Raw genomic sequence first — 47,872 nt, forward strand, 5'->3', positions numbered from 1 at the left:
TGCGGGGGAAGGTTACCGCGCCAGCAGCCTCCGCGGATGGCGCCCCGGAGCCCACGGCGAGCACACCAGCCCCGCAATCGGCCACTCCTCCCACGACGACCGCACCTGCACCCGACACCGCTGCGGCTACTGACAGGCCACTCGCGCCTGTGCCGGATCCACAGCCCGAAGTGGCCTCACTTCCTTCCGTAGCCGCCCCGACCGTGGCCGAGCCCCCGATGGCTGAGGCAGCGGCGGACAGGGAAGAGACGACGGTTCCCATACCGCCCGCCGCTCAGCCCGGTCCACGGGAGCTCACTCCTGTCGCCACAGAGCTGATCCGGCGCCTGATCTCCTCGGATGAACTCGCGCTGGCAGGGCACGCGGCCCACGCAGATGGTCGTCTTCCCCTCCAGCAGGCACTGGTGACGCTCCACTTGGCCCACTGCGTGCGCTCCGAGACAGGGCCGTGCGCCAGTGCCCTGCGCGAACGAATCGACAAGGAAAGCAACCACCCCAGCGTGCCGGGCAAGGACGAGCGGATGCTGTTGCTCGCGTCCGCCCTGCGAGCGGCTCTCCTCACCGCTGACCCCAACGCCGGGGAGATGGTCAACGCGCTCTCCGACGCCTGCGCCGGGATGACGCACTTCCAGCAGCTCTGCCGTGCGGTGGGAACCGCCTCCGCGCGCGGCCAACTCACAGCGGTCGGCGGTCTCAACGTCCTGGAAGGCGTCAGCGAAGCCGACGCTGAAGTCAGCCGTGCCTCGGAAGACGCCCGCCTGCACCTCGCGGCGCCGCGGAGCCTCCACTTTCCCCGTGCGGAGAGGATCGTTCGTGAGTGGTGGAACCCCGACGGCCTGATCGGATCCCTGGTCACCGCGGCGGCTGATGACCGGCGTGACCGTGCCGATCAGGTGGCCGCCCAGATGCGCAAGCTCACACAGCCCGCGCTGAGCAAGGAACTCAAGTCCATCGATTATGAATTCCGCAAGGAGAACAAGGGTGCGGTGCTGCAGGGCGCCGCTCGTCGTCGCATCCTTGAATACGCGGTGGAGTCGCTAGATATCGTCAACACCTGGCTTCTGGCTACCCGCGCCGTAGCCCGCGGGCCCGTGCTGAACAGCGCTCTCACCAATCTGCGCCACGAGGTCCGAGCCCAGACTCAGGACGCCTACACCGAGCTGCGCGCACATGCCGACATGGACTCCCATCCGCTCAGTGCGACGATCACCAAGACGGTGCTCGACAGTGTCCAGACCACGATCCGACTGCTGGACGGCGCCACACTGCCCGGAGCCGAACCGACGCCGGACCAGGCTCTCCACGCTGACCTGCTGCGTTGCCACGAGTTGCCCTTGACGAGGACCCTGCGACCATCCCGCACGGTGACTCTCGACGACATCGAGCGCGCCTGGAACCGCTCGTGGACGGAGGCGGCACACGGACAGGCGAAGGCTGGCAACTTCGCCGCGGCCCGTGTCGCGGTTGAGGCAGCCGAGGGCGAGTCCGATGAGGACGACAACTGCCTTCGGAGCGCAATCGAGCAGGACCGGGGGCGTGCGCTGACCGAGGCACGCGTGGCGATCGACGGGGTCCGGGACAAAGTGGCGACCGCTACTCGGCAGGGCTGCCTTCCCGAACCGGGCCGCTCGGACATCACCACACGGATCGAGGCCGCTGAAGCCGATCTGGCGGGCGACGACTTCAGCGCCGTTCACCGGCAGCTCCACGAGATCGACGAGAGCATGCCCGAGCTGGCCAAGCTTGCCCGAGCAAATCTCATGCAGCGGGCCAGGGGGGAGATCAACAACGTGCGGGTCAGCGCCCCCGACGATGTGATGAAGAAGATTACGCAGCTTGCCGATGCGGGGGATCTGGCAACGGCGGAGGAGTACCTGCTCACGGCGCTCACCGGGGAGGACCCGCCCACCTCGGCGCCCGAAGACGACCTCGAACGCTTCTTCCCTTCGGTGCCCGACGGCCTCACCGAGGGCATCACACCGGAACTCGTCGAGGCCGTCGGGGCCGGCGGCTCTCACTTTGGCCTGGACTTCTCCCAGCTGCGTACCCGCGATCGGAACACCACCACCGAGACCCTCTGTTCCTGGGCTCAGCTCCTTGGGAACTGGCGCACCCAGAAGAACTACAACCACCCGCTCCGAGGCGCACTGCGCATCGCGGGCATCGAGTACGGCAGTGAACGCTCGGTCGGTGCCTACGCACCCAACCGCAAGTGGATCGAGCTGAGCGACGTCCACCTGCTGGGTGGATGCCGACTCCCCGCCTTCGGCTCTGAGGCTGGTGGCAGGCTGCGTGTACTCCTGACCCCCGATGTGTCGGATGTGACCACACTGATCGCGTGGGCGGACCAGGACACCAGCACGCTGCCCGTCCTCGTCGTCGTGCTGGGCACGCTGTCCGCGACATCCCGGCGTGGACTCGCCTTGCAGACAGCCAAGCAGCCCATGAAGCCCTTGCTGTGCCTGGATGCGGCAGCCCTGGCCTACTTGGCGTCCAAGGCCAACAACCAGTTCACCACCACGGAGCGCGTCCTCGCTCCATTCGCCGCCACCAACCCCTACCGCCCTGATGCCAACGAGTCGGTTCCCAGTGAGATGTTCTACGGACGCCAGCAGGAGCTCAACGACATCACTTCCACGACGGGTGCCCACCTCGTCTACGGGGGGCGTCAGCTCGGCAAGTCGGCACTTCTGCGAGCCGCCGCACGCCGTTTCGAGACAACGCTGGGGCACGTCGCCCTGTACATTCCGTTGCCCACCACCCTCGGTCTCGGTCAGAAGACGGACGAGCTGTGGGACATGATTAGCCGGGAACTCGACCGCAAGAACATCGCGCCGCCCCAGCAGACCCGGCGCGGAACGGCACAGCAGCGAGTCACCGCCGCCATCACCGGCTGGCTCGACGACGATTCCACCCGGCGCCTTCTCGTGCTGTTCGACGAGTGCGATATCTTCTTCGACGCCGAAGCCCAGGCGAGCTTCCCCCAGACGACGCGTCTGCGTGAACTCATGAGCACCACCTCACGCAGGTTCAAGCCCGTCTTCGCGGGCCTTCACCAGGTGCAGCGGTTCTCCGGACTGCCCAACCAGCCGCTCTACGAGGCCCACTTCGGCAAGCCCATAGTCATCGGGCCGCTGGCGCCCGCAGCGGCCTTTCGGCTCGTCAGGCAGCCCCTCGAAGCGCTGGGAATCCGGATCCCGGACGAGCTCGTTCACCGGATCCTCGCCTACTGCAACTACCACCCCAAGCTGCTCCAGCTCGTGGGGCAGGCACTCGTGCGGGCGTCCCTCAGCACCCGAGTAGCCACGCCTTCCGCGCCAGGCACTCCGCCGTGGCACGTCGACAACGCCGTTCTCGAACGCGTCATCGGATCACAGGACCTCACTCACCGGACGCGCAACACCATCAACCTCACCCTCGAACTGGATCCCCGCTACAAGCTCATCGCGCTCGTCGTGGCACTTGAAGCCCATTCGAGTGGCGTCGACCGTCGGATCACCACTCGGGCATTGAGTAAGGCGTGTGACGACTGGTGGCCGGAGGGGTTCACCGGACAAGGACCCGACGAATTCCGCGCGCTGTTGGAGGAGATGATCGGTCTTGGCATCCTTGCCGGCGATCCGCAGGGCTGGAGGTTGCGCTCGTCGAACGTCCTCCGTCTCCTCGGAAACCAGAGCGCCATCGAGGAGGCTTTGGAGAGCCATGACACATCCAAGCCGCTGACGAAGCTGACCGCGGCACAGGCACGGCGGCCCATCGCCGACGACGACAGCGTCAGCCCTCTCACCGAACAACAGCTCGCCCGTCTCACGACCCCGAGTAATGAGTTGCGAATCGTCATCGGAAGCGTCGCCACCAGACTGGACGCCGTCATCTCCGTTCTGAAGGACCAGCAGCACAGGGCCCCTTCCAAGTTGGAACCCATCGTCTTGTCCACAAAGCCGGCCCGCTACAAGGAGCTGCTCAGTACGGGCAAGCCGGGACCCCCGCACCGCATCGTGGTGTGGAGGCTCAGCCCGTCCAACGATGTCGAGAAGGCCAGGGCGAGGCTCCAACAGGTGGCCACGATCCAGCCGCCTTCGGGGGTCACCCGGACGGTTGTGGTACTCGCTGATGCCTGTAATCGGGAGCATCGTGACCTCGCCGCGGAGTTCGATCCCGACAATGTGCTGATTCCCTTGCGCCGGGTCACTCCCGAAGGGATCAGTAGTTGGGCCACCGACGTGGAGGCGCTCGTACCCTTTACGCAGACGGAAGCCCGCAACCAGCTCATGGACGCGACCGGTGGGTGGCCGATGCTCCTGGATGTCGCCCTCACGCAGGCACGTCGTGGCCGCCCCGTTCTCGGGATCTGCGAGAGCATCCGGAAAGAGGTCGAGTCCGGGCCACTCGGCACTGATTTCCTGGACGGACTGGGGCTCACGACCTCCTCTGATATGCGCGCGTTCCTGACTGGGTTGGTCGACCTCGATGAGCCCTTGCCATGGGATGACCTGGTGGAGCTTCTCCAGGATGACCATCCCGAACCCCACCAAGCTCTGGAACAGCTGCGCATGCTTGACGTCCTTGTCCAGGACGAGAAGCAGCTGTACCTTCTGGAGCCGACTGTTCACCGGGCCTGGTCATCTCGGTAGCCCGGCGTGGCGCCTGGTTGGGCGCCGCTGGCCCGAATCCAGAGTGTGTGGGGGCTGCTGGATTCGGTGCCAGTCGCTCAGGCCCGCTTGGTGGCAGCGGTGTACCGGGCCTCGGTACATCTGCACCGGGACGCCCTGCACGCCGGGCCCCGGCAGCTGCTGGCGCTGGATGCCGCCCGGTACGGGGACCGGGAGTTGTCTGCCCGGATCACCGCCGTGTCTGTGGACGAGGGGAGACACGCACGGTGGGGGCTTGAGTGGGCTACTGCCAGCCCGATCGACTGCCGATTGCGATACGCCCTGACCGCCTGGAACACGCCGTGCGTGGCAACAGCCGTGGTGGACGGCCGACCTGTCGCCGTCACCAACGGCGAATACGATGCCACGGCTCGTGTGCGGGACGTCGTAACAGGTGAGCGGATCGGCACCCCTCTCACGGGCCGCACCGGCACGGTGCACAACGTGTCGGTGGGGGTGGTGAACAGCCGTGCGGTCGTCATCACCGGCGGCTACGACGACTCCGGAAGCGGTGAGGTGACGCGGACCGGATAGTTGATCATGGCCGGGTGGTGGGGACGGTGACTCGTGCAGTGGGCCTCTTCCAACGTGAGGCGCCATCTTAGGGGCATCATCTGACCTAAGCTCAACACTAAGGAAGCCTCCGATGACGGTCTCGTCGTTGGGGGTCGCGATCGCACACCCCCGTCCGGTTGTGTTGATCTGCGGCAGACCCTCTGGCAGGGTGACGCTGCACTGGGCAGCGACTTCGATCTTGAGCAGGAGCAACGACCCAGTGCTGGTCAAGACGCGGCCGCAGTCTTCAAACGGGAGGGGTCCATGCTGAAGCAGGTCGCCGAGGGTGTACTGATCCATCAGAGTGAGTTGCTCGAGAACAACACCGTTGTCGTGCGTGGCAGGGACGGCGTGCTACTCGTAGACGTCGGGATTACCGGCGCCGAAATGACCTGCCTGGCGAACGACCTTCGTGAGCTGGGCCAGCCCGTGGTGGCAGGCTTCTCGACGCACCCTGACTGGGATCACGTGCTCTGGCATGCCGAACTCGGCGAAGCGCCTCGTTACGGCACAGCCCGCTGCGCGGCCTTCATGCGGGACGTGTTGTCGAACGCGGACTGGAAGGCCACCGTCGCCGAGGGGCTGCCGCCGGAAATCGCCGAGGATACGCCGCTGACCTCGTACGGCCTCATTACGGGCCTGCCCGCTGGAACCGCGCTGCTTCCTTGGGATGGCCCCACGGTGCGGATCATTGAGCATCCGGCGCATGCCCCGGGCCACGCGGCGCTGTTGATCGAGGAACGCCGAGTTCTCATCGCCGGCGACATGCTCTCCGATGTCTTCGTTCCCATGTTTGACGACACCGACAACCCGGTTGAGGACTACCTCGTCGGGCTGGGAGAGCTCGCGGCCGTAGCGGACGATATCGATGTCCTCATCCCCGGACATGGATCCGTCGCCAGGGACGAGGAGATACGCGCAAGGATCAAACTGGATCGAGCGTACGTGGAGGACCTACGTGACGCCCAGGTTTCCAGCGACCCACGGGTCGTATCACCCAAGCCTGGCTGGGAGTGGGCAAGCGACATTCACGAAGGACAGGCCCGAAGCCTCGCCCGAGGAAGCGAGCGCGAGGGGACGCTTGACGAGAGATCCGCTTCCGCCACAGGACGGCCCTGCGAGTAAACCGTTACCAAGGTGGTCTCATTGGACGTGAGTTAGATAGTCCTGCGCATTGAGGAAGTTCCTCGTAGACGGGTTCTCGACAAACATAACCCGTGTTCGCCAGGAGCCTTGCGCGCTTGTCTATCCGTCCTCGATGGATCTGCCCAGCTGTACCTCGCGGTTCCTGACCGGAAAACTGACGGCCAGGCGGCAGGAGATCGGGACGCGGTGGCGATGTCTTCCCGCTTCACGTCATGTCCTCCTCGCCCTGGCTCATCTGCGGTCGGGTGACACCTGGCCCTTCTCCACCGCGACGTTGTGACGTCCCCGCCCTCCGGCCGCTGCCCGTCCCGCTCCACACTCCCGCCAGCCGCACCTCTGCGTGATCTGACCAGAAAGAACCGCCTGTGGAACCGATGTCCCTCGCCGCCATCGCCAGCGTGACCGGCGGCACTCTCACCGACGTGCCGGACCCCGACACCCTCGTCACCGCACCCCTTGTCTTCGACTCACGTGCCGCCCGGCCCGGAAGCCTCTTCCTGGCTCTCGCCGGTGAGCAGACGGACGGGCACGCTTTCGCCGCGGACGCCGTGCGCGCCGGGGCCACCGCCGTCCTCGCTGCGCGCCCGGTGGGAGTGCCCGCCGTCGTCGTGGAGGACGTCCTGAAGGCGGCGGCCCGGCTCGCCGAGCACCTCGTCCGCTTCTGCCTGCCCGACACCACGATCGTGGCGATCACCGGCTCCGCCGGGAAGACCAGCACCAAGGACCTCATCGCCCAGCTCCTGGCCGCCTCCGGACCGACCGTCGCCACCGAGCAGTCCTTCAACAACGAGATCGGCCTGCCGGTCACCGTCAGCCGGGCCACCGCCGGGACGCGGCATCTGGTCCTGGAGATGGGCGCCCGCCACCTCGGCGACATCCAGGCTCTCACCACCGTGGCGCCGCCGGAGATCAGCGTCGTCACCAACGTCGGCACCGCCCACCTCGGCGAGTTCGGCAGTCAGGCCGCCATCGCCCAGGCCAAGGGCGAGATCGTCGAAGCCCTGCCTTCGCACGGCCTGGCCGTCCTCAACGCCGACGACCCGCTCGTCCGCGCCATGGGCGCGCGCACCAGCGCCCGGGTGGTCCTCTTCGGCGAGAGCGAGACCGCCACGGTCCGCGCCACCGACATCGTCCTCGACCCCGCGGGGCGACCGCACTACACCCTGACCACCCCGGCGGGCACCGCCCGCGTCCGGCTCCGCCTCGCCGGGAGCGTCCAGGTCCCCAACTCCCTGGCCGCCGCCGCGGTCGCCCTGGAGACCGGTCTCGGCGCCGACGACATCGCCGAACTCCTCAGTGCCGCCGCGCCGGTCTCCCGGTGGCGGATGGAGAGCACTACCCGGCCGGACGGCGTCACCATCGTCAACGACGCCTACAACGCCAACCCCGACTCCACGCGCTCCTCCCTCCAGACGCTGGCCGCCATGGGCCAGGCGGCCGACCGGCGGACCGTCGCTGTCCTGGGGCAGATGAACGAACTCGGAGCCGACTCCCGCGCCGCCCACGAGAGCATCGGCCGCACCGCCGCGTCCCTCGGCGTGGACCAGCTCGTCGTCATCGGCGGCGACGAGGCCCGCTGGATGCAGAAAGGGGCCAAGGCCGCCGGTCTGGGTGCCGTTCACCTGCCCGACCAGGACAGCGCCCTCGAACTCCTGCGACAGACCCTGCTCCCCGGGGACGTGGTGCTGGTCAAGGCAAGCCGCGACGTCCAGCTCCAGCACCTCGCCGAAGCCCTCCACACGACCACCCCGTAGCACTCCGCCGCACCCGGTGGCGGCCGGGTCGCCCCGCCCGCCACCGGGTCGTGACCGCGGGTCAGCGCCGCAGGCCGCGGTCGAGTGCGGCGATCAGTGAGCCCTGGGCGTCATCCCCGTCCAGGGACCAGACCATCACGCCGCCGAGACCGTTCCGCTGGGTGTAGCGGGCCTTCTGGGCGGCGGTGGCCGGGGTGTCGTACGTCCAGAACTCGGTGCCGTCGTACGTCCAGGCCGCGCCGTGCTTGCGGTCGGTGTGTACGGTGCCCGGCAGGTCCTTGATGGCCTTGTAGGGCAGCTGGCCGCCGCCGCGCGGGGACATGCCGGTGGCGGGCTGGTAGAGGCCGTTCTTCGTTCCGGCGGGCACTCCCGTCCAGCCGTAGCCCCAGGACGGCACCCCGAGCACCGCCTTGTGGGCCGGCAGGCCGCCGGCCAGGTAGTGCCGCACCACCCGGTCCGCGCTGTAGCTGTAGCCGATGCCGGACGGGTCGGCCGGGTCGGTGTAGAGGTTCGCCTGGTGGTTGGTCGGGCCCTGCGGTTCCCAGGAGCCGTGCATGGTGTAGGTCATCAGGTTGAGGTAGTCCACCTGGCGGGCGACCTTGCGCAGCTCCAGCCGGTCCGCGATGTCGGTGTTGGCGGCGACGGCCGCCGTCAGCAGGTGGCGTCCCCGTTCGCCGTCGCGCAGCGCGTCCAGCTGCCGCCGGAACTCGGCCAGCAGCAGGGTGAAGTTGCGGCCGTCCTCGGGGCGCACCGAGTTGTCCGGCAGACCGTCGCCGCCCGGGTGCTCCCAGTCGAGGTCGATGCCGTCGAAGACGCCCGCGCCGCTGCCCGGGCCGCCCTCCGGCGAGCCCAGCCGTGGCAGGTTGCCCTTGATGTAGAGGTCGACGCAGGAGGCCACGAACTTCTTGCGCGCGGCGTCCGTGGCGGCCACGTCCGAGAAGTACTTGGACCAGCCCCAGCCGCCGATCGAGATGACGGCCTTCAGATGGGGGTTCCTCGCCTTCAGCTTTCGCAGCTGGTTGAAGCTGCCTTTCAGCGGCTGGTCCCAGGTGTCGGCGACGCCGTCCACCGAGTCGGCCGCGCTGATCGGGCGCTGGTAGTCGGCCCAGGCGTCGGCCTGGTCGGCCAGGTTGTCCTCGAAGCAGGTGCCCTCGGGGGAGATATTGCCGAAGGCGTAGTTGATCACGGTCAGCTTCGCCGCCTGGCCCGAGTCCTGGACCTTCTTGGCGGAGAAGCCGCTGTAGACGCTCCACGCGGGGAAGTAGGCCACTCGGTGGCCGGGCAGCCGGCGGCTGTCGTCGTCATCGGCGTGAGCGGTCGTGGGGACCGCGACGAGCGAGGCGAGCAGAGCCGTCGCCAGGAACGCGGAGGTGCGTCTGAACATACTGGTGGCCTTGTCTGAGCGGGGTCAGATGGTCTGTACCAATCGCGAGAAGAGATCTAGTCCATCCGGGGGGTGCGCACAAGAGGCCGAACCGCATGAAGTGGCCTGACCCTCTGGTGAGGTGATGGCGCGTCAGTCACTCGGCCACACTGCGCGCACGGCGGAATGCCGCCGTGCTTGAGCCTCCACAGGTGAGGGGCCGTGATCTCGGCGAACTCCGCCACCAGCGGGGTGAGCCGGGAGCGTCGAGCCGGATCCTCGTACCTGACCCACCCCTCACGGGACCCGTGTCAATCGTTCACTTGCGGCCGTGGCGATGGTGCCCTCGGTCCGTGGCCGCTTCGTCCAGACAGCAGCGGACGAAGTCCTGGACGATGGGGTTGGTGTCGTCGGCGGGTGCCCAGGCCACGGCGACCTGGCTGGGGCTGACGCCGCTGACGGGACGGTAGGTGACGCCGGGGCGGACGTAGAAACGGGCTGAGGATTCGGGGGTGAGTGCGATGCCGTAGCCGTTGGCGATCGCGCTGAGCCAGTCGTCGGGCTGGTCGACGACGGCACCGACGCGGACCGGGTTGCCCTCGCGTTCGTCGGTGGCCAGCCAGTACTCCCGCCACCGGCCTGTTTCCGGTGGGGCTGCCACGAACGGCTCCTCCCACAGGTCCCGGAAGGGGATCAGGTCCCGCGTGGCGAACGGGTGGGCTGTGGGAAGCGCGACCCAGCGGTCCTCGGTGAACAGCACCTCCACGCGCACGGCGTCCTGGCCTGGGAAGGGCAGCCGCAGCAGAGCGGCATCGACATCCGAACCGGCGAGTCCGGCTGTCGGGTTCGACCACGCGGCCTGCCGCATATCGACCCTCCAGCCCGGCCGACGACGTGCGAACGACGCGATGATCCGCTGGGTGGCCTCGTTGGCGGCGCTGGCCACAAAGCCGACCCGCAGCACACGGGCCGCTTGGGCGGCCGCGCTCTTCGTCTCCCGCGCCGCACGGTCCCAGTCGGCCAGCAGCGCGGGCACCCGTGCCACCAGTGCCCGGCCCGGCTCGGTGAGGGCCATGCCGGCCCGGGACCGGGTGAACAGCGTGACGCCGAGCTGGGTCTCCAGTTGCCTGATCTGCTTCGTCAGCGCCGGTTGGGACACGAACAGCCGTTCCGCGGCTCGGGTGAGGGTCCCCTCCGCCGCTACGGTGGCGAAGTAGCGCAACAGCCGGGTGTCGACATCCATGCCGCCAGGTTATAGAAGCAGGTATTGGATGCGAACGCAGGGCTCGTCGAGAGTGATTCCGAGAGCCGGGAGCGATCCGGGGAGACGAGCGGTGGCTCACCCCGCCAGGAGGCGGGGGAGATGCCAGGTCCGGCTCCGGGCCCGGAAGCCGCCTCGACGGCGGGAGAGACCCATGATGCGGAGAAGTCCATGACGAACACCGTTCAGCCGACCGCCCCCGACCAGCCGCTGCTGCGGCGGGCTGACTTCGGGAACCTCGCGCTGCCCAACCGGGTGGTGATGGCCTCGGTCACCCGTGCTCGCGCGGCCAACGAAGGGCTGGTGCCAACGGAACTGCACGCCGCGTACTACGCCCAGCGGGCCGCCGCCGGGCTGATCATCACCGAGGGGACCTGGGTCTGCGAGCAGGCCATCGGCTTCGCCGACGTCCCCGGCGTCTACAGTGACGAGCAGGTCGCCGGGTGGCGGCGGGTCACCGACGTCGTCCACGCGCTCGGTGGCCGTATCGTGCTCCAGCTCTGGCACAGCGGGGCCGTATCGCACCCCGATCACCTCCGGGGGGAGCTGCCCGCCGGGCCGTCCGCGGTCAACCCCCGGGAGCGGTCCTTTACGGCGCGCGGCTTCCAGGAGACCGTCGTTCCGCGCGAGATGAGCGTCGCGGACATCGAGCGCACCATCGCCGACTACCGCTCGGCCGCGGCGAACGCACGGCGCGCGGGGTTCGACGGCGTCGAGATCCATGCCGTCGGCCCCTTCCTCATACCGCAGTTCCTCAATCCCCGGCTGAACCGCCGCACCGACTCCTACGGCGGGAGCCCCGCCGGGCGGCGACGCCTGCTGCTGGAGATCATCGATGCCGTCGCCGAGCCATGGGACAGTCGCGGCGTCGGTGTCCGGCTCTCGCCCTACTGGAATGTCGGCGCATTGTTCACCCCCGACGACCGGACCCTCGCGGACTACGACGAGCTGGTGACGGAGCTGCGCGACCGGCCCGTGATGTATCTGCACCTCCAGGGGCGGCAGCCCGCTGCTTCAGGCGATGCCCCCCACGTCGAGGCGTTCGCCCGCTACCGACGACTGTTCGACGGCCCCCTGATCGCCAACCTCGGTTTCGGCCACGGCTCCGGTAACGCGGTCATCGAAGCGGGCATCGCGGCCGCGGTCTCGTTCGCCAGGCACTTCATCGCCAACCCCGACCTCGTCGCCCGCTTCGCGCTCAACCGCGACCTGGCGGTCGGGGACCCGCTCACCTACTACTCGGGCGACGTGACCGGCTATCTCGACTACCGATGGTCAGCTGGCACGGCGACACCCGTTCCTGAGTTCGCCGGGCGTGGGCTCCTTGCCGGGACCGCCGTCGACCGCTGTCCCCGGAACTCTCCGGTGGCCAGCGTCAGCGAGCCTCCATCGCCCACGCCCTCGCCGCGGACCCGGATGTTCTCCTGTGTGACGAGGTCACCTCCGCGCTGGACACCTCCACCGCCGGGGTCATCATGGACCTGCTGGGTCCCCCTGTGCGGCCCCACGCACGGCTTGTTCCACATCGCCTACGAGGGTGACCCGGCCACCATCGCCAGGATCGGGATCGGGCATGATCGATTCCGGGTCCACGAGGTAGACCTCGTGACCATCCAGCGTGAGCCGGCGCACGACCTCCAGCAACATGCGCCGTGCCACGTCATCGATCGAATAGACCATCGTGAGGTCCAGAGCCACCCTGACTTCCGCGGGGGCGGTGTTCACGACCTCCCGGACAACTCTCTCGGCTCCGGCGAAACCGATCCCGCCTTGCAGCTGGAGGACCCGGACCGCATGCGGGCCGCTGCCGATGACATGGCTGGACCGCACGATGGCACGCGCGGCGGCCGGGACCTCCATCACATGCAGCCCCATGTCAGAGGAGAACCTCCCGAACAGCGACACTCCGCGGACACTGTTCCCGTGGGAGTCCAGCCGTGGTGAGAACGTGGCGATGCCGATCTGGCCGGGGAGCGCGCCGATCAAGCCCCCGGACACGCCACTCTTCGCCGGAATGCCGACCTGGGTCGCCCAGTCGCCGGCCGCGTCGTACATTCCGCAGGTGGACATGACGCTCAGCACCTGACGCACCACCGGTTCGCTGACCACTCGCTCGCCCGAGAGGGGATTGACGCCGCGATTGGCCAGCGTCGCCGCCATCATGGCCAGATCCCGCGCGGTGACGAGCACAGAGCACTGGCGGATGTAGCCCTCGACGACGGCCCTGGGGTCCTCGGTGAGGATGCCGTAGCCGCGGAGCATATACGCGATGGCGAGATTGCGGTGCGCGTGCTCCATCTCCGACACGCACACCGCTTCGTCCAATCTCAGCCCACGGCCGGCGAACGCCGAAAGGCCGCGGACCACGCGCTCCACGCGTTCCGCCGGACTCATGTCCTCCTGGCCGACCAGCGAGTGAGCGGTGATCGCACCAGCGTTGATCATGGGATTGAAAGGGCGCCCGGTATCACGTTCGAGGGAGATCTGGTTGAACGCCTCTCCCGATGGCTCGACACCGACGCGTGCGAGCACCGGGCCGAAGCCGCGATCGGCCAGCGCCAGCGCGTACGCGAACGGTTTGGAGATCGACTGGATCGTGAACTCGGTGTCGATGTCACCGGCACCGTAGACCTCGCCGTCAACGGTGGCGAAGACCGCACCGAGGCGCTCCGGGTCCGCTGTCGCGAGCTCGGGGATGTAGTCCGCCCGCTCTCCGGACGTGTCCGACTCGACATCTCCGAGGGCCTCGGCCAGATAGTCGGGAATGACCGACCGCATGAGTTCTCCTCCGTACCTCTGCTCGCCGTCATCGTCGGCCTTGGCTGCCCCGTGGCGTTGGACCGCCCCTGGTACGTTACCCGGCCCGCACACGGCCGCTCGTACTCCTACGGCCCTGCCCAGGGGCCCTGTCATGGCCCCGCCGGACGCGGGCCGCCCTGGAATGGGCGGTCCGCCGGTTGAGCCGGCCGGCCGGACCCGTGGCGATCCGCGGCCGAAGTCGTTGACGATGCCGGGCCGTCCGGGTGTTCAGCGTGGCTGCTGCTCGGTGATCACGGCCCAGTCGTCCGCCCCGTGTCCGTCGGCGATCGTCTGGTCGAACACGCCCCTGAGCAGTTCGCCGAAGGGGAGCGGGACCTGCTGGGCGGCCGCCGCGTCGAGGGCGAGATGGAGGTCCTTGCGCCCGAGGGCCGCGGTGAAGCCGGCCGGCTGGTACCTCCGCTCCGCGATCATGGTTCCGTACCCGGAGTAGACCGGGCCGGGGAAGAGCGTCGAGGACAGCAGCTCCGCGAACTCGCCCGGATCGGCCCCGGCCGCCTCGGCGACGCTGACAGCTTCCCCGAGGGACTGGATGGCGCAGGCGATCAGATAGTTGCCCAGGACCTTCGCGGTGTTGGCCTGTTCGGGGCGCTCGCCCAGCCGCCAGGTCCGCTGCCCGATCACCTCGAAGAAGGGCTGCGCCCGGTCGACGAGACCGGGCTCTCCCGCGGCGAGGATGTTCAGCGCACCGGCCTCCGCCACCGGGACCCGCCCGAACACCGGGGCGGCGACATAACCGAGTCCGTGCGCGCCGTGTTCCTCGGCGGCGCGGCGGGCCAGTTCGACGCTCACCGTGGCCATGTTGACGTGGAGCGCCCCGGGCCGGGCCTGGTCGAGGACCCCGGAGTCGAGGAAGGTCTCGGCGAAGGCGTTGTCGTCGGAGAGGACCGAGAGCACCACCGGGCATGCGAGGGCCTCCGCGACGGACCCGGCCCGGCGGGCACCGTCCCCGACGAGTTCCTCCGCGGGCCCCGGCGAACGGTTCCACACCACGACCTCGTGTCCCGCCCGCACCAGATTGCGGGCGATGGCCCGCCCCATCCCGCCCAGACCGACGACGGCAACCTCGCCCATACCTCATCCTCTCCATCCGAACCACCCGAGAGCAGGCGGCCCACCAGATCTCACCATCCACAACCGTGCCCTGTGTCGGCCAGTCATCGCTGTGTTCCGGGAGCGACAGGACGTCGACGAAGCCTCCGACCAGGGCGATGTCCACGAAGATCCCGATCGCGCCAGGCGGGGGTCTCCGCGACAGCACCCTCGAACGCCCGCCCGAAGCGCAGCTCCATCCGGATCAGAGCCCACTCGGGTCTGACACCACCAGCGCATTCTCACACTCCCATCCCGGTCGGGAGCGAATGCGCCCGGGGGGCAGGGCCGTATGGGTGTCGCACGGGATGGACAGGGTCCCCGCAGCGGCGGAACCAGGGGTCTGCAGAGGAACCGGTCCCGCCGAGCGCCTTCAGTGAGGATGGCCACCTCAGGGTCACCATTCCGCTCTTCTCCGACGGCAGGGGCAACGGCGCCTGGTCACACCACACCTCGGCGAAGACACGAAGGGCGGCAAGGCGAGCGTGACCGTGTACGACGCCTATCGTGGCAAGTAGGCAAGTAGGCAAGTAGGCAAGTAGGCACGACGCACCGCCCGGTCGTGCGGGGTCAACTCGCCCAGCGACTCCTCCGCAACGGAGCGGGGGCCGTCGTCGGTGAAGGCCTGCTCCAGGACGCCGACCCGTACGACGGCACCGAGGCGCCCGGGACGTCCCGCGAGGAGCCGCTGTCGTTCGAGCGGACCTGTCAGAGCTGCAACTTGAAGCCCACGTGTGAGCCGGTGAAACCCAAGCGCTCGTAGAAGCGGTGGGCGTCGGTGCGGGCGGAGTCCGAGGTGAGCTGCACCAGTTGGCAGCCCTGGCGGCGGGACTCGTCGACGGCCCACTCGATGAGCCGGGCGCCGAGGCCGTGGCCGCGCGCGGAGCTGTGGATCCGTACCCCCTCGATGATCGAGCGGGTCGAGCCCTTGCGGGACAGCCCCGGGATGATCGTGAGCTGGAGGGTGCCGACGACCTCGCCGTCGCGCTCGGCGACGACCAGCAGCTGGTTCGGATCGCTTCGCAGTCGCTCATAGGCCGACCGGTAGGGGGTCAGATCGTCCGGTGACTCACGGGTAGCGCCCAGTGCGTCGTCCGCGAGCAGGGCGACGATGGCCGCGATGTCGTCCCGCACGGCGGGACGGATGTCGACAGTGGTCATACGGCGCATGCTAACCAGGCGCCCCATGCGGCAACTCACTGCTCGACAGCCAGTGGACTCGACCCCCTTGTCCTGCGGCATTCCCACCCGTCTCCTCGCGTCAGACCCCGTCGGTGACGGCCCGCCAGGCTCCACGGCGGCAAGGGGCACGACGACGACCACCTGCGTCAGGCGGCGCCGAGGAATCCCGGCTCGGCGCCGCCTGGAGGACCGCCGTGCTGGCGCCCCGGACCCGGCGTCGTCTGGAGGGGGGTGCGGGACGCCCACGGCCTGGACCGGTGGCGCCGCCAGGGTGCCAGGGCTCATGTGAACGTGGTACTCGGCCGGACCGCCGCCGGGTTCCGCCGCCCGGCGGGCGTACTGTCAGAGGTAGATGCTCTGTGTCTGCTGGTACGCGGCCAGCCCCTCCGGGCCCAGCTCGCGGCCGAGGCCGCTGGACTTGACGCCGCCGAACGGCGCGGCCGGGTCGGGGATGTACCGGTTGACGCCGATGGTGCCGGTCCGGACGCGGCGGGCGACGGCGGCACCCCGCGCCGGGTCGGCGGTCCACACCGTACCGCCGAGGCCGAAGTCGGAGTCATTGGCGATCCGGACGGCGTCGTCCACGCCGTCGTAGGGAATCAGCGACAGTACCGGGCCGAAGACCTCCTCCTGGGCGATGCGGGAGCCGTTGTCGACGTCGGCGAAGACCGTCGGCTCGAAGAACCAGCCCCGGTCCAGACCCTTCGGCCGGGACCCGCCCGTGGTCACCCGGGCGCCCGAGGCGCGCCCCGCCGTGACGGCGGACTCCACCCGCTCCCGCTGAAGCGCGGTGGCCAGCGGGCCTATCCGGGTCTCCGGGTCGGCGGCCGGGCCCACCGGCAGCGAACGGGCCAGCGCGGTGAAGGCGTCGACCACCTCGGCGTACCGTGAGCGCGGGGCGAGCACCCGGGTGCCGAGGAAACAGGTCTGCCCGTTGTTGAGGAGGGTGGAGCCGAACAGACCGGCCCCGATCGCCGTGAGGTCCAGCTCCGCGTCGTCCAGCACGATCGCCGCCGACTTGCCGCCCAGCTCCAGGGTGACCGGGCGCAGCAGCCGCCCGCAGGTCTCGGCGATGGCCCGGCCCGCGGGGGTGGAGCCGGTGAAGGCGACCTTGTCCACCGAGGGATGGGCGACGAGATAGGCGCCGACCTCCCGCCCTGCGGGCACGATGTTGATCACCCCGGCCGGGACCCCGGCCGCCTCCACGGCCTCCGCCAGCAGATACGCGTCGAGCACCGTCTCCGGCGAGGGCTTGATCACCAGCGTGCAGCCCGCCGCCAGCGCGGGCGCGATCTTGAACATGGCCAGTGCCTGCGGGAAGTTCCACGGCACGATGGCCGCGACCACCCCGACCGGCTGCCGGCGGACCTCCACCGAGCCGCCGAGCAGACCGGGCCGGGTGTCCGCGAAGACGGCCTCCCGGGCCAGACCCGCGTAGTACCGCAGCACGGTGCTCGGGTACCCGGTCTCCAACTGCCGCGCGACCGCCACCGGCATGCCGTTCTGGGCGCTCACCCGGGCCACGAACCCGTCGGCCCGCAGATCGATCTCCTCGGCCAGCCGCTCCATCACACCGGCGCGGCGGGCGGGCTCCCAGGCGGCCCAGCCCGCCGGGTCGTCGAAGGCGCGTCGCGCGGCGGCCACCGCCGCGTCGACATCGGCCTCCGTGCCCTCCGGGACACTGCCCAGAGCCTCCTCCGTGCTGGCGTCGATGGGGACGATCAGCCGGTCGGTGCCGGGGCGCACCCAGGTACCGCCGATGAAGAAGGTGTCGTAGTGGAGATTCATCAGGGGGCTCCCTGGTCGTTCCGGTCATGGGGGATGGGGGGTGCGGCCGTCGTCGTGGCCCGCAGTACGGCGGCCGTGAAGGCCGCCGGGGCGTCGACGTGCACCAGATGGCCCGCTCCGGGGATCACCTCGGAGCGCATCGCGGGCAGCGCGCGGACCAGCCGCCGGTGCACCCGGGCGAACAGCGGATCGCTGTCCGCGCCGAGCAGAAAGGTCACGGGGACATGGATGCCGCGGATCCGGCGCAGCGGCAGATGCTCGAACATCACGCCGTACGGATGGGGGTCCAGCTCCGCCAGCACCACCCGCGCGTGCGCCAGCAGCCGCCGTCGCTCCCCGGCCGGCGCGGTGTCGAAGGACGGGCCCGCCGCCCAGCGGAAGAAGTGCGCCGCGGCCTCCTCCGGGCGGCCCCGCGCCTGGGACCACTTGGTCCGGGCCACGGCGGCCAGCATCGAGGGGTTCGCCAGCCGGGTGCCGTGCAGCGGGGGCTCCACGACGATCAGCCGGCGGACCAGATCGGGGCGGGCGACGGTCAGGGCCAGCGCGATGTTGCCGCCCGAACTCCAGCCGACCACCGTCGCCGGGCGTTGGGCGACCCGTTCGAGGACGGCCACCGCGTCGGCCACATGACGGCGGTGGTCGCGCACCGGAGGATGTGCCGACGCCCCGTAGCCGCGCCGGTCATAGGCGATGACCCGGTGACCGGCCGCCGCGATGCCGTCGGCGACGCCGTCCCAGGTCGCGGCCTGCGCCCCGCTGCCGTGGATCAGCAGCAGCGGCTCGCCGGACCCGCGCTCCTCAAGGGCGAGGTCCACTCCCTCGCACGGAAGGAACACCCGGCCCGTCCTCAGCGGGACGGGCCGGCGGGACCGGACGGGCCGGGCGGGATCTGTGCGGGGGGAACGCGGGTGGTGTGACACACGGGACGGCTCCTTTGCCGAGGGGGTCTCCTGGCAGGCTAGAACCGCGCGGACACCGCGAAGTGTTCAACTATTGGACACTCCCAGAGTTCGCGGTGTTCGGAGAGTTCCCGGTGTTCGCAGAGTTCTCAGTTCTCTCAGTGCTCTCTGGGGGGCGGAGCTCTCAGACCGTGATCCGCAGCACGCGCATCCGGTTGTACAGCGTGGTCCGGCTGATGCCGAGCTGTCGCGCGGTCCGCAGCTTGTTGCCGCCGCACGCGCTCAGTGCCGCCGTGATCGCGTCATGCTCGGCCCGCTCCAGCGGCGTCATCGCGGGCAGCCGGGGGCTCACCCGGTAGCCGTCCGGCAGATCGCCCGGGGTCACGTCCCCCGCCGAGCGGCGCTCCAGCACCGCACGGACGACCGTGTCCAGCTCGCGCAGATTTCCGGGCCAGGGATGCCCGGCCAGTGCCGCAAGCGCCGCCGGTGTGAAGCGAACCAGGCCGCCGGAGCCCGCGTCCCGGGTCATCGCTTGTACCAGGGTCGGCAGCTCCTCCGCGCGCTCCCGCAACGGCCGCAGACCGATCCGCTCCGGACACCCCGCCGCGAGGGCCGCGCTCCCGCCGGTCAGCTCCCGGGCGGGCGGGCCGGTCAGCGCGGTCCACGGCCGGTCCGGCCGCTCCAGCAGCCGCCGCAGCCGCACCGCGCAAACGTCGGGGAGCAGGTGCGCCTCCTCCACCAGCAGCAGGTCCCCGCCGGTCCGGGCGGTCCGCGCCGCCTCGCCGAGGGCGGCGAGCCACCCGGCCGCACCGTACGCCGCCGCCTCCGACCCGTCCAGGGTGACCACCCCGGCCCCCGCGTCCGCGGCGAGCCGGTGTGCCGCGGCGGTGCGGCCCGTTCCCGGCGCCCCACCGATCCAGACCGGGCTCCCGGGGGCGGCCTCCGGCGGCCGTACGGAGGAGGGGCGGGCGAAACCGCGCCGGGGTGCGTCCGGCTCGTCGAACTCGAAGAGCGCGCCCTCCGCGCCCGCGTCCAGCGCCCGGAACCGGACGGCCCTCGTACACCCCGAGGAGAGCGTCACGTCCGCCGTCCGGCACTCCCCGCCGCCGCGCCGGGGCAGACCGGCCGCCAGCTCACGCAGCCGGAGGTGGTCGACCGGGTCGAGGAGCTCCGCGGCAGCCGGATTCGCCAGTACCACCCCCTCACCGAGCACCAGCACCGGTCCCCGCCGACCGGCCGACGCCACCTGGAACGCGGCCAGCAGCCGCTGCTCCGTGACGCGCGCGGATCGCAGCAGCCGCTCCTCCACGTCCCGCGCCGCCTTGGCGAGGAACGGCCCGAGCAGCGGAGAGTCGTCCCGGCGGAGACAGGTGATGTCGAGTACGCCCTCAAGCCGCCGGGTCACCGGGTGCGTGATCGGATGCCCGTAGCAGCTGAACTGTCGGAACGGCTCCAGATAGTGCTCGTCCCCGTGCACCGCGAGCCCCCGCCGCACCTCGTGCACCGTGGCTATCGAGTTGGTCCCGGTCGTCTCCTCCAGGAAGACACCGCCCGCGACCACCCCCAGCCCCTCCAGCAGGGTCCGCAATCCACCGTTCCCACCGACCGTCGGGGCGACGATCCGGGATGCCCGGTCGGCGAGTACGACACAGAACGCCAGGTCCCCGAGGTGCTCCGCCAGTTCCGCCAGCACGGGCCGCGCGGCGGTCGCCAGACGGCCGCCCGTGTCGACCGCGTCCGGGTCCACCCGGACCGCGGGGGTGGAGGGGCTGAGCCCGCTCATCCGGGAGCGCTGCCACGACAGGGCGATCTCCGGGCGCGGCGGGGACGGGGTGGCGCTCCGGTGCACGGCGACCTCCGGCGGATGGTGCGAGGGTGTGTCGGCGCGTCCGTACGGACGATACGACGTAGGGAGTGTCACAGGGACGGAGCGGTGCTCCGGCCCAGGTGGGCGAGGAGCAGCTCCGTCACGGCCCGGGGCTCCTCCAGAGCGAGATGCCCGGTGCCGATGGTCTCCACCGTAGCCCGGGGGATTCCCGCGCCCAGTTCCTGGGCGTGCTCCCATGGCGTCGCCGTGTCCAGGAGGCCGCCCACGACGAGGGTGGGAGCGGTGATCCGCCCCAGCCGGGGGCGCAGGTCGTACGCCGCGAGGGCGTCGCAGCAGGCCGCGTATCCGGTGGGATCGGCGGTGGCGAGATCCCGCAGCAGCGCCCGCCCCAGGGGTGTCCCGGCCGTGCCCGACCCGGCGAACCACCGCCCGGGCGCGGTCGCCACCACCGGTTCCATCCCCCGTGACCGCACCAGCGCCGCCCGCTCCCGCCAGGGGTCCGGGCGCCCGAAGCGGGCGGAGGAGCACACCAGGGCCAGGGAGGCCACCCGCCCGGGGTGATCGGCCGCGAGCCGGGCGCCGATGGCTCCGCCGAGGGAGATCCCGGCGTAGTGGAAGCGCTCGTGCCGCAGTCTGGCGACGAGATCGAGCACCAGCTCGGCGAGATCGTCCACCGTCGCCCGGCCCGGCTCTGTGAACGGCAGTGCCTCCGTCGCCGAGCCCCCGTGCCCCGGCAGATCGAAGCACAGCACCCGGAACGCCCTCGCGAGCGTCGGCAGCTGGGCCGACCACACCCGCGCCGAGGTGCCGAGGGACGGTCCCAGGACGAGCAGGGGCGCGTCGGCCGGGCCGGAGAGTGTGTGGTGCAGCGGTACGGGGCGGGACATGACGACTCCTGAGGGACCTGAGGGAAGGGGCGCGCCGCCCGTCGCCCGTGGACGGTACGGCTTACGGGCTCCGCGTCGCGGACGCAGAACCGGGACAACGGAGAACCGGGACACCGCAGAACCGGGACACCGGAGGGGACGAGGTGCGGAGCCGGGAACGCGGGGCGCCGGGCACGTCCGCCGACCGGGCGGGGACGGCCCGGCCGGTGGCGTACGAGCCGCCCGGGGCACCCGGGGCCGGGACCCGGAGCCCGGAGCCCGCAGCGGCGCGGACCCCGGGCCCGCGCGTCCCGCCGCCGCCCGTCAGCGTTCCAGGACCAGCGCCAGCCCCTGGCCGACCCCGATGCAGAGCGTCGCCACACCGGTGCCCGAGCCCGCGGCCTTGAGCTGATGGGCCACCGCGCCCGCCAGCCGCGCCCCGGAGGCGCCCAGCGGGTGGCCGATCGCGAGGGCCCCGCCGCGCGGGTTGAGGATGCCTGGATCGAGGTCAGGCCACTCGGCGACACAGCCCAGGGCCTGGGCGGCGAACGCCTCGTTCAGCTCCAGTACGGAGAGGTCCCCGAAGCTCCGCCCGGCCCGGTCCAGGGCCCGGCGCACGGCACCGACCGGGGCCAGCCCGAACCACTGCGGCTCGACCGCGGTCACCGCGCTCGCGCCGATCCTGGCCAGTGGCTCCCGGCCGGTCGCCCGCAGCCCCTCCTCGTCGGCGAGCAGCAGGGCCGCGGCACCGTCGTTGAGCGGCGAGGAGTTGCCCGCCGTCACCGTTCCACCGGTCGTACGGAACGACGGTCTCAGCTTCGCCATCGCCTCCAGGGACGCGTCCTCGCGGACACACTCGTCCCGGGTGAAGGTCACCGCGGCCCCGCGCCGCGCGGGCACCTCGACCGGTACGACCTCCGCCGCGTACGCCCCCTCCCGCCAGGCCCGGGCCGCCTTCTCATGGCTGGCCAGCGCGAACGTGTCCTGCCGCGCACGGGTGATGCCGTGCCGTCCGGCGATCAGCTCGGCGCTCTCGCCCAGCGGCACGGTCCACCGCGGGTCCATCGCCGGATTGACCATCCGCCAGCCGAGTGTGGTCGAGTGCATCTCCGGGGGGCCCGCCGGGAAGGCCCGCTCCGGTTTCGGCAGTACCCAGGGGGCCCGGCTCATCGACTCCACGCCGCCCGCCACGGCGAGCGAGACGTCACCGAGCGCGATGGCCCGTGCCGCCTGGACGACGGCCTCCAGACCGGAGGCGCAGAGCCGGTTGACGGTCACCCCCGGCACGGTGACGGGCAGCCCCGCCAGCAGCACCGCCATCCGCGCCACATCGCGGTTCTCCTCGCCCGCGCCATTGGCGTTGCCGAGGAACACATCCCCGATCCGGGCCGGGTCCAGCTCCGGCGTACGGTCCAGGAGTGCCCGCAGCACATGGGCGGCGAGGTCGTCGGGGCGCATGCCGGAGAGCGCGCCCCCGTATCTGCCGACCGGGGTGCGGACGGCGTCGACGATGTAGACATCCTTCATCGGGGGCTCCCTGCGCGGCGGATGTGGACGGGTGCGGCGGTCGCCGCCCGGATCTCCGCCACCGTGACACCGGGGGCGGTCTCGGCCAGCTCCAGGCCGCGCGGGGTGATGTCGAGGACGCCCAGATCGGTGATCACCCGGTCCACGCACGCGCGGCCGGTGAGCGGCAGCGAGCACTCCGCGACGATCTTCGGGCTGCCGTCCTTGGCGGTGTGGTTCATGGTGACCACCACCCGGCGGGCGCCGTGGACCAGGTCCATCGCCCCTCCGATACCGGTGACCAGCTTCCCCGGTACGGCCCAGTTGGCGAGGTCGCCACCGGCCGAGACCTGCATCGCGCCGAGGACGGCGGTGTCGATATGGCCGCCCCGGATCATCCCGAAGGAGAGCGCGGAGTCGAAGAACGCGGCCCCCGGAAGCACGGTGACCGTCTCCTTGCCCGCGTTGATCAGATCGGGGTCCACCTCGTCCTCGGTGGGATACGGGCCGGTGCCGAGGATGCCGTTCTCCGATTCGAGGACGACCCGTACACCCCCGGGGAGATGGTCCGGGATCAGTGTCGGCAGCCCGATGCCGAGGTTGACGTACTCGCCGTCGCGCAGCTCCAGCGCCGCCCGTGCGGCGATCTCCCGCCGGGTCCAGGCCATCAGCCGCGCACCGTCCTCTGCTCGATGTGCTTCTCCGCCGCCTGCGCGGGGCTGAGGGCGACCACCCGCCGCACGAAGACGCCCGGCAGGTGAATCGCGTCGGGGTCCAGCTCGCCGGGCTCGACCAGCTCCTCCACCTCCGCGACGGTGATCCGTCCCGCCATGGCCGCCAGGGGGTTGAAGTTACGGGCGGACCTGCGGAAGACCAGATTGCCGTGGCGGTCGCCGCGGGCCGCGCGGACCAGTGCGAAGTCGGTCCGGATCCCGTGCTCCAGGACATGGTCGACGCCGTCGAAGGTCCGCACCTCCTTGGGCGGCGAGGCCAGCGCCACCCCGCCCTCCCCGTCGTACCGCCAGGGCAGTCCGCCGTCGGCCACCAGGGTTCCGACACCGGCCGGGGTGTAGAAGGCGGGGATGCCGCAGCCGCCGGCCCGAAGCCGCTCGGCGAGCGTGCCCTGCGGGATCAGCTCCACCTCCAGCTCACCGCTCAGATACTGACGGGCGAACTCCTTGTTCGCGCCGATGTACGAGCCGGTGACCCGGGCTATCCGGCCCGCGGCGAGCAGCACCGCGAGCCCCGACTCCCGCGCCCCGCAGTTGTTGGAGACCACCCTCAGCCCACCGGTGCCCCGCGCGTGGACCGCCGCGATCAGTACGTTCGGCACCCCGCTGAGCCCGAATCCGCCGACCGCGAGGGACGCGCCCTCGGGGAGATCCGCCACGGCTTCGGCGGCCGACCCGACCACCTTGTCCAGGGCGCCCCGTACGCTCCGTACCCCGGCGGCGCCCCACGCGGCGGCGCTCCCGTTCTCCGTCCCGTCCACGGCGCTCAGCCCGCCAGTGCCGAGGGGTGCGCGGCCAGCGGGGTGACCTCGATCGTCATATAGGGGAAGAGCGGCAGGTTCCAGAGGATCTCGTGGAGCCGGTCGTTGTCCGGGGCGTCGAAGACGCTGAGGTTGGCGTACTGCCCCGCGCGCCGCCAGATGTGCGGCCAGACACCCTCGCGCTGGAGGTCCTGGCAGTAGCTCTTCTCCCGCGCGATCAGGTCCGCGCGGACCCCGGGATCGAGGTCGTGCGGGAGCGCGACGTCCATCGTCACTGCGAACAGCATGGTGCTCTTCCTTCGGCGGTGGCCGGTACCGGACACCGGTACCGGGGTGGGGAGTGGGTGCGTGTCAGATCCGGTCGAGGACGAAGTCGTGGGTGACCTCCTTGCCCGCGCCGTCCCGGGCGGCGACCGGGGAGAGGACCAGCTCCGGCTTGACGGCCGAGGCGATGTCGTCCTCCACATGGCTCGTGCCCCGGAAGTAGAGCTGGGTGGTGACCAGCTGGTGGCCGGGCGCCGAGACCTTCAGATGGAGGTGGGCGGGGCGCCAGGCGTGCCAGCCGGCCGCCGCGATCAGCCGCCCGCAGGAGCCGTCGGTGGGGATCTGGTAGGGCGCGGGCTCCACGGTGCGGATCGCGAATCCGCCCCGCCCGTCCGCGACGACGGTGCCCCGCAGATTCCACTCGGGCAGTCCGGGCGCGTACTGCGAGTAGAAGCCCTCCGCGTCGGCGTGCCACATCTCGATCCGCGCCCCGGGCAGCGGGGTGCCGTCCACCGAGGTCACCCGGCCCTGGAAGAGGAGCGGGACGCCGGGCTCGTCCGGGCGCATGGGCAGGGTGGCCGCGCCGTCGAAGGAGGGCGAGCCCGGGACGTAGTAGGGCCCCTCGATGGTGCCCTTGCTGCCCAGGCGGTCCGCGTTCGCGACCTCCTCCACCACGTGCTCGACCCAGACATCGAGGAACAGCGGCCACTCGCCGTCCTGCCCGACCTGGATCAGCCAGGACTTCAGGGCGTCGTACTCGGCGTAGCTCACCCGCTGACGGCGAATCACCTCGTGCACAGCGGCGAGGACCTCGGTGGCGAGGGTGTCGACGCGCCGGGTGTCGGTGGCGTTCCCGGCCGCGTCGCCGCCGGTCCGCTTGCTGCGGAACCGCTCGGTGGCGGCGGCTCCGGAAGCGGCGGCGGTGGCGGCGGCTCCGGTGGTGGCGGTGGTGGCGTCGGTCATGGTGTGGCGTCCTTCTGTCGGAATTCGGAATGGGTGACGCGGAGACGGAGACTCCGGCGGGTGGCCCCGCCGGGCCGGCGGGTCGGTGTCCGGAGGCACGGCCGGGGGAGGGAAGCACAGCCGGGGGAGGGCGGCACAGCCGGTGGCGGGAAGCCGTGGACGAGAGCCGGGGAGAGGCCCGGTCAGGCGGGTCCGGGCGCGCTGTGCGCGGGCGGGCGCGGGGTGCCCCGGAGGGCTCAGCCGTCCTGGCGGTAACGCGCCAGTTTCCCGGGGTCGATGACGATGCCGAGCCCCGCGCCCTCCCGGACCCGGAGATGTCCGTCCACGACGGAGAGCGGCTCGGCTAGGAGGTCGTCGGTCATATCGAGGAAGTTGGACAGCTCACCGGCGTACCGGGAGGACGACCGGTGTGCCGCGCCGAAGGCCACCGAGCAGAGGGTGCCGATCTGGCCGTCGATCTGATTGCCCATCACCACGGCCACGCCCAGACCCTCGCACTGGTACAGCACCCGCTGGGAGGCGGTGAAGCCGGTACGGGCGGTCTTGACGCTGATCGCGGTCGCCGCGCCGCCCAGCAGCTCCCGGGTGACCTCGGCGGGCCGGGTCGCGCTCTCGTCCGCGATGAAGGGGACGGCGCACCGCTCCACCAGCCAGCGCCGCCCCAGCACATCGTCGGCCGGGCACAGTTCCTCGGCGAAGGTCAGCCCCAGGTCCGCCATCTCCCGCAGCGCCCGCGCCGATTCGGCCGCCGTCCACCCCCGGTTGCCGTCGATGTACAGCTCCACGTCCGGGCCGAGGGCCTCGCGCAGGGCACGGCAGGCGGCGACGTCGTCGGTGTACGGCGTGCGCCCCACCTTGACCTTGAAGGTGGTGATGCCGTACGTCTCCCGGATCCGCGCGGCCTCGGCGACCATGTCCCCGGCGGGGGCGAAGCCCACCATATGGCTCACCCTCATCCGGTCCGTCCAGCCGCCGAGCAGTGCGGAGACCGGCACTCCGGCCGCCTGGCCGAGGATGTCCCAGAGCGCCATGTCCAGGGCGGACTTGGCCGCCGGGTTGCCGACGGTCCGGTCCAGCCGGGCGTGAACGGTCTCCCGCTCCAGCGCGGAGAGCCCCAGCAGCTGGGGAGCGAAGATCCGGTCGATCACCGCGACGACCGACTCCTGCGTCTCGCCGTAGGTGTAGGGCCGGGGTGGTGCCTCGGCGATTCCTGTCAGACCGCTGTCGGTGTGCACCCGGACCAGGACGTGTTCGGCGGTGTGCACTTCACCGCTGGCGAATCTGAGTGGCTTTCGATAGGGAATCGCAAAGGGAATCGTCTCTATCCTGGTGATTTTCATGCCGTGCCCCGTCGGGATTCTCGGGTGTGATAAATGTTCCGTCTTTTTCCAGGGTTTCCAGCAGATTTCTCAGCAACGGTGAGGAGTCGTCCGCGCGCCAGGCCAGGACGAGCCCCACGGACGGCGCGTCCGTGATCTCCTTGCAGACCACGCCCTCGCGGCGGGCCGCGCGGATGGAGTCCGGCAGCACGGCGACACCGAGCCCGGCGGCGACCAGCGCCAGCGCGGTGGAGGTCTCGGCGACCTCATGGGCCCGCCGCGGGCGGAAACCGGCCTCCAGGCAGCCGCGGATCACCACCTCGTCGACGACGGACCCCAGGGCGGCCCCGTACATGATGAAGTCCTCCTGGCGCAGCTGTGCCAGCCGCACCGACTCCGCGTCGCCGAGCCAGTGTTCCTCCGGCACCGCCAGGACCAGCGGCTCGTCCGCCAGCGCCCGGTGGATGATGCCCTCCCGGCGGACCGGCGGGCGCAGCACCCCCACATCGAGGCGGCGGTCCAGCAGTCCCGCCTCCTGAGCGGGCGTCAGCAGTTCGGTGTGCACCTCCAGCGTCACGCCGGGCAGCGCGCTCTTGACCAGCCGCGCCAGGGCGGGCAGTCGGCGGTACGCGGCGGAACCGGTCAGGCCGATCCGCAGTACCCCCGCCACCCCGGCGGTGAAGCGCTCCACCCGGACCACCGCATCGTCGACGGCCGCCAGGATGCGCCGTACATCGGCGTGGAACACCTCGCCGGCGCCGGTCAGGTCGACCTGCCGGGTGGTACGGGCGAAGAGCGCGACCCCGAGCTCCGTCTCCAGTCGGCGGATCGCCTGGGAGAGCGGGGGCTGGGCCATGTGCAGTTGCTCGGCGGCCCTGCCGAAATGACGGGTGTCGGCGACCGCGGCGAAATACCGGAGGTGTCTGAGTTCCATCGGAATCTCCCTCGATTGCGCCTCATCGTAGGGACCGAATCCCATACGCAACAAATATCGGAATGGAGCGTATTGATATGCGGTCGATATCAGTACCCCCCTGGGTCAAGCCTGGGAAAACGTCTGGGGCCACCGTCTTCACCTCGGTGTCATGGTGCTGAAAAGCAGCCGTAACGATCGGAGGGACGGACCATGGCCGACGAGCGGGGCCGTGCGCGGGCCATCCTTGAGGACGCCCTGGAGGAGGACCCCGAGACCGGTGTGTACCGCGTCCGGCGGAGTGTCTTCACGGACGAGGAACTCTTCGAGCTGGAGATGACGCACATCTTCGAGGGCAACTGGGTCTATCTCGCCCACGACAGCCAGATTCCCGGGCCCGGTGACTACTTCACGACCTGGATCGGCCGGCAGCCGGTGGTCATCAGCCGGGACAAGCAGGGGGAACTGCACGCCCTCGTCAACGCGTGCAGCCATCGGGGCGCGATGCTCTGCCGCCGCAAGACGGACAACCGCACCACCTTCACCTGCCCGTTCCACGGCTGGACGTTCAGCAACACCGGCCGGCTCCTCAAGGTCAAGGACCCGCGCGGAGCCGGATATCCCGAGCAGTTCAACACCGACGGCTCGCACGACCTCACCCGCGTCGCCCGTTTCGAGAGCTACCGGGGATTCCTCTTCGGCAGCCTCAACCCGGACGTCGTCCCCCTCACCGAGCACCTCGGCGAGGCCGCGAAGGTCATCGACATGGTGGTCGACCAGTCGCCCGAGGGCCTGGAGGTGCTGCGCGGCTCCTCGACGTACACCTACGACGGCAACTGGAAACTCCAGACGGAGAACGGGGCGGACGGCTACCACGTCTCCGCGACCCACTGGAACTACGCGGCCACCCAGGCCCGCCGCACGTCCGGCGAGTCGGCCAACGACACCAGGACCATGGACGCCGGCGGCTGGTCCCGGCAGCAGGGCGGCTTCTACTCCTTCGACCACGGCCATCTGCTGCTCTGGACGAAGTGGCTCGACCCCGCCAACCGCCCCCTGCACGACCGCCGCGACGAGCTGGTGGAGGCGTTCGGCGAGGCGAGGGCGGACTGGATGATCGGAGTCTCCCGCAATCTCTGCCTCTACCCGAACGTCTATCTCATGGACCAGTTCAGCTCCCAGATCCGGCACTTCCGGCCGATCTCGGTCGACCGGACCGAGGTCACGATCTACTGCATCGCCCCCAAGGGCGAGAGCGCCGAGGCCCGGACCCTGCGCATCCGCCAGTACGAGGACTTCTTCAACGCCACCGGTATGGCCACCCCGGACGATCTGGAGGAGTTCCGCTCCTGCCAGAAGACCTATCAGGCCGGCGCCGCGCCCTGGAACGACCTCAGCCGGGGCGCGGTCCACCAGATCGACGGCCCCGACGAGGACGCCCGGCGCATCGGACTGGAGCCGATCGCCAGCGGGGTCCGTACCGAGGACGAGGGGCTCTACCCCATCCAGCACGGCTACTGGCAGCGGACCCTGCGCCGGGCGCTGGACGGCTGACCGGTCTCAGGAAGAGACCCGGCCGCAAGGGCCCGTGGATCTTCCGCGGCGCCCCGGGCGCGGCGCCGCGGCGGCGCCGACGGTGACCGAGGTACGACCCGAAGGGATCACGACGACACCATGACGACCACGACCACCCACGAGCGGGACGAGGCCCCCGCCCCGCGGACCCCCCCGACCGGCGGCCCGGACGGCACCGCGGCCGTCTCCCTGGAGACGGTGCGCCGGTTCCTCTACCGCGAGGCCCGCCATCTCGACGACCGCGAGTTCGAGCAGTGGCTGGAGTGCTACCACCCCGACGCCGAGTTCTGGATGCCGGCCTGGGCCGACGACGAGGAGCTCACCCGCGACCCGCGGACCGAGATCTCACTGATCTACTACGCCAACCGGGGCGGCCTGGAGGACCGGGTCTTCCGCATCCGCACCGACCGTTCCAGCGCCACCAGCCTGCCCGAGCCCCGCACCGGTCACAACATCACCAATGTGGAGATCACCGGTCAGTCCGGCGGCGTCGTGGACGTGCGCTTCAACTGGTTCACGCTCTACTACCGCTACCAGACCGTCGACACCTACTTCGGCACCTCCTTCTACCGCGTCGACTTCTCGGGCGACGCCCCGCTGATCCTCGGCAAGAAGGTCGTGCTCAAGAACGACTACGTCCACCATGTCGTCGACGTGTACCACGTCTGACAGGTCCGAAACGAGCACCCATGAGCACCCCCACGGCATTCCAGGTCGCCCTCGGCTTCGAGGACGGCGTCACCCGGTTTATCGACTGCCGCCCGGACGAGACCGTCGCCGACGCCTCGTACCGGGCGCGCATCAACATTCCGCTCGACTGCCGCGACGGAGCCTGCGGCACCTGCAAGTCGTACTGCGAGTCGGGACGTTACGACGGCGGCGACTACATCGAGGAGGCGCTGACCGGCGACGAGGCCGAGAGCGGCTACTGCCTGCCCTGTCAGATGACCCCGCTGAGCGATCTCGTGCTGCGCGTCCCCGCCACCTCGGCCGCCGCCCGGACCGGCGCCGGCGTCCACACCGCCACGGTCACGGCCGTCGAGCGGTACTCCGGGCGCACCGTCGGACTCACCCTCGACATCGACGACCGCCGGGCACTGGACTTCCTGCCCGGCCAGTACGTCAACATCACGGTTCCCGGCACCGATCAGCAGCGCTCCTACTCCTTCAGCTCCGGGCCGAACCGGCGGGCGGCCTCCTTCCTCGCCCGGATCACCGACGGCGGCGCGATGTCCGGCTATCTCACCGAGCGCGCCCGGCCCGGCGACCGGATCACGTTCACCGGGCCCCTGGGCACCTTCTACCTCCGCCCGCTCACCCGCCCCGCCCTCCTCCTCGCGGGCGGCACCGGGCTCGCGCCGCTGCTGTCGATGCTGGAGAAGATCGCCCAGGGCCCGGCCGCCCACCCCGTCCATCTGCTCTACGGCGTCACCACCGACGAGGACCTGGTCCATCTCGACACCCTTGCCGGGTACGCCGCCGCCATCCCCGGCTTCACCTACGACCACTGTGTCGCCGACCCGGCCTCGGGCGCCCGGAACAAGGGCTTTGTCACCGGACTCATCGACGCGCGGACCCTGCACGGCGGCGACGCCGACGTCTACCTCTGCGGGCCGCCCGCGATGGTCGACGCGGTACGGAGCCATATCGCCGCTCTCGGGATCACTCCGGCGAGCTTCCACTACGAGCGGTTCGCCGTCACGGCGGCTTCGGGGGCCGGTGCGCCCGCCGGTGCCGACGCCCTCGTGGCCGGGGCGACCACGGGGGCCGCCCGGTGACCGCGCCTCATCCGGGCCGGTTCAGCGGCCGTACGGTCCTGGTCACCGGCGCCGCCCAGGGCATCGGGCTCGCCGTCGCCCGCCGACTGGCGGCGGAATCGGCCGAGGTGGTGCTCTGCGACCGCGCCGAAGCCGTCCACGAGGCCGCCGCCGAACTGGGCGGGCACGCCGTCACCGCCGATCTGGAGCGGTACGAGGGAGCCGAGACAGCGGTCGCCGCGGCCCTGGACCGCCACGGCCGGATCGACTGTCTCGTCAACACCGTGGGCGGCACCATCTGGGCCAGGCCCTACGAGCACTACACCCCCGACCGGATCCGCGCCGAGATCCAGCGCTCCCTCTTCCCGACCCTGTGGATGTGCCGGGCCGTGCTGCCCCATCTCATCGAGCGGCGTTCCGGCACCATCGTCAATGTCTCCTCCGTCGCCACCCGGGGCATCAACCGGGTGCCCTACGCGGCGGCCAAGGGCGGGGTCAACGCCATCACCGCCGCACTGGCCCTGGAGGCCGCCCCGTACGGCATCCGGGTCGTGGCCACCGCTCCCGGCGGCACCGACGCGCCCGCCCGCCGCATCGCCCGCGGACCCGCGCCCGAGGGGGAACAGGAGCGGGAGTGGTACCGGCAGATCGTGGACCAGACCGTCGCCTCCTCGCTGATGAAACGGTACGGCTCGCTGGAGGAGCAGGCGGCGGCGATCGTCTTCCTCGCCTCCGACGAGGCGTCCTACATCACCGGGACCGTGCTGCCCGTCGCGGGCGGCGACCTCGGCTGAAGCTCCGCGGGCCGCCCCCGAGGTCATGGCGCACACCAGTGCTAGCGTGCCTGGCCATGGAGAAACGCTCTGACCGGGAGTGCGGTCCGATCGGACGGGCCCGGGAGACCGCCGCGCTGGCCCGGCTGCTCCGGGCGGCCCGCGCGGGCCGCCCGGCGATGGTGCTCATCGAGGGCCCGGCGGGCAGCGGCAAGACCATGCTCGCCGGGCACGTCCTCGCCGCCCGGGAGACGGCTCCGCCACCGCCCGCGCCCGCTGTGTCCCCTGCGGCTCCCGTGTCTCCCGCGTCCACCGGGGACCGCGGCCGGTCAGTCTCTCCCGCGCCTCTTGTCTCCCTCGCCCCCGCCGGGCCTTCCGGGCCGTGCGCCCCGTCGGCGGGAGAGCTGCGGATCGTCCGGGTCGCCGGGGTGCCCTGGGAGGCCGGGCTGGCACTCGGCGTGGCGGACCAGCTGGCCCGGGCCTGCGCATCGCTCGCCGGCCCGGACCCCGCACTCCCGCCGGTGCCTGCTCCGGTGGGGGACCCGGCCCCTGACCCGTCCCCTGGCCTGGAGTTGGGCCGGGAGTTCGGCCCGGCGGCCCCCGACCTGGCCCCTGACCCGGCCCCCGACCCGGCCCCTGACCCGTCCCCTGGCCTGGCCCCCGACCCGGCCCCTGGCCTGCAGTTGGGCCGGGAGTTCGGCCCGGCCCCCGACCCGGCCCCTGACCCGGCCCCCGACCCGGAACCCGGCTGGTGTCCGGTGCCGGACCGGGGCTGGGGACCGGATTCCGCTTCCGGCCCGACCCGACCCGATGCCCCGCGCCCCGGCCCGGGCTCGCGCGCTGCTTCCGTACCTGCCCCGGCCCCTGCCCAAGGCCCCGGCCCCGGCCCGTACTCCGGCACCGAACCCTGGCCCGCGCCCGTACCCCCGCACGCGATCCTGGACGCCGCCGGGCGGCTGCACCGGCTCTGGGCCGCCGCCCAGCGCAAGGGCCCCCTCGCGGTGGTCGTCGACGACGCGCACTGGGCCGACCCGGGAAGTCTGCGCGCCATCGGCTCCGCCGTTCGGGCCCTCACCACGGAGCGGGTGCTCGTCCTTCTGATCGCCCGGGACGATCTCCACGGCCCGCACGGCGAAGTCCCCGTACAGACCCTGGAATTCCTCGACGGCCGCCGCGACGGGGCGATACGGCTCGGACCACTCGGCCCCGAGGAGATCGGGGAACTGGCCCGGGCCGGCGCCGATCTCCCGCTCTCCCGCCAGGCCGCCCGTCACCTTCGGCGGCACACCCGGGGCAATCCCCGGCACATCCTCGGACTCCTCCGCGAACTGCCCCGGGACATCTGGCAGGACTGGCAGCCCACCCTCCCGGCACCGGCGCGCTACACCGTCGACGTACAGCACCGGCTCGCCCGCCGCGGCGACGCGGTCCGGGCCCTGGTCGAGGCGTGCTCCGTACTCATCGACGGCGAGGGCGACAGTGGCGGCACGGACGGTGTCCCCCTGGTCACGGCGGCCGCTCTCGCCCGCCTCGACGACGCCCTGCCCGCCGCCGATGAGGCATGCGCCGCCGGGCTGCTCACCGCGGCCGTCGAACCGGGGCGCACCGTGCTCTCCTTCCCCCACCCCCTGACCCGCGCCGCCGTCCGCGCCGGGATCGGCCTGGCCCGCCGCCGCGATCTCCACGGCCGCGCGGCGGACCTCGCCGAGGACCCCGGCCTGCGCCTCACCCACCGCGCCGCCGCCACCACGGCCGACGCGGAACTCGCGGGGGAACTCGACCGGTACGCCGCCGGGCGGGCGTCCGCGGGGGAGTGGGCCGCCGTCGCCGACGCCCTGGTCCGGGCCGGGCGGCTGAGCACGGACCGGGCCGCCCGCCAGGACCGGCTGCTGCGCGCCGTCGACGCCATGATCGCGGCGGGGGACGTGCCCCGGGCGGCGGTCTTCGCCGCGGAGCTGGAGAGTTTCCCCGCCGGCACGCTCCGCGATGTCGTGCTCGGCTATCTGGCTATCATGCGCGGGCGCTCGGCCGAGGCGGAGACCTTCCTCGGCCAGGCCGAGGCACGCTGCGACCCGGGGCTGCGGCCCGATCTGATGGCGAGGATCTGCCAGCGGCGCGTCCTGCACGCCCTGGGCCGCTGGGACGCGCCCGCGCTGGTCACCTGGGCGCGGCGCGCACTGGAGTGCGCCGACCCCGGCGACCCCTCCGCCATCGAGTCCGAGGCGGTGCTCGGACTCGGACTCGCCGCCCTGGGGCGCCCCGGGGAGGCCGTCGCCGTCTATGAGACAGCCCTCGCCAAAGACTCCGGAGGGGCCCAGTCCCAGCGCTTCCGGCTCGGGCGCGGCTGGGTCGACCTCGCCCACGACGCCCCCGAGGCCGCCCGCCGCGAACTGGAAGGGGCCGTGCCCACCGGCTACCGGATGGGTTCCACCCGTATCTCGCTCTGGGCCCAGGCATGGCTGGCCCGTACCCAGTTCGCGCTCGGCTCCTGGCCGGAGGCGCTGGAGACGGTCGACCGCGCGGCGGCCCGCCTCGCCGAGGCCGGAATCGAACTCGTCCGCCCGGCGGTGCACTGGACCGGAGCGCAGATCCATGCCCTCCGCGGCGACTGGGCGGCGGCCGAGCGCCATCTGGAGGAGGCGTCGGCGGGCATGCACCACTACGAGGTCATGGTGGTCCCGTCCTGTCTGGCCCGCGCCCTGGTGGCGGAGGCCCGCGGGGACTACGCGCAGGTCGTCGAAGCCCTCACCCCCGTGGTCCGGCTGCCGGACCGCTCGGGCATCGATGAACCCGGCTTCTGGCCTTGGCAGGACGTCTACGCGAACGCCCTGGTGATGACGCACCGCACCGAGGAGGCGGATGCCTTCCTCGCCCCGTACGAAGACCTGGCCGCCCGCCGGGAGCACCGCTCCACCCAGGCGCGGCTGGGCCGGGTCCGGGGGCGCGTCATGGCCGCCCGGGGCGATATCGCCGCCGCGCGCGCGGCGTTCGAGACCGCCCTCGCTCATCTCGACCGCCTCCCCCTTCCGTACGACCGGGCGCGGGTGAACTTCGCCTACGGCCAGACCCTGCGCCGTGCGGGCAAGCGCCGTGACGCCGACATGGTCCTGCGGAACGCCCGCGACGCCTATCGCGCCCTCGGTGCCCGCACCTGCGCCGACCACTGCGACCGCGAACTCCAGGCGGGCGGGGTGAGCGCGGGCCGGGGCGCCGCCGGGTCCTCACCGCTCACCGCCCAGGAGCAGGCCGTGGCCCGGCTCGTCGCCCGGGGAGCGAGCAATCAGCGGGTGGCCTCGGAACTGTTCATCTCCGTGAAGACCGTGCAGTACCACCTGACCCGGATCTACGCGAAACTCGGCATCCGCTCACGAGGCGAGCTGGCCGCCCGCTGCCATGAGGCGGCTCATCCCGGGGGGGCAGGACCGGGAGGGATGACCGGACACTCCCCAGAGCACCCCGGAGGAGACCGCCGGGTGTAGCCGGGTGCGGATTCCCGTCGGCCGGACGGGCCGCGGGACCGCGTTGTCAGTGGCCGCCGCTAACGTCTTTCCCATCGACGCGCTGGCGCCGGGATTCCCCGGCACAACAGTGCTCTCCTCTGGTGTTCCTGAACGCGGAAGGCTGTGGCTCGTGGGTTGGCTGTCAGCGGGTGACGGGTATGAAGTCGCCCTGGTGGAAGGGCGGGTGGCGGCACGCGCCACCTCGGGCCGGGCGGCGGGACGGCAGCTGAAGACGCTGCCGCGCGCGCTCAAGGACCATCCGGAGGTGGACCGGCTGCGGAGGTTCGCCGAATGGCTGGACCGGCACTCGGCCGCGTGCGTGGCGCAGGTCGACGCCTGGATGGTGTCCTCACTTCCCGTGCCCACCGGCCTGCTGGCCCGGGTCTGGCCGGACGAGGCGTGGCGGTCCGCGCTGCGGGATCTGGCGGTGGTCGGCGACGACCCGGACGAGGTCGGCTTCCTGCGCGGTGCCACGGACTCCGGTGAACTGCGGATCGTGAACCTGGACGGCGACACGGTCCGGCTCTCCCCGCGCACCGTGACCCTGCCGCACCCCGTGCTGCTCCCCGACCTCGACGACATACGGGAGTTCGCGGCGGAGCTGGGGATCACCCAGAGCGTGGAACAGATCCACCGGGCGATATGGCGGCGCCCCGAGCACCCCGACAACCCCGAGCACCCCGACACCAAGGCCACCGAGGTGCGGGCCTTCACCGGGGGTACGTTCCGCTCCCGTTTCGCCCTCGCCGCGCGCGCCTCCTCGCTCGGCTACCGCGTGTCCGGCGGCTACGCCACCGCCCGCGTACGGGACGGCGGACGGACCGTCGAAGCCTCCGTGTGGATCGGTGAGCCATACGCGGACGACGAGGTGAACACCGGCGCGCTCACCTGGCACAACCACGACGGCCGCGCCCTGCCGCTGCGCGAGGTGGGCCCGGTGGCCTGGTCGGAGGGCATGCGCATGGCCGCGGCGCTGTACGCCGGGCGCGTGATCGAGGAGGGCAAGGACGCATGAGCGGGGGAACCGAGATGTCGTACAGGGAACTGCTGGCGGCCGGCGGGGTACTGCCGCCGGACACCCGGGGAGCCGGGGAACAGGCCGTCCCGCTGACCACACGGACCTACCGTCACCCGGGTCTGGACGACCGGGTGGTGGTACGTCTGGTCGCCGGGGAACTGGGTGAGGCCGAGGACCTGGCCGCCGGCTACCTCGGCATGGTGCCGGACGCGGAGCCCGCCGTGGTCGGGCTCGGGCTGCGCCAGTCGCTCGGATTCCCCGAGTGGGTCCTCGTGCACCATCCGCGGGACGGCCATCACGCCCTGGGCGTCGTACCGGACCTGGAGCGGGCGTCCCGGCAGGTGAAGTCCAAGCCGAAGGCCGCCCTGGACGCCTACCTGGAGCTGGCCGCCCGGCTCGCCGCCTCGGTACCGCACTTCCTGCCGACCTTCTACGAGCAGGCCGCACGCGTGTTCCTCGCCGAGGAGAACGCCACCTACGCGGCACAGCTGTTCTCCCGCGCCCGCAAGGCCGAGGCGGAACACGGGCTGCCGGTGGAGGAGGAGCGCCTGGACGCCGTGTTCCTGGAGTTCGCCCTGGCGGGAGCGCTGCCCGTGAAGGTGCTGTCCGGATACGCGAGGGAACTCGCCGCGCGGGTGCCCGCCGAGGAGGCACTGCGGCGCTTCACCCGGCTCTGTCTGCGCCGCACCGCGGGCGGCCTCCCGCCGTCCGCCCAGATGGCGAACGACCTGCGCAGACTGGCCCGTGCCGCGGGACAGGACGCGGACCTGGCGGAGCAGGAGTACCTGACCGAACTGCTCGGCCTGCCGGCCACCCTGCGCGCCGCGGCGGGCTGGTGGAAGGGGCACCGGGCCGCCCTCACGGCGCTGGCCGCGCGGGAGCCGCGGCTGCGGGGCACACTGCTGGACCTGGTCCCCTCCTGCTACGACGACGACATGCCCGCGATATGGCTGGACATCCTCCGGGAATCCGGTGCCGTGGCCGCCCTGTGGGACGAGTCCCTGCCCGCCGAGGAGAGGCCGCGGGACGGCACCGCGGGCTGGCTTGAGCGGTTCCTGACGTTCCGCGAACGCGTACGGTCCTGGCGCGCCTCCACCCGGATGCCCGCGCTGTACCCGCTGGTGGAGCGCGCGGCGGGCCGACTGCGGACCGAACTCGCCGAAGCCGGGCGCGGGCTCAGGGCCGAACACGACATCGACCTGATCGACCTGCTGCTGTCCCTGGACGTACCGGTGGCGACCCCCGGACCCGACCGCTCCCTCATGCTGGCGCAGTGGGCGCCGGGCGAAGGACACCGGGACCTGCTGGCGCTCGCCGCCGACCCCCGTTTCCACGACGCGTTCCGGCAGGGCGCCGAACAGTTCGGCGACAACGACGCGTCACGGCGGGCGATCCGGCTGCTGGCCCAGTCGCCCGGCGGGCGTCCGCTCCTCGCCGCGTGGGTGCGCCGGGTCGTGCGGCGCTTCACCGCCGTCGGTCTGCCGCAGCTGCCCGAGGCGCTGAGCAGGCTGACATGGCTGCCCGCCGAAGCCCTGGCGCTGGCCGAGGACGAGGTGCGCGAGGCCGTCGGAACCGACCTGGCGCCGGTCCTGGTGCGCACCCTGCGGGCCGGTCTCTTCGACGAACTGGGCTGGCCCGCCTGGGAGGAGGCGGCGGCCGCCCTCGTCCCCAGGAAGGACGTCGAGGAGCTCATCGTCGCCGACGCCTGGCCGCATCTCATCGTGGCGGGCCCCCAGCAGGCTCGCGTGATCGGAGCCGAGGGCACCGTCCTCACCCACGACCTGCGCATCCCCGCGAACGACCGGCGCGGCGACCCGGGCTTCCACCACGTCGACGGCGAACTGCTCGTCTACTGGGACCACAAGGGCGACAGCCTGCGCGGCTACTGGCACACCCGCCCGGACCAGTCCCAGACCCTCCAGGGCCCCCGGTCCACGCGGGGCACCGAGATGGACTGGTACCGCGGCGACATGCCGATCACCCTGCCCCTGCCCGGCGGCGGCCGGACCACCGGCGCGGGCGTCCTGCACACCGGGGACACCACGGTGCCCGAGGAACGCGCGATCCTCTCCGACGGTGTCGCGTACTGGGTGTGGCACGCCTTTGGTGACGAGGGCGGACGGGGCTGGCACGAGTACGACCCGGCCACCGGGGAGGTCGGCCGGGCGAGCCGGCCCGCCTTCCTCGCCGATACGCTGCGCGACGCCCCTCAGGGCAGCGTGCTCGCCGACGCCCGACTGCGTCCCTCGCCGACGACGGGCCGGGCCCCCGCCTCCGCGCCCGTCGACGGCCTGATCGGGCTGTGCGCGGTGCGGCTGCCCGATGGCTCCCACCGCGTCCGGGACCTGGCCGGACAGACCGTCACCCTCGCCACGGACCGGGGCGTACCCGCCGTGCTCGTGCGGTTCCCCGGCGCCGACCGGCCCCAGGCCGTCATCCGCGGGAGCTGGCAGCTCGAACTGGTCGACCCGGACGGCGTCGTCACCTCGGTGGCCAAGACCGACCGTACGCCCGGCGTGTTCGGCGAGGGCACCCTGCTGCTGCCGCCGACGCAGTACTGGGAGTGCCTGACACCTCGTGACGAGCGGGGCTCCCAGGCACTGCGGCGGATCGACCGCGACACCGCTTTCGCCCTGCTGGCGGCCGCCGGGCAGGACGACGAGACGGCCCTGCCCACCGCTGTCCGCGCCCTGCTGCCCGTCACCCACGACGCGCTCGTCGCCGGTATCACCGGCGTCGTCCGCTACGCGGCACAGCAGCAGGCCGTACTGGACGCGGTGGCCGACCGGCTGACCCGGGCGCTCGCCGGTGATCCGGGGCAGACGGGCCCGGCCGGGCCGACCGACGCCGTGCTGCTGGACGCGATGAGCGGACTCGGCTCGCCGCGCTCCTACTGGTGGCACCGCGCCGAGGAGACGGACACGGTCTTCCGCGCCCTGCGCGTGCTGACCCGCGCCGCCGGGCTCACCGAAACCGCCGTTCCCGCGGACCGGACCGCGCGACTCCATCTGGACGGGCCGGAACTGCCGTTCGGCCAGCCCGGCCTGGAGACGCTGCTCAACCGGGTGACGGCCCTGACCTTCCGCGCCACCGCGGCCACCACCTCCGAGGAGCACCGCGAGGCGCTGGGCGCGCTGCTTGCCGCACTCGACACGCTCGGTCTGACGGAGGGCGGCTCCGGGCGCTGGCGCACGGTGGTGCTGCGGCTCCCGGCCGGCCCGCTGCGCACCCCGGCGGGCAACTGGCGCGAGGGCACCTGGAACGGCCTGCTGCCGCTCGGCGGCGGCGCCTTCGTCGCCATCCTCGGCCGCCGCTCGCCGGACGACGACGGCTGCGTGTTCACCGGGCTCTTCCACGATCCGGCCGGGCAGTTCGAGACCCCGGACCCCTACACGCTCCTGGAATCCACCTCCCTCGGTGACCAGGACGCCGCCCGCCGGCCCGGCGCGATCCTCGCGGAACTGGCCGTCCGTGGGCCCGCCCCCTGGTTCCCCTCGGCCGCGGAGGAGTTCGCCGCGCTCACCGGGGTCACCGAGACCATGGCCCGGCTGATCGTGGCCGGCCTGCCCCAGGTCGACGAGTACGAGCGCACGTTCCTGAGCGCACCGGCGCGGACCCAGCTCGGCGTGAAGGTCACCCTGGCCGCCGTCGCCAAGAACGAGCTGCAAGGCGTCGACGGCGATATCCGGGCCGCCGTGGTCGCCGCCCTCGTGCCCGCGGACCCGGCCCGTCTGTGGACCGAGGGGCCCGACGTGGCCGCGGCCGCCGAGGTCTGGAACGACCGGGTCGGCCGACGGACCGCCGTCCCCGAAGAGCTGCTCAACGACGCCCTCCGCGCCGTCAAGCACACCCCGTGGGAGGTGCGCGAGGCACTCCCGGCCCTGCTGTGCCCCGCCGGTGAACCCCGGCTCACCCAGGACCTCACCTGGGCGGTCGACGGCGACCGGGTCCGGCCCGTCGGGAACGACCCGGTCGGGTTCACGGCCCAGACGCTGACCGGCGCGGTCGCCCTCGCCGCCTGGCTCGCCCACCGGCTCCCCGCCGGTGACCCGATCCGTGCCGCCCTGCCGTCCGCGCTCACCGCCGTACGCGAACGACTGGCCCACCCCGGAGTGGTCCTCGACCTCGGGGAGTACATCCGCCTCTCCGCCTTCAGGAAGGCCGCGGGCACCCCGACCGAGACGGGCCCGGGCTACGAACGGTACGGCGCGGTCATCCTCGCCACCCACGACGACCAGCCCGCTCCGGGCCTGCGCGTCGACCTGCTCGACGAGGCCGGCCAGGACCCGTACCTGCCCGCGCTGCGCATCCAGCACCAGCGGCCCTACCCGGCCGAGGCGGCGCTGCGGCTGGCCCGCTCCCCTCACGTCGCGGCGCTGCTCGCCGACCCGGGCGAGCCCCTGGCGGGCGACCGCGACAAGGACGGCACCTGGTGGCCACAGGACCCGAGCCGCTCCGTGCCCGACCTGGTCACCCTGGCGGCCAAGGAACACGGCATCGGCGAGGACGCCGCCACGGTCTATCTGATGCTGCTGGCCATGCCCGACCCCACCGACCGGATGACGGCCCGGTGGACCGGTTGGAGGCCCGCCCGGCTCAAGGCCGCCCGCGCCGAACTGGCCGCCACCGACCTGGTGGTGGAGGCCAGCCGCACCCGGGCCGGACGCTCCCTCTTCCTGCCCGGCGGCTGGGTCGACCCCGGCGCACCGCGGGTCCCCCTGGAAGCGTGGAAGCTGCCGCTCTACGGCGAGCTGGTGCACGAGGAGCACGCCGTACTGGGGGTCCTCGTGCCCGCCGAACCCGTCGCGGACCTGTACCGCAGGGCCTGGCAGCGGGTGCGGGACGGGGACGGGCCGCGCTTCGCGGAGCTGAAGGTCCGCCGCGGGCGCCGTCGCTGACCCCGTGAACGGCCGGGGGCGGCCGGGGGCGACTCCGGAGCCTCAGCCCGGGGCGACTCCGCCGCCCCGCCCACCCCGGCCGCTCGCACAGACCGTCCGGGCCCGCGCCACGGGTCCGGTCGGCCCGGACCCACCACGGCTCCGGTCGGCCACCACCTGCCAGGTGAGGGCGACGGGTCGTCTCCGTCCACCGGGCCCGCGTCCCCCACGGCCGAGGGCCCGGAGCCGGACCGGCCGACCCCGTACCGGCCGACCCCGGACCGGCACCTGTCGGCCGGGGCGGCCGGGGCGGCCGGAGGGATGAGGCGGCCCGGGGTCACGCACCGCCCGCACTCGTCCCGCTCGGCCCCCACCGGTCACCCTGGAGTCCCGCCGCCCCAGGGTCTCCCTCCACCTGACCATCACGACACACCGGCCTGACCAGCACCCATGGTGAGAGACCCGGACCAACCCGTACCAGCAAGAACCAGCCAGCGACAGCCAGTACCGACCCGTACCGATCAGCAAGGATCCCGCATGCCTTCGACCGACACGGCGACGGCCCCCACGGCCCGGCAGACCCTGCCCGCCGAGGAGCGTCACGCCACCGAACTCGCCTTCCTCGCCGCCCATGACGAGGGGCCCCGTCCGCCCGGCTGGCGGCTCACGCCCCGCGCCGTCATCACCTTCGTGTGCGGCAGCGGAGGAGAGTCGCTCCAGCTCCCCAAGCCGCACGAGACGCTGCCGGACCGGCTGGAGATAGCCCCCAAGTTCGTCGGTGAACGCGCCCTCGTCGAACGGTGTGTGGTCACCCTCGCCGGTGAGCGCGGCCTGCTGCTCGTCGGCGAACCCGGCACCGCCAAGTCGATGCTCTCCGAACTGCTGGCCGCCGCCGTCTGCGGCACCAGCGCCCTCACCGTCCAGGGCACCGCGGGCACCACCGAGGACGCGCTGCGCTACGGCTGGAACTACGCGCTGCTCCTCGCCCAGGGCCCCACCCCACAGGCGCTGGTCGACTCGCCGGTGCTCAGCGCCATGCGCACGGGCCGGGTGGCCCGGGTCGAGGAGATCACCCGCTGCCTGCCCGAGGTGCAGGACGCCCTTGTCTCCCTCCTCTCCGACCGCCGGATCAGCGTGCCCGAACTGTCCGGAACCGGCGACGCCCAGGTCGCGGCCGCACCCGGCTTCACCGTCATCGCCACCGCCAACCTGCGCGACCGCGGTGTGTCGGAGATGTCCGCGGCCCTCAAGCGCCGGTTCAACTTCGAGACCGTGCACCCGATCGCCGACATCGACGCGGAGACCACCCTGGTCCGGCGGCAGGCCACCGCGGCCGTCGAACGGGCCGGCGCGGCCTTCGCGGTGGACGACGCGGTCCTCGACGTCCTGGTCACCGTCTTCCGTGACCTGCGGGCCGGCCGGTCCGCGGAGGGCTGGGACGTGGAACGCCCGGGCACCGTGCTGTCCACGGCCGAAGCCGTGCAGGTCGCCACCTCCCTCGGGGTGGCCACCGCCTACCTGCCCGGCGGCGACGTCCTCGACCTGGTGCCAGGCCACCTCCTCGGCGTGGTCCGCAAGGACGACCCGGCCGACCACGCGCGGCTCCTCGGCTACTGGGACGGCCCGGTGCGCCGCCGCGCCGAGGACGGCTCGCCCACCTGGCGCCGCCTCTGGGACCTGCGGGAGAACCTCCGGTGACACGCGCTCAGGCCCTCCAGGCCCCCCAGAACCCGCAGGAAGCGGTCGAGGCCCTCGCCCGCTCCACGACGCCGTACCTGCTGGGGGTACGCCACCACAGCCCCGCCCTCGCCGCGGCCGTGCCCGCCCTGCTGGACGCCTCCGGCGCCGAGGTCGTCTGCGTGGAGCTGCCCGTCGACTTCCAGCCGTGGCTCACCCACCTGGCCGCCCCCGGCACCCTGGCGCCGGTCGCACTGGCCGGGGCCGGCGAGGGCGGTCGGCTCGGCTTCTACCCCTTCGCCGACTTCTCGCCCGAACTCGCCGCGATCCGCTGGGCGCGCGAGCACGACGTGGACGTCGTCTGCTGCGACCTGCCGATGACGGATCCGGTGTGGCACGGCGACGACACGACCAGCCTCCCCGGCGACACCCGTGACGCCCTCGACCGGACGGCTCCCATCGCTGGACCCACCTCCTTCGCCGACGCGCTCACCGCCGCCGGGACCGGGCGCGACGGGGATGACCTGTGGGACCGCTGCGTCGAGGTACTGGCCCCCGGCTGTTCCCCCGAGGCGATCCGCAGGGCGGCGCTCGGCGTGGGCTGGGCCCTGCGCCGGGACGCCGAGTCGGCGGGCCGCGTACCGGCGGTGGACCTGGCCCGCGAGCGTCATATGCGGCACACGATCGCCCATGCCTCGGCGGGCGGACGCCGGGTCGCCGCCGTCATCGGCGCGTTCCACGCGCAGGCCCTGACACACGGGGCGAACGGACCGGATGGACCGGATGGACCGGATGGACCGGATGGACCGGACGGAGCGGATGGACCGGACCAGGCCAGCCACACCCGGGACCCGGGCCCGGCCACCGCGCCGCCGCCCGCGCCCGACACCCCCCGGACCGGGCGGCGACCGGCCGTGGTCACCTCACTCGTCCCCTACTCCTTCGACCTCCTCGACTCCCGCTCCGGCTACCCCGCGGGCATCCGCGACCCACGTTGGCAGCAGGCCGTGTACATGGCCGCGGGCCAGCCCGAGCTGCTGCACACCGCCGCCGCCCGCGCGATCACCGACGTATGCCGACACCTGCGGACCGCCGGGCACAGCGCGGGCACCGGCGAGGCGGCCGAAACCCTGCGGATGGCCCGCGACCTGGCCAGCGTGCGCGGTCTCGCCGCCCCCGGGCGCGGCGAGGTGCTGGAGGCACTGACCACCGTCATGGGCCAGGGCGAGCCCCTCGGCCGGGGCCGGGCCCTCGCCCGTGCCCTCGAAGCCGTCCTCGTCGGCACCGACCGGGGCCGGACCGCCCCGGGAACCCCACGGTCCGGACTCGGCCCTTCCGTGGAGGCCGAACTCGCCGCGCTACGACTGCCGCGCCCGGACGAACCCGCCGCCCGCGAGGTGCGGCTCGACCCGTTCCGCTCCTCCCTGGACAGCCGCCGCGAGATCCTGCTCCAGCGCCTCGCGGTGTGCGGCGCGGGCTACGGCGAAGCCACGGAGGTGGCCGGCACGGGCGACGGCACGGCACTCACCACCCGATGGCGGCTGTCCTGGAACCCGGCCGTCCCCGTGCGACTGGACCTGGCCGGAGTCCGAGGAGTGACCGCGGCCCTCGCGGCCGAGGGCACCCTGCGCGAGATGTACCGCCGCGCGTCGGCGGACGGCGGGCCGACCTGTGCGCTCGTCCTGACCGGGCTGGGCGCGGCAGCCCGCTGCGACCTGCCCGCGCTGGTCACGGAACGGCTCACCGACGCCGCCGCCGTCCTCCCCGCCGCCGCGACACTCACCGAACTCCTGGAGGCGCTCGACCTGCTGGAGGCACTGCGCCGCGGCCATCTGCCCGGTACCACCGCCGAGAGCCGCGAGCTCGCCGCCACGCTCGCCGCCGACCTGCTGGAGACAGCGGTCCGCGCCCTGCCCGGCCTCTCCGGCAGCGACGCGCCCAGCGACGCGGCCGCGCTGATCGCGCTCGCCTCGCGGGCCGGTGACCACCGGCTCGGGCTGCGGATGGACCACGCGCTGGCCACCCTCGCGCACACCGGCTCCCCCCTGGTCCAGGGCGCCGCACTCGTCGCCCGGGTCCTGCTCGACCTCGACGACACCGCGACACTCGGCACACGGACCGCCGGGTGGATCGACACCGCGACCCACCCGGACACGCGGCTGGCGCTCGCCCGCAGGCTCTCCGGACTGCTCAGCGGCGCCGCCCCGCTGCTCCAGTCCTCGCCGACCGCGCTGGACCCGCTCCTCAACCGGATCGACACACTCACCGACCAAGGATTCCTGGACCGGCTGCCCGCGCTGCGAGGCGGCTTCGACACGCTCAGCCCGGCCGGCCGAGGCCGTCTGCTGGACGCCGTCACCGAGCGCCTCGGCGACCGGCTCGACCTCTCCCTCGGCGCCTCGCCCGCACTGCTCGCCCTGTGGACGGCGGCCGATACGGCGGGCCTCGCCGCGGTGACGTCGCTGGCCCTGCCGACAAGGACACCGTCCGGCCCACCCGACTCAGCCGCCGCACAGACCCCGCCCCCGGCGCCACCACGGCCCACAACCCCCGCCGACGGCCCGGCAGCCCCCGATACGATCCCCGCCACGACTCCCCGCGCGTCCCCGCCCGGCGCGCCCCACCTCTCACCCACCGACCGGTGGCGGCTGCTGCTCGGCCGGGAGAGCGAGAAGCTGCCGACGGACGCCCGCCGCTACGCGCACGCGCTGGACGAGCTGTACGGCACCGGGCGCGGCGAGGGCGCCACCGACCTCGGCCGCGAAGGCGGCCCGGGCGGCGGTCAGGAGGCATCCTTCCCCACCGCCCGCGAGTGGGCCGCCGAACTCGACGCGCTGTTCGGCGCGGAGATCCGCGAGGAGGTGCTCGCCCGCGCCGCCGACCAGGGCCGCACGGACGTGCTGGCCGAGCTGGACCCCGCCTCGGTGCGCCCCTCGGTCGACCTGCTGACGTCCGTGCTGTCCCTCGCCGGGGGCATGCCGGAACAACAACTGGCCACGCTGCGGCCCCTGGTGCGCCGGCTCGTCGAGGAACTGGCGAAGGAACTGGCCACCCGGATGCGTCCGGCGCTGACCGGTCTGGCCACTCCGCGACCGACCCGCCGCCCCGGCGGCCGGCTCGACCTGCCGCGCACCCTGCGGGCCAACCTCGCGACCACCCGCCGAACGGCCGACGGCCGGACCCTGGTCGTCCCGGAGAAGCCGGTGTTCAGCACCCGTTCCCGCAAGGAGGCCGACTGGCGTCTGATCCTGGTCGTCGACGTGTCCGGATCGATGGAGGCGTCGGTCGTCTGGTCGGCGCTGACCGCGGCCGTGCTGGGCGGGGTACCCACCCTCTCCACGCACTTCCTGGCGTTCTCGACCAACGTGATCGACCTGACGGACCACGTGGACGACCCGCTGTCGCTGCTGCTGGAGGTACGCGTCGGCGGCGGCACGCATATCGCCGCCGCACTCGCGCACGCCCGCACCCTCATGACCGTGCCCAGCCGGACGATCGTGGTGGTGGTCAGTGACTTCGAGGAGGGTTACGCCCTGGGCGGACTCCTCGGCGAGGTGAACTCCCTCGCCTCCTCCGGGGCGCACCTGATGGGCTGTGCGGCCCTGGACGACACCGGGACCCCGCGCTACTCGGTACCCGTCGCCCGCCAGCTCGTCGCCGCCGGCATGCCCGTCGCCGCCCTCAGCCCCCTCGCCCTCGCCCGCTGGGTGGGCGACCGCCTCCGCGGAGAGACCCGATGAACACGGACCCGACGCGCCCCGACCCGATAGCGACCGACCCCATGACGACGTACCCGGGCCTGACACACCCCGAGCCGGTAACGACCGAGCCGGTAACGACCGACGCGACGAGCGAAGGCCCCGCGAACGCCGGACTGCCGCCGGTGGCGCCTGATGTCGTAGCCGCCGCCGTCGAGGGCCTGACCGCACGGCTCCGCAAGAAGCTGGACGCCACGATCGCGTCGTACGCGGCCCTGCCGGTCACCGTCACCGACGGCGTGCTGCGGATCCGGTGCGGTGAGGACACCGAAGTCGCGCTCTCTCCCGGCCCGACCGGCGCGGTCACGGACGCCGGACAGGCGGTGTGCACCTGCCTGCTCTCCCCCCGGTGTCTCCACCGCGCCGCCGTGCTCGGCGCCTGCCCGGTCGCCGACGCGGACACCCCCGCCGCCGAACCGGAACCAGCCCCGCCGGACCTCGACATTCCGGCGCCCACCGGCCCGACCCCCGCACAGATCGCCGCCGCGGCCGCGCTGTGGGCGGCCGCCGCGGACGTGCTCGCCGCGGGGGTCCCCGCCGCGGGCGCGGTACCCCAGGCGGAACTGCTGCGGGCCGCCCACACCGCCCGGCTGGCCGGACTGCACCGCGCCGAGGCCGCGGCCCTGCGTGTCACCCGGGGGCTGCGGGCGGCCCGCGCCCGGCACGACGGCCACCGGCTGGCCGACCTGGTGGCCCAGGTCCGCGAACTGCTGCTCACCACCCACCTGCTGGCGGCGGGGAACCCGTCCCCGGCACTGGTCGGCACCGCCCGTCGCGGCTACCGTCCCGGCGGCGGACTGCGGGTGTACGGGGTCTGCCGGGAACCGGTGATCACCGCCACCGGATACGGCGGTGTCGTCACCCACCTCGTCTCCGAGGACGGACAGTGGTACTCCGTCGCCGACGTCAAGCCCGGCGGCCCGGCCCGGGCACGCGGCGCCGGCACGGCGAGCGTGATGCTCGGCTCGGGCACCCTCGACCACGCCCGGCTCTCCCGTGGCGGACTCCTGATCACCGGTGCGACGCTCTCCCCGGACCGGCGGCTGGGTTCCGGGAAGGGAGTGAAGGCGACTCCGCTCGCCGGACTGCCGTGGACGTCGGGGGCGCTCGCCACGCTGTTCGCCCGACCGCTGTCGGAGGCGGTCGCGGCCCGGCTCGCGGAAGGCGCCGGTAGCGCCGGTAGCGACCCCGCACGGGCCGACGCGACGGCCCGCGAGCTGATCGGCTGCGACCTGATCCTCGTCGGCGCCGCGGGCGAGCACCTCCTCGCCCGCGAA

Annotated in this window: 29 protein-coding genes and 3 pseudogenes (1 of these 32 running past the window's edge); 16 read left to right on the forward strand and 16 right to left on the reverse strand. The window is 72.4% G+C overall.

Annotation, left to right across the window (positions count from 1 at the left end):
* The 4 genes from ACFVIM_RS00220 to murF all read left to right on the forward strand — a co-directional run.
* Positions 1 to 4,634, forward strand: the 3' portion of a protein-coding gene (locus ACFVIM_RS00220) for a hypothetical protein (RefSeq protein ID WP_384296839.1). The gene continues 1,186 nt to the left of window position 1, outside the view; the window shows 4,634 of its 5,820 coding nt (coding positions 1,187–5,820); its start codon lies off the left edge, out of view; the stop codon is at positions 4,632 to 4,634.
* Between the two features lie 90 nt (positions 4,635 to 4,724).
* Positions 4,725 to 5,186, forward strand: a complete 462-nt coding sequence (locus tag ACFVIM_RS00225; RefSeq protein ID WP_384296841.1) for a hypothetical protein — start codon at positions 4,725 to 4,727, stop codon at positions 5,184 to 5,186.
* 285 nt (positions 5,187 to 5,471) lie between these two features.
* A complete protein-coding gene (locus tag ACFVIM_RS00230) occupies positions 5,472 to 6,332 on the forward strand; it encodes an MBL fold metallo-hydrolase (RefSeq protein ID WP_384296842.1) in 861 nt (286 codons plus the stop codon).
* Between the two features lie 386 nt (positions 6,333 to 6,718).
* On the forward strand, positions 6,719 to 8,107 hold the full coding sequence (gene murF / locus ACFVIM_RS00235; RefSeq protein WP_384296844.1) for a UDP-N-acetylmuramoyl-tripeptide--D-alanyl-D-alanine ligase: 1,389 nt from the start codon (positions 6,719 to 6,721) through the stop codon (positions 8,105 to 8,107).
* A 61-nt stretch (positions 8,108 to 8,168) separates the two neighbouring features.
* Here the strand turns inward: murF and ACFVIM_RS00240 are convergent, their stop codons facing one another.
* Together ACFVIM_RS00240 and ACFVIM_RS00245 are read right to left on the reverse strand one after the other, a co-directional pair.
* Entirely contained in the window at positions 8,169 to 9,491 is a 1,323-nt protein-coding gene (locus ACFVIM_RS00240) for a glycoside hydrolase family 18 protein (protein WP_384296845.1), read from the reverse strand.
* Positions 9,492 to 9,789: 298 nt separating this feature from the next.
* Positions 9,790 to 10,713: a LysR family transcriptional regulator gene (locus ACFVIM_RS00245; RefSeq protein WP_384296847.1), complete on the reverse strand. Its 924-nt coding sequence runs from the start codon at positions 10,711 to 10,713 to the stop codon at positions 9,790 to 9,792.
* Between the two features lie 189 nt (positions 10,714 to 10,902).
* Here ACFVIM_RS00245 and ACFVIM_RS00250 point away from each other — a divergent pair.
* Both ACFVIM_RS00250 and ACFVIM_RS00255 read left to right on the forward strand, forming a co-directional pair.
* Positions 10,903 to 11,925: pseudogene (locus ACFVIM_RS00250) on the forward strand (alkene reductase); the annotation flags it as partial.
* Between the two features lie 161 nt (positions 11,926 to 12,086).
* Positions 12,087 to 12,218 (forward strand): annotated as a pseudogene (locus ACFVIM_RS00255) (ATP-binding cassette domain-containing protein); the annotation flags it as partial.
* On the opposite strand, the gene ACFVIM_RS00260 reads toward ACFVIM_RS00255, so the two are convergent.
* The 14 genes from ACFVIM_RS00260 to ACFVIM_RS00325 all read right to left on the reverse strand — a co-directional run bounded on the left by ACFVIM_RS00260 (position 12,205) and on the right by ACFVIM_RS00325 (position 27,681).
* Positions 12,205 to 13,509 carry a glutaminase gene (locus ACFVIM_RS00260; RefSeq protein WP_384296848.1) on the reverse strand — a complete coding sequence of 435 codons (1,305 nt, stop codon included), beginning with the start codon at positions 13,507 to 13,509 and terminating at the stop codon, positions 12,205 to 12,207. The pseudogene ACFVIM_RS00255 and the gene ACFVIM_RS00260 sit on opposite strands and share 14 nt — an antisense overlap.
* 249 nt (positions 13,510 to 13,758) lie before the next feature.
* Positions 13,759 to 14,622, reverse strand: a complete 864-nt coding sequence (locus ACFVIM_RS00265; RefSeq protein WP_384296850.1) for an NAD(P)-dependent oxidoreductase — start codon at positions 14,620 to 14,622, stop codon at positions 13,759 to 13,761.
* A 726-nt stretch (positions 14,623 to 15,348) separates the two neighbouring features.
* Positions 15,349 to 15,801, reverse strand: a complete 453-nt coding sequence (locus tag ACFVIM_RS00270; RefSeq protein WP_384296851.1) for a GNAT family N-acetyltransferase — start codon at positions 15,799 to 15,801, stop codon at positions 15,349 to 15,351.
* Between the two features lie 363 nt (positions 15,802 to 16,164).
* Positions 16,165 to 17,610 carry an aldehyde dehydrogenase gene (locus ACFVIM_RS00275; protein WP_384296852.1) on the reverse strand — a complete coding sequence of 482 codons (1,446 nt, stop codon included), beginning with the start codon at positions 17,608 to 17,610 and terminating at the stop codon, positions 16,165 to 16,167.
* Entirely contained in the window at positions 17,610 to 18,446 is an 837-nt protein-coding gene (locus ACFVIM_RS00280) for an alpha/beta fold hydrolase (protein WP_384296854.1), read from the reverse strand. The genes ACFVIM_RS00275 and ACFVIM_RS00280 overlap by 1 nt, the downstream gene beginning before the upstream one ends.
* Before the next feature lie 247 nt (positions 18,447 to 18,693).
* Positions 18,694 to 20,358, reverse strand: coding sequence for a sigma-54-dependent Fis family transcriptional regulator (locus ACFVIM_RS00285; RefSeq protein WP_384296855.1), 1,665 nt, complete (start codon positions 20,356 to 20,358; stop codon positions 18,694 to 18,696).
* Positions 20,359 to 20,426: 68 nt separating this feature from the next.
* Positions 20,427 to 21,224 carry an alpha/beta fold hydrolase gene (locus tag ACFVIM_RS00290; RefSeq protein WP_384296856.1) on the reverse strand — a complete coding sequence of 266 codons (798 nt, stop codon included), beginning with the start codon at positions 21,222 to 21,224 and terminating at the stop codon, positions 20,427 to 20,429.
* A 303-nt stretch (positions 21,225 to 21,527) separates the two neighbouring features.
* Positions 21,528 to 22,730, reverse strand: coding sequence for a thiolase family protein (locus tag ACFVIM_RS00295; RefSeq protein ID WP_384296858.1), 1,203 nt, complete (start codon positions 22,728 to 22,730; stop codon positions 21,528 to 21,530).
* Positions 22,727 to 23,377 (reverse strand): CoA transferase subunit B, encoded by a 651-nt coding sequence (locus ACFVIM_RS00300; protein WP_384296859.1) that lies wholly within the window; start codon positions 23,375 to 23,377, stop codon positions 22,727 to 22,729. Before ACFVIM_RS00300 ends, ACFVIM_RS00295 begins: the two co-directional genes overlap by 4 nt.
* On the reverse strand, positions 23,377 to 24,132 hold the full coding sequence (locus ACFVIM_RS00305) for a CoA transferase subunit A (RefSeq protein WP_384296882.1): 756 nt from the start codon (positions 24,130 to 24,132) through the stop codon (positions 23,377 to 23,379). Before ACFVIM_RS00305 ends, ACFVIM_RS00300 begins: the two co-directional genes overlap by 1 nt.
* Positions 24,133 to 24,206: 74 nt before the next feature.
* Positions 24,207 to 24,488, reverse strand: coding sequence for a muconolactone Delta-isomerase (catC, locus tag ACFVIM_RS00310; protein WP_384296860.1), 282 nt, complete (start codon positions 24,486 to 24,488; stop codon positions 24,207 to 24,209).
* Between the two features lie 64 nt (positions 24,489 to 24,552).
* Complete coding sequence (catA, locus tag ACFVIM_RS00315) at positions 24,553 to 25,428, reverse strand: catechol 1,2-dioxygenase (RefSeq protein ID WP_384296862.1); 876 nt, start codon at positions 25,426 to 25,428, stop codon at positions 24,553 to 24,555.
* Between the two features lie 236 nt (positions 25,429 to 25,664).
* The gene (locus ACFVIM_RS00320) at positions 25,665 to 26,768 is read right to left on the reverse strand and encodes a mandelate racemase/muconate lactonizing enzyme family protein (protein ID WP_384296863.1); all 1,104 of its coding nucleotides are present in this window, start codon (positions 26,766 to 26,768) and stop codon (positions 25,665 to 25,667) included.
* Positions 26,695 to 27,681 carry a LysR substrate-binding domain-containing protein gene (locus ACFVIM_RS00325; RefSeq protein WP_384296864.1) on the reverse strand — a complete coding sequence of 329 codons (987 nt, stop codon included), beginning with the start codon at positions 27,679 to 27,681 and terminating at the stop codon, positions 26,695 to 26,697. The genes ACFVIM_RS00320 and ACFVIM_RS00325 overlap by 74 nt, the downstream gene beginning before the upstream one ends.
* A gap of 192 nt (positions 27,682 to 27,873) precedes the next feature.
* Here ACFVIM_RS00325 and benA point away from each other — a divergent pair, with 192 nt between their 5' ends.
* The 10 genes and pseudogenes from benA to ACFVIM_RS00375 all read left to right on the forward strand — a co-directional run.
* Complete coding sequence (benA, locus tag ACFVIM_RS00330) at positions 27,874 to 29,214, forward strand: benzoate 1,2-dioxygenase large subunit (RefSeq protein WP_384296866.1); 1,341 nt, start codon at positions 27,874 to 27,876, stop codon at positions 29,212 to 29,214.
* Positions 29,215 to 29,334: 120 nt separating this feature from the next.
* Entirely contained in the window at positions 29,335 to 29,904 is a 570-nt protein-coding gene (gene benB / locus ACFVIM_RS00335; protein WP_384296867.1) for a benzoate 1,2-dioxygenase small subunit, read from the forward strand.
* Between the two features lie 20 nt (positions 29,905 to 29,924).
* Positions 29,925 to 31,013, forward strand: coding sequence for a benzoate 1,2-dioxygenase electron transfer component BenC (benC, locus tag ACFVIM_RS00340; RefSeq protein WP_384296868.1), 1,089 nt, complete (start codon positions 29,925 to 29,927; stop codon positions 31,011 to 31,013).
* Complete coding sequence (locus tag ACFVIM_RS00345) at positions 31,010 to 31,786, forward strand: 1,6-dihydroxycyclohexa-2,4-diene-1-carboxylate dehydrogenase (RefSeq protein WP_384296870.1); 777 nt, start codon at positions 31,010 to 31,012, stop codon at positions 31,784 to 31,786. The genes benC and ACFVIM_RS00345 overlap by 4 nt, the downstream gene beginning before the upstream one ends.
* Positions 31,787 to 31,842: 56 nt before the next feature.
* The gene (locus tag ACFVIM_RS00350) at positions 31,843 to 35,244 is read left to right on the forward strand and encodes an AAA family ATPase (protein WP_384296871.1); all 3,402 of its coding nucleotides are present in this window, start codon (positions 31,843 to 31,845) and stop codon (positions 35,242 to 35,244) included.
* A gap of 151 nt (positions 35,245 to 35,395) precedes the next feature.
* Positions 35,396 to 36,280, forward strand: coding sequence for a DUF4132 domain-containing protein (locus ACFVIM_RS00355; RefSeq protein ID WP_384296872.1), 885 nt, complete (start codon positions 35,396 to 35,398; stop codon positions 36,278 to 36,280).
* On the forward strand, positions 36,277 to 41,181 hold the full coding sequence (locus ACFVIM_RS00360; RefSeq protein ID WP_384296873.1) for a DNA-binding protein: 4,905 nt from the start codon (positions 36,277 to 36,279) through the stop codon (positions 41,179 to 41,181). Before ACFVIM_RS00355 ends, ACFVIM_RS00360 begins: the two co-directional genes overlap by 4 nt.
* Before the next feature lie 516 nt (positions 41,182 to 41,697).
* Complete coding sequence (locus ACFVIM_RS00365) at positions 41,698 to 42,858, forward strand: AAA family ATPase (protein ID WP_384296875.1); 1,161 nt, start codon at positions 41,698 to 41,700, stop codon at positions 42,856 to 42,858.
* On the forward strand, positions 42,855 to 46,577 hold the full coding sequence (locus tag ACFVIM_RS00370; protein WP_384296876.1) for a DUF5682 family protein: 3,723 nt from the start codon (positions 42,855 to 42,857) through the stop codon (positions 46,575 to 46,577). Before ACFVIM_RS00365 ends, ACFVIM_RS00370 begins: the two co-directional genes overlap by 4 nt.
* Positions 46,574 to 47,872, forward strand: a pseudogene (locus tag ACFVIM_RS00375) (hypothetical protein); the annotation flags it as partial. The gene ACFVIM_RS00370 and the pseudogene ACFVIM_RS00375, both read left to right, overlap by 4 nt.

This window comes from Streptomyces sp. NPDC057638 (assembly GCF_042800315.1).
Classification (GTDB): Bacteria; Actinomycetota; Actinomycetes; order Streptomycetales; family Streptomycetaceae; genus Streptomyces.

Bases quoted from the DNA above. Each gene is read 5' to 3' on its own strand.
- ACFVIM_RS00230 (WP_384296842.1), top strand. From the start codon at position 5,472: ATGCTGAAGCAGGTCGCCGAGGGTGTACTGATCCATCAGAGTGAGTTG.
- ACFVIM_RS00240 (WP_384296845.1), bottom strand. From the start codon at position 9,491: ATGTTCAGACGCACCTCCGCGTTCCTGGCGACGGCTCTGCTCGCCTCG.
- ACFVIM_RS00245 (WP_384296847.1), bottom strand. From the start codon at position 10,713: ATGGATGTCGACACCCGGCTGTTGCGCTACTTCGCCACCGTAGCGGCG.
- ACFVIM_RS00260 (WP_384296848.1), bottom strand. From the start codon at position 13,509: ATGCGGTCGGTCATTCCCGACTATCTGGCCGAGGCCCTCGGAGATGTC.
- ACFVIM_RS00265 (WP_384296850.1), bottom strand. From the start codon at position 14,622: ATGGGCGAGGTTGCCGTCGTCGGTCTGGGCGGGATGGGGCGGGCCATC.
- ACFVIM_RS00270 (WP_384296851.1), bottom strand. From the start codon at position 15,801: ATGACCACTGTCGACATCCGTCCCGCCGTGCGGGACGACATCGCGGCC.
- ACFVIM_RS00275 (WP_384296852.1), bottom strand. From the start codon at position 17,610: ATGAATCTCCACTACGACACCTTCTTCATCGGCGGTACCTGGGTGCGC.
- ACFVIM_RS00290 (WP_384296856.1), bottom strand. From the start codon at position 21,224: ATGTCCCGCCCCGTACCGCTGCACCACACACTCTCCGGCCCGGCCGAC.
- ACFVIM_RS00295 (WP_384296858.1), bottom strand. From the start codon at position 22,730: ATGAAGGATGTCTACATCGTCGACGCCGTCCGCACCCCGGTCGGCAGA.
- ACFVIM_RS00300 (WP_384296859.1), bottom strand. From the start codon at position 23,377: ATGGCCTGGACCCGGCGGGAGATCGCCGCACGGGCGGCGCTGGAGCTG.
- catC (WP_384296860.1), bottom strand. From the start codon at position 24,488: ATGCTGTTCGCAGTGACGATGGACGTCGCGCTCCCGCACGACCTCGAT.
- catA (WP_384296862.1), bottom strand. From the start codon at position 25,428: ATGACCGACGCCACCACCGCCACCACCGGAGCCGCCGCCACCGCCGCC.
- ACFVIM_RS00320 (WP_384296863.1), bottom strand. From the start codon at position 26,768: ATGAAAATCACCAGGATAGAGACGATTCCCTTTGCGATTCCCTATCGA.
- ACFVIM_RS00325 (WP_384296864.1), bottom strand. From the start codon at position 27,681: ATGGAACTCAGACACCTCCGGTATTTCGCCGCGGTCGCCGACACCCGT.
- benA (WP_384296866.1), top strand. From the start codon at position 27,874: ATGGCCGACGAGCGGGGCCGTGCGCGGGCCATCCTTGAGGACGCCCTG.
- benB (WP_384296867.1), top strand. From the start codon at position 29,335: ATGACGACCACGACCACCCACGAGCGGGACGAGGCCCCCGCCCCGCGG.
- benC (WP_384296868.1), top strand. From the start codon at position 29,925: ATGAGCACCCCCACGGCATTCCAGGTCGCCCTCGGCTTCGAGGACGGC.
- ACFVIM_RS00350 (WP_384296871.1), top strand. From the start codon at position 31,843: ATGGAGAAACGCTCTGACCGGGAGTGCGGTCCGATCGGACGGGCCCGG.
- ACFVIM_RS00360 (WP_384296873.1), top strand. From the start codon at position 36,277: ATGAGCGGGGGAACCGAGATGTCGTACAGGGAACTGCTGGCGGCCGGC.
- ACFVIM_RS00365 (WP_384296875.1), top strand. From the start codon at position 41,698: ATGCCTTCGACCGACACGGCGACGGCCCCCACGGCCCGGCAGACCCTG.